At 41.0% G+C, this 53374-nt stretch carries 46 protein-coding genes, 4 pseudogenes and 1 other annotated feature; of the genes and pseudogenes, 39 read left to right on the top strand and 11 right to left on the bottom strand.

Annotated features, from left to right (window positions below):
- Window positions 1–223 precede the first annotated feature (223 nt).
- From AC1TO4_RS16355 to AC1TO4_RS16340, 4 genes and pseudogenes are all read left to right on the top strand, one after another.
- Window positions 224–727, top strand: a complete 504-nt coding sequence (locus AC1TO4_RS16355; protein WP_482106196.1) for a hypothetical protein — start codon at window positions 224–226, stop codon at window positions 725–727.
- Window positions 728–1179: 452 nt separating this feature from the next.
- Window positions 1180–2542: pseudogene (locus AC1TO4_RS16350) on the top strand (IS3 family transposase).
- A gap of 169 nt (window positions 2543–2711) precedes the next feature.
- A complete protein-coding gene (locus tag AC1TO4_RS16345) occupies window positions 2712–2843 on the top strand; it encodes a hypothetical protein (RefSeq protein ID WP_482106195.1) in 132 nt (43 codons plus the stop codon).
- Window positions 2833–3309: pseudogene (locus AC1TO4_RS16340) on the top strand (nucleoside deaminase); the annotation flags it as partial. The gene AC1TO4_RS16345 and the pseudogene AC1TO4_RS16340, both read left to right, overlap by 11 nt.
- 423 nt (window positions 3310–3732) lie before the next feature.
- Here AC1TO4_RS16340 and deoD read toward each other — a convergent pair.
- Both deoD and AC1TO4_RS16330 read right to left on the bottom strand, forming a co-directional pair.
- Complete coding sequence (gene deoD, locus AC1TO4_RS16335) at window positions 3733–4452, bottom strand: purine-nucleoside phosphorylase (protein ID WP_482106194.1); 720 nt, start codon at window positions 4450–4452, stop codon at window positions 3733–3735.
- 703 nt (window positions 4453–5155) lie between these two features.
- Entirely contained in the window at window positions 5156–5566 is a 411-nt protein-coding gene (locus tag AC1TO4_RS16330) for a hypothetical protein (protein ID WP_482106193.1), read from the bottom strand.
- Between the two features lie 198 nt (window positions 5567–5764).
- On the opposite strand from AC1TO4_RS16330, the gene AC1TO4_RS16325 reads away from it, so the two are divergent.
- From AC1TO4_RS16325 to AC1TO4_RS16310, 4 genes and pseudogenes are all read left to right on the top strand, one after another.
- Window positions 5765–6334 (top strand): histidine phosphatase family protein, encoded by a 570-nt coding sequence (locus tag AC1TO4_RS16325; protein WP_482106192.1) that lies wholly within the window; start codon window positions 5765–5767, stop codon window positions 6332–6334.
- A 796-nt stretch (window positions 6335–7130) separates the two neighbouring features.
- Window positions 7131–7223 (top strand): annotated as a pseudogene (locus AC1TO4_RS16320) (sporulation transcription factor Spo0A); the annotation flags it as partial.
- A 146-nt stretch (window positions 7224–7369) separates the two neighbouring features.
- A complete protein-coding gene (locus AC1TO4_RS16315) occupies window positions 7370–8932 on the top strand; it encodes a DUF342 domain-containing protein (protein ID WP_482106191.1) in 1563 nt (520 codons plus the stop codon).
- Window positions 8925–9644 (top strand): glycerophosphodiester phosphodiesterase, encoded by a 720-nt coding sequence (locus AC1TO4_RS16310; RefSeq protein ID WP_482102514.1) that lies wholly within the window; start codon window positions 8925–8927, stop codon window positions 9642–9644. The genes AC1TO4_RS16315 and AC1TO4_RS16310 overlap by 8 nt, the downstream gene beginning before the upstream one ends.
- A 61-nt stretch (window positions 9645–9705) precedes the next feature.
- On the opposite strand, the gene AC1TO4_RS16305 is transcribed toward AC1TO4_RS16310, so the two are convergent.
- Entirely contained in the window at window positions 9706–9942 is a 237-nt protein-coding gene (locus AC1TO4_RS16305; RefSeq protein WP_482102515.1) for a DUF2627 domain-containing protein, read from the bottom strand.
- A gap of 127 nt (window positions 9943–10069) precedes the next feature.
- Between AC1TO4_RS16305 and AC1TO4_RS16300 the strand changes: the two genes are divergently transcribed.
- The 12 genes from AC1TO4_RS16300 (at window position 10070) to AC1TO4_RS16245 (ending at window position 25686) form a co-directional block, all read left to right on the top strand.
- The gene (locus tag AC1TO4_RS16300; RefSeq protein ID WP_482106190.1) at window positions 10070–12115 is read left to right on the top strand and encodes a sigma 54-interacting transcriptional regulator; all 2046 of its coding nucleotides are present in this window, start codon (window positions 10070–10072) and stop codon (window positions 12113–12115) included.
- A gap of 36 nt (window positions 12116–12151) precedes the next feature.
- Window positions 12152–13054, top strand: coding sequence for a phosphate butyryltransferase (gene yqiS / locus AC1TO4_RS16295; RefSeq protein ID WP_482106198.1), 903 nt, complete (start codon window positions 12152–12154; stop codon window positions 13052–13054).
- Window positions 13055–13091: 37 nt separating this feature from the next.
- Window positions 13092–14186, top strand: a complete 1095-nt coding sequence (locus tag AC1TO4_RS16290) for a Leu/Phe/Val dehydrogenase (RefSeq protein WP_482106189.1) — start codon at window positions 13092–13094, stop codon at window positions 14184–14186.
- A 57-nt stretch (window positions 14187–14243) separates the two neighbouring features.
- Window positions 14244–15344: a butyrate kinase gene (buk, locus tag AC1TO4_RS16285; RefSeq protein ID WP_482106188.1), complete on the top strand. Its 1101-nt coding sequence runs from the start codon at window positions 14244–14246 to the stop codon at window positions 15342–15344.
- 28 nt (window positions 15345–15372) lie between these two features.
- On the top strand, window positions 15373–16800 hold the full coding sequence (gene lpdA / locus AC1TO4_RS16280; protein WP_482106187.1) for a dihydrolipoyl dehydrogenase: 1428 nt from the start codon (window positions 15373–15375) through the stop codon (window positions 16798–16800).
- Window positions 16801–16816: 16 nt separating this feature from the next.
- Entirely contained in the window at window positions 16817–17824 is a 1008-nt protein-coding gene (locus tag AC1TO4_RS16275; protein WP_482102520.1) for a thiamine pyrophosphate-dependent dehydrogenase E1 component subunit alpha, read from the top strand.
- Window positions 17824–18807, top strand: coding sequence for an alpha-ketoacid dehydrogenase subunit beta (locus AC1TO4_RS16270; protein WP_482102521.1), 984 nt, complete (start codon window positions 17824–17826; stop codon window positions 18805–18807). The genes AC1TO4_RS16275 and AC1TO4_RS16270 overlap by 1 nt, the downstream gene beginning before the upstream one ends.
- Before the next feature lie 20 nt (window positions 18808–18827).
- Entirely contained in the window at window positions 18828–20144 is a 1317-nt protein-coding gene (locus AC1TO4_RS16265; protein WP_482106186.1) for a dihydrolipoamide acetyltransferase family protein, read from the top strand.
- Between the two features lie 127 nt (window positions 20145–20271).
- Complete coding sequence (locus AC1TO4_RS16260) at window positions 20272–21954, top strand: methylmalonyl-CoA mutase family protein (protein WP_482106185.1); 1683 nt, start codon at window positions 20272–20274, stop codon at window positions 21952–21954.
- Window positions 21941–24100: a methylmalonyl-CoA mutase gene (gene scpA, locus AC1TO4_RS16255; RefSeq protein WP_482106184.1), complete on the top strand. Its 2160-nt coding sequence runs from the start codon at window positions 21941–21943 to the stop codon at window positions 24098–24100. Before AC1TO4_RS16260 ends, scpA begins: the two co-directional genes overlap by 14 nt.
- 41 nt (window positions 24101–24141) lie before the next feature.
- Window positions 24142–25179 (top strand): methylmalonyl Co-A mutase-associated GTPase MeaB, encoded by a 1038-nt coding sequence (gene meaB, locus AC1TO4_RS16250; protein WP_482106197.1) that lies wholly within the window; start codon window positions 24142–24144, stop codon window positions 25177–25179.
- Between the two features lie 66 nt (window positions 25180–25245).
- Entirely contained in the window at window positions 25246–25686 is a 441-nt protein-coding gene (locus tag AC1TO4_RS16245; RefSeq protein ID WP_482102525.1) for a BrxA/BrxB family bacilliredoxin, read from the top strand.
- Window positions 25687–25810: 124 nt separating this feature from the next.
- Here the strand turns inward: AC1TO4_RS16245 and prli42 are convergent, their stop codons facing one another.
- Window positions 25811–25906: a stressosome-associated protein Prli42 gene (gene prli42 / locus AC1TO4_RS16240; protein WP_482102526.1), complete on the bottom strand. Its 96-nt coding sequence runs from the start codon at window positions 25904–25906 to the stop codon at window positions 25811–25813.
- A gap of 110 nt (window positions 25907–26016) precedes the next feature.
- On the opposite strand from prli42, the gene mce reads away from it, so the two are divergent.
- From mce to norA, 7 genes are all read left to right on the top strand, one after another.
- Window positions 26017–26427, top strand: coding sequence for a methylmalonyl-CoA epimerase (gene mce, locus AC1TO4_RS16235; protein ID WP_482102527.1), 411 nt, complete (start codon window positions 26017–26019; stop codon window positions 26425–26427).
- 4 nt (window positions 26428–26431) lie between these two features.
- Window positions 26432–27979 carry an acyl-CoA carboxylase subunit beta gene (locus tag AC1TO4_RS16230; RefSeq protein WP_482106183.1) on the top strand — a complete coding sequence of 516 codons (1548 nt, stop codon included), beginning with the start codon at window positions 26432–26434 and terminating at the stop codon, window positions 27977–27979.
- Window positions 27980–27992: 13 nt separating this feature from the next.
- Window positions 27993–29114 carry a M20/M25/M40 family metallo-hydrolase gene (locus AC1TO4_RS16225; RefSeq protein ID WP_482106182.1) on the top strand — a complete coding sequence of 374 codons (1122 nt, stop codon included), beginning with the start codon at window positions 27993–27995 and terminating at the stop codon, window positions 29112–29114.
- 17 nt (window positions 29115–29131) lie between these two features.
- Complete coding sequence (locus AC1TO4_RS16220; RefSeq protein WP_482106181.1) at window positions 29132–29608, top strand: chemotaxis protein CheW; 477 nt, start codon at window positions 29132–29134, stop codon at window positions 29606–29608.
- Between the two features lie 74 nt (window positions 29609–29682).
- Window positions 29683–30867 carry a DNA polymerase IV gene (locus AC1TO4_RS16215; protein WP_482106180.1) on the top strand — a complete coding sequence of 395 codons (1185 nt, stop codon included), beginning with the start codon at window positions 29683–29685 and terminating at the stop codon, window positions 30865–30867.
- 16 nt (window positions 30868–30883) lie between these two features.
- On the top strand, window positions 30884–31822 hold the full coding sequence (rnz, locus tag AC1TO4_RS16210) for a ribonuclease Z (RefSeq protein WP_482106179.1): 939 nt from the start codon (window positions 30884–30886) through the stop codon (window positions 31820–31822).
- Between the two features lie 234 nt (window positions 31823–32056).
- The gene (gene norA, locus AC1TO4_RS16205; protein ID WP_482106178.1) at window positions 32057–33220 is read left to right on the top strand and encodes a multidrug efflux MFS transporter NorA; all 1164 of its coding nucleotides are present in this window, start codon (window positions 32057–32059) and stop codon (window positions 33218–33220) included.
- Between the two features lie 167 nt (window positions 33221–33387).
- Here the strand turns inward: norA and namA are convergent, their stop codons facing one another.
- The 4 genes from namA to AC1TO4_RS16185 form a co-directional block, all read right to left on the bottom strand.
- Window positions 33388–34407 carry an NADPH dehydrogenase NamA gene (gene namA / locus AC1TO4_RS16200; protein ID WP_482106177.1) on the bottom strand — a complete coding sequence of 340 codons (1020 nt, stop codon included), beginning with the start codon at window positions 34405–34407 and terminating at the stop codon, window positions 33388–33390.
- Window positions 34408–35148: 741 nt separating this feature from the next.
- The gene (gene proC / locus AC1TO4_RS16195; RefSeq protein WP_482106176.1) at window positions 35149–35958 is read right to left on the bottom strand and encodes a pyrroline-5-carboxylate reductase; all 810 of its coding nucleotides are present in this window, start codon (window positions 35956–35958) and stop codon (window positions 35149–35151) included.
- Window positions 35959–36039: 81 nt separating this feature from the next.
- Window positions 36040–36253 (bottom strand) — a binding site (T-box leader).
- A 70-nt stretch (window positions 36254–36323) separates the two neighbouring features.
- Window positions 36324–37445: a hypothetical protein gene (locus AC1TO4_RS16190; protein ID WP_482106175.1), complete on the bottom strand. Its 1122-nt coding sequence runs from the start codon at window positions 37443–37445 to the stop codon at window positions 36324–36326.
- 24 nt (window positions 37446–37469) lie between these two features.
- Window positions 37470–38612 (bottom strand): SPFH domain-containing protein, encoded by a 1143-nt coding sequence (locus AC1TO4_RS16185; RefSeq protein WP_482106174.1) that lies wholly within the window; start codon window positions 38610–38612, stop codon window positions 37470–37472.
- A 169-nt stretch (window positions 38613–38781) separates the two neighbouring features.
- Between AC1TO4_RS16185 and AC1TO4_RS16180 the strand changes: the two genes are divergently transcribed.
- From AC1TO4_RS16180 to AC1TO4_RS16170, 3 genes and pseudogenes are all read left to right on the top strand, one after another.
- Complete coding sequence (locus tag AC1TO4_RS16180) at window positions 38782–39726, top strand: MBL fold metallo-hydrolase (RefSeq protein ID WP_482106173.1); 945 nt, start codon at window positions 38782–38784, stop codon at window positions 39724–39726.
- Complete coding sequence (locus AC1TO4_RS16175) at window positions 39680–40465, top strand: SDR family NAD(P)-dependent oxidoreductase (RefSeq protein ID WP_482106172.1); 786 nt, start codon at window positions 39680–39682, stop codon at window positions 40463–40465. The genes AC1TO4_RS16180 and AC1TO4_RS16175 overlap by 47 nt, the downstream gene beginning before the upstream one ends.
- A gap of 245 nt (window positions 40466–40710) precedes the next feature.
- A pseudogene (locus tag AC1TO4_RS16170) lies at window positions 40711–40935 on the top strand (Y-family DNA polymerase); the annotation flags it as partial.
- Window positions 40936–41084: 149 nt separating this feature from the next.
- Here the strand turns inward: AC1TO4_RS16170 and AC1TO4_RS16165 are convergent.
- The gene (locus tag AC1TO4_RS16165; protein ID WP_482106171.1) at window positions 41085–41543 is read right to left on the bottom strand and encodes a DUF4362 domain-containing protein; all 459 of its coding nucleotides are present in this window, start codon (window positions 41541–41543) and stop codon (window positions 41085–41087) included.
- A 190-nt stretch (window positions 41544–41733) separates the two neighbouring features.
- On the opposite strand from AC1TO4_RS16165, the gene AC1TO4_RS16160 reads away from it, so the two are divergent.
- From AC1TO4_RS16160 to AC1TO4_RS16145, 4 genes are all read left to right on the top strand, one after another.
- Entirely contained in the window at window positions 41734–43488 is a 1755-nt protein-coding gene (locus tag AC1TO4_RS16160; RefSeq protein WP_482102542.1) for an ABC transporter transmembrane domain-containing protein, read from the top strand.
- A complete protein-coding gene (locus AC1TO4_RS16155; RefSeq protein WP_482106170.1) occupies window positions 43488–45275 on the top strand; it encodes an ABC transporter ATP-binding protein in 1788 nt (595 codons plus the stop codon). Before AC1TO4_RS16160 ends, AC1TO4_RS16155 begins: the two co-directional genes overlap by 1 nt.
- Window positions 45276–45449: 174 nt before the next feature.
- Window positions 45450–46160: a cytochrome c biogenesis CcdA family protein gene (locus AC1TO4_RS16150; protein WP_482106169.1), complete on the top strand. Its 711-nt coding sequence runs from the start codon at window positions 45450–45452 to the stop codon at window positions 46158–46160.
- Window positions 46161–46229: 69 nt separating this feature from the next.
- Entirely contained in the window at window positions 46230–46736 is a 507-nt protein-coding gene (locus AC1TO4_RS16145) for a CcdC family protein (RefSeq protein WP_482106168.1), read from the top strand.
- A gap of 52 nt (window positions 46737–46788) precedes the next feature.
- On the opposite strand, the gene AC1TO4_RS16140 is transcribed toward AC1TO4_RS16145, so the two are convergent.
- The gene (locus AC1TO4_RS16140; protein WP_482102601.1) at window positions 46789–47196 is read right to left on the bottom strand and encodes a DUF2621 family protein; all 408 of its coding nucleotides are present in this window, start codon (window positions 47194–47196) and stop codon (window positions 46789–46791) included.
- A gap of 163 nt (window positions 47197–47359) precedes the next feature.
- Here AC1TO4_RS16140 and AC1TO4_RS16135 point away from each other — a divergent pair, with 163 nt between their 5' ends.
- On the top strand, window positions 47360–48148 hold the full coding sequence (locus AC1TO4_RS16135) for an SCO family protein (RefSeq protein WP_482106167.1): 789 nt from the start codon (window positions 47360–47362) through the stop codon (window positions 48146–48148).
- Window positions 48149–48185: 37 nt separating this feature from the next.
- The gene (locus AC1TO4_RS16130) at window positions 48186–48857 is read left to right on the top strand and encodes a lytic transglycosylase domain-containing protein (protein WP_482106166.1); all 672 of its coding nucleotides are present in this window, start codon (window positions 48186–48188) and stop codon (window positions 48855–48857) included.
- Window positions 48858–48910: 53 nt separating this feature from the next.
- Here the strand turns inward: AC1TO4_RS16130 and AC1TO4_RS16125 are convergent, their stop codons facing one another.
- Window positions 48911–49165 (bottom strand): GlsB/YeaQ/YmgE family stress response membrane protein, encoded by a 255-nt coding sequence (locus AC1TO4_RS16125; RefSeq protein WP_482102548.1) that lies wholly within the window; start codon window positions 49163–49165, stop codon window positions 48911–48913.
- A gap of 556 nt (window positions 49166–49721) precedes the next feature.
- On the opposite strand from AC1TO4_RS16125, the gene acnA reads away from it, so the two are divergent.
- The 3 genes from acnA (at window position 49722) to AC1TO4_RS16110 (ending at window position 53302) form a co-directional block, all read left to right on the top strand.
- Window positions 49722–52436, top strand: a complete 2715-nt coding sequence (gene acnA / locus AC1TO4_RS16120) for an aconitate hydratase AcnA (RefSeq protein WP_482106165.1) — start codon at window positions 49722–49724, stop codon at window positions 52434–52436.
- A gap of 120 nt (window positions 52437–52556) precedes the next feature.
- Window positions 52557–52982 (top strand): acyl-CoA thioesterase, encoded by a 426-nt coding sequence (locus AC1TO4_RS16115; protein ID WP_482106164.1) that lies wholly within the window; start codon window positions 52557–52559, stop codon window positions 52980–52982.
- Window positions 52982–53302 carry a hypothetical protein gene (locus AC1TO4_RS16110; RefSeq protein WP_482106163.1) on the top strand — a complete coding sequence of 107 codons (321 nt, stop codon included), beginning with the start codon at window positions 52982–52984 and terminating at the stop codon, window positions 53300–53302. Before AC1TO4_RS16115 ends, AC1TO4_RS16110 begins: the two co-directional genes overlap by 1 nt.
- Window positions 53303–53374 lie beyond the last annotated feature (72 nt).

Genomic DNA, 53374 nt, shown 5'->3' with positions numbered 1-53374 from the left:
AACTTTGCGTCATCAATCTTAATTGAACCGCCGTATACCGAACGGTACGTACGGTGGTGTGAGAGGTCGGGAGTTAATCACTCCCTCCTACTCGATTATCTATTCTAATAATAAACGACCATTGCTAAGTGGTCTTTGTAGAGCGAAAAAGAATTATACAATAGGCGATAGATATGTGTATATTACAAAAATCGACAAAAAAACATGGTAAGAACTAGGCTTCATGAAAAATCCTTCTGAAATTCATTACTGTCTAGTTGCTTCGCTAATAGTTAAGAAAATTTTTGATTCTCATGAATTAGCTGCAGAAACATTTGAAAAATCTAAATATACTGTACATCCAGAGGAAACAAATCATCCACCAAACTTAATTACAAGTGATTTACCAGACTGTGCTGTTAGTAAAGATTATTGTATCGTAGTTTCAAAAGCTAAAAAAGGAAAGCAGCAACTTACGCCAGATAAAGCAACATTAGATGACTGGCAATACCAATATCACCTTTATAATAATCGTAAAAAAAAGAAGAACTTACCGGTAGCAGAATGTGAATATGAAATATTGAGAGAGGGAAAATATGCTCTCATTCAAAACTTGGACAAGAAATACATTATTACCGAAAGTGAATTACAATTTTTTTATGAAAAAAGCGATTCTCCAAAGATGAATACTATGGGGCGAAAAATTAATGAATCAAAGATTCAAGAGTTATTATTTAATTTTTTATAAATATATTGCAAAAATAGGCAGTTTCTAGATACTAAGCTAATAAGGAATAATTGGGCGTAGGTGGTTGCTGTAATGACTTAGTAAGGTAAGAGTATTTTATAACTTGGAGAGCAGCATGGTTAAAATTATGCTGCTTTTTACTCATTTAGGATTCAATACTCAATCGCTATTACACAAGATATATAGAAGTTAAACAATATAAAAAACAAATGCCTAAAAGAGTTCGTATAGATTTAGATAAACTACTAAGAATGTTAATATTCCTCTCTCTAACATGTTAAGAACAGCATAAATACTCGGTAAAGTAATCACAATAAAAAAATAAAATTCGATAAAGTGAGCGTCGAGGTATACCTCGACGCTTACTTTATCGAAAATAAATAAGCAAAAACCCTTGATAGTGATCTGCCCCGTAAATGTTAGACACCAACTAACATTTACGGGGTGTTTTTATGTCTAAATTTACAGTAGAAGTTAAATTACAAGCGGTGGCACGCTATTAACTGGAAACGAAAGCTATAAAATGATTGCAGAAAGTATTGGCGCAGAAAAATCTCAAGTCATTAATTGGGTGAAATTATTTGAAGCACAAGGAGAAAGTGGTTTTAAGAAAGGCTATACAAGCTAATCATCAGGGTTTAAACTAGACGTACTCAATTTTATGATCGAAACAGGTGCGTCTCTTCGAGAAACGGCAAGCACATTTAATATTTCTTCCCCTAGTAGCGTTTATAGGTGGGAGCAGTTGCTTAAGTCAAAAGGAATGGACGCGCTAGAACCAAAGAAAAAGGGGCGTCCATCCATGAAAAAAGAAACGAAGAAAATCGAATCACAAAAATCAATCTCAGCTGAAGGTTCAGTAGAAGCCTTACAAGCGAAAATTGAGCGTCTAGAAATGGAGAACGCTTATTTAAAAAAGTTGAACTCTTTAGTTCAGATGCAGGAAAAATTACAAACAAAATCAAAGCGCAAGTAATTTTTGAACTAAAGGAACAATATGAGGTCGTGGATTTAGTTGAAGTCGCTGACATTCCACGCAGCACTTATTACTACTGGGAAAAACGATTAAATCAAGTTGATAAGTATGAGGCAGTTAAAGAAGCGATCAAAATCATTTATCACGAACATAAGGGGCGTTATGGCTACCGCCGTATCACGAAAGAACTGAAGAAATACGGGTTTACGCATGACCCGAAGACCATCAATCGTTTGATGAATGAAATCGGCTTAAAATGTAGGGTCCGCATTAAGAAGTATCGCTCTTATAAAGGAAACGTCGGGAAAATCGCTCCTAATGTATTACAACGTGATTTTAAGTCAGACAAAATGAATCAGAAGTGGGTAACAGACGTGACCCACTTCCATCTCTTTGGAGAAAAGCGCTATCTGTCACCTGTTCTTGATTTGTGTAATGGCGAGATTATCGCATATAAAGTCATGAATCGACCGGTCTATCAACTTGTAGGTGATATGTTAGACGAAGCTGTTCAGTGCCTTCAACCAGGAGATGAAGTAATTCTTCATTCCGATCAAGGCTGGCATTATCAGATGCAAAAATATCAAAAAACATTACAAAAGCATCAGATAACCCAAAGTATGTCCCGTAAGGGTAACTGCTTAGATAATGCAGTCATCGAAAATTTCTTTGGCTTATTAAAATCAGAACTGCTTTATTTACAAGAGTTTGAGAGCATGGAGCATTTTGAAAAGGAATTAGAAGAATATCTTCAGTATTACAATCACAAACGAATGAAGGCGAAATTAAAAGACCTGAGCCCGGTTGAATACCGAACTCAGATCTTAGAAGCTGCCTAAAATATTTGTCTAACTTTATTGGGTCAGATCAGTTTGAATTGCCCCTTGTTATTAATACAGTCAGGATACTACAAATGATATCTTCTTCAAAATTAAGCAATAACTTTAACCTAGCCTAAATTTAAATCGGTATGTAACTTTGAAACAGATTAACGGGAGTTGAATCCAAATGAATGGATACGAATTAATTAATACAATTGTTTCACAAAAAATAGGATTAAGGACTTCTAAGATATTTATTGAAAGTCAAAATAGCAAATTTGAAGGAAAAGGACGAGGAGGATACAATTATGATAAGTGATTCAGATTTGAAGCACCTGCGACGTTGTGTTGAATTAGCAAAAACTGCACTGGAGAAAGGTGACGAGCCATTTGGTTCGATACTTGTCTCAGCCAACGGAGAGGTGCTTGAAGAAGACCATAATCACGTTGCGGGTGGTGACCATACTCAACACCCGGAATTTTCTTTGGCGCGATGGGCAGCCAATAACATGACACCTGAAGAAAGAAGCAAGGCGACAGTATATACCTCTGGCGAACATTGCCCTATGTGTGCTGCGGCCCACGGTTGGGTTGGTTTAGGTCGGATCGTTTATGCAAGTTCGTCTGAACAGTTGGTACAATGGTTGAATGAAATGGGGGTTACTCCATCGCGCGTTCGAAATCTTCCCATTCATGATGTTATTTGTGATACCACAATAGATGGCCCTGTTCCTGAACTAGCGGAGCAAGTTCGTCAACTCCATCGTCAGTTTTACGCAAGGAGACGTCACTCAACGACAACACCGCATCTACCCACGCAAACGATGGCGGGGAAGAAAATACATCCGCACCAGTTACCGCGTAGTATTCACCATTTAAACGCGCATGTAGCGGCGTCTTTGGATTGATACCATACATCGTTCCGTTGTCTCCGTCAAAATAAGCTTAAGTGGGGGAGCAGAGGACGATTCTTCCTGTTGTTTCGTCCACATTCATATTTCTTTCCTACAACCGTTTAAGATAAAATCCCCGACGTAAATTAGCATATCTGACCAGGTAATGAAGGATTTGTACGGGTTATCAGAGTTAATATACTTCATGACTATTTTAATTCGGATTGATGCTCCTCGGTGATGTTTAGGCTGTGTATCTACTCTGTGACACATTTACATTCATCCAAGAAAAGAGGTATTTATGACTCCCATTACTTATACTAAATCTAAAGCTATTTCCATCATCTTTGTAAATGAAGTTTGTCTTTCCTCTTGTGTTATTTGTTCATGTGTAATCATATGGTCACTTACTGTTAAAATTGTTAATGCTTTAGCTCCAGCACTAGCAGCATTTAAATATAAACTTGTCGTTTCCATTTCTTCCGCTAATATTCCCATCTTAGCCCACTTTTCTGTTGCAGTTTCATCAGCATTATAGAAAACATCACTAGATAGTACATTTCCTACATGAACCTTATAATTCTTTTCATCAGCTATTTTCTTAGCTTTTTCTAATAATTCATAAGATGCTGTAATTGGAAATTGACCTGGAAGATTCCATTGATGTGCATAATTTGAATTTGTTGCTGCTCCCATAGCAAATATAATATCATATAACTTAATATCATTTTGCATAGCCCCACATGAACCTATACGAATTAAATTTTTAACTCCAAAAATATTAATTAATTCCCATGAATATATTGCCATACTTGGTGACCCCATACCGGTACCCATAACAGAAACTTTCTTTCCTTTATATTCGCCTGTGTACCCCAGCATACCTCGAACTTCATTAAAAAGAACTGGTTTTTCTAAAAAGTTTTCAGCTATAAACTTTGCACGAAATGGATCTCCTGGCAAAAGTATAGTTTCAGCTATTTCTACTCCATTTGGCTTAATATGTGGTGTTTCTTTTAATTCATTGTTTTTCATTTGATTCTCTCCTTAATATTCTTATATTATTATTAAACTATATCTTTTGTAATCGAGTTTTTTTCTATTTAACGAGACTTATCATTAATTAAATTTATGGTCTACTAATGTTGTTGACCAATGCATCAATTTGTCCAATTTACGTCTGTTACACATTGGAAAGCGTCTTGAAAAGCTGGGGGAGATAGTAATACTCTTTCGCTGTCTCCACGCTACTGTAGATAATTGCGCTCTCCCTAGCACCTTTCGTTGGAAAAAAGCAAACGCCATCTGTATGAGTTTTGCAGTAACCGCCAAAAGTAACGGTTTGGATTTCTACGAATACCTGAAGAAACTTTTTACGGATCTAAGCGGAATTTAAATGATGTATTCGATAAAAAAGGTGCGCTTATTATTTATAATTCGGGCTTACATCATTTTAGCCCGGGTTCATTAGTTCAACAAGAGGAGATTGTCTATCGTCTTTTACCTTGCTGCAATAGAACATCAAAAAGGCGACGTATCCTTAAATGGAAGGTCACATTTTCCATTTAATCTCAACAATTTGCGGCAACCTTAATTTACCACCGCTTGTCCAACCTCGTGATTTAACTATGACAGAAAAAGATGGCAATATTATTATCAAAGAAAAATTAGAAGCTTTGGACTCCCATTTAGGAAGTCCACTGCATTTCATAACTCATCGGTTAAAGGATGATTTTACTTAATTCTTCTCTTTTTTTTTGGAGCCATGATTGCCGTCATCAACTGTACCTTCCCCCGCCTTGTTTTCCGGCTCTCCACTAGCAACAGCACCCGCAGCAGCACCAAATGGATCAAGAGCAGTAGCCATGGTATCTCCAGGAAAAGCACCTACACCGGTTCCTACTGCTTTGCCAGCGTCATTATCGTCACGTTTGCGTTCGTTGATATCAGCCATCTCTTTCATTCCCTTCTTATAGGAATGTGCTATTGTTTTAGCAGCACTGTCCCGTAACATATTTTGTCCAATAGGGACTAATTTATAGGTGGGATTAATGAGAGCATCTGTATTTTTTTGTAATTCTTTAAAAAATAGTACGCAATAAGAAGAAACTTCAACAGGTTTCGAAGGCAGAAGGTTCAGTAATTCCATTTGTTATCGGGTCGAATAACAGAATTAAGTAACTGGACTTTGGCGTTGTAGGAGTGGAAAACGGAAAACTACGAAAGTATAAACAAATTATTGAGAGTTACCTGTTCTTGTTCAACTAACGGAGCAGGTTAGTTGAACAAGTAATTCTAATATTTAATATAGAAAAACTAACTCATCATATATTAAAGGAGACTAACAATGGAGATTTCATTGATTAGACATGGTAAATCCACGTGTACTAAAACTAATAGAATATCATGTAAAGAATTTGGGGATTGGGTTAAAAAGTATGACTATAGCGGTGTTTTTGAAGAGGACGCTTATCCAACAGTAACGCTAAAGAATTTAGCAACAGCAAATATTGTTATAGCAAGTGATTTTAAAAGGTCTGTCGACTCGGCAAATTTGTTGAATTCAAACTTAAAAGCCATTTCAGACCCTCTATTTCGTGAAATTGAGTTACCTATTCCATTAACGAATTTATGGAGATTAAAATTAAATTCGAGTATTTGGGCAGTGATTTTAAGATGTTTGTGGTTTAGTGGTTATTCAAGAGGGTGCGAGTCTTTGAGTAACGCAAAAGACAGGGCTAAAAAGGCATCCGAATTGTTAGTTAAGTATGCTCAAGAACATAGATCAGTAGTATTGGTTGGACATGGATTTTTCAATATGTTGATTGCAAAAGAACTACAAAAAATGGGGTGGAAAGGTAAGAAAAAAACAAGATCTAAGCACTGGGGTTGTACTACATATTCCTTATTCAACTAATGCCTTTACAGGGCAGCTTTTCTTATATAAATCCCGTTCAGCGATCAAATACCACCCATTGTCGGTTATTTTGATTTTCAAAAATTCAAATTAGATGTTAAAACAAACATGAAGGTGGTGGAGAGAAAGACGAATTAGACAGGCATATTGAAAAAATCACTTCGATATATTTCTATCGTGATGATTTAAAATGCAAATCATTAAATACATATATTATTCTCCCCTATATTCTACGCCCATTTTAGGTGCACAAAAAGACGACCTCATCCAAAGATGAAATCGTCTTCGTTTAATAAATGTTGTTACCACATATGACATTATATGGTCGCAGCGACGTTTAAGCTATGTATATATTTGTCCAATTGATAAGCCAAGTACACTTGGTAACCTATTCAGTGATGCATAGCTGAACAATCAGAAGTCAGCAGAAGCCACAATACCATTTGAACTCGAGGAGAATGGGAAGGGGCGAACAATTTAGAGAGGACAACGCCTTGGCATTCAGTAAACTGTGAAGAACACAGACAACCGATAAGGCATGCTTGATGATTCAATTTGGTGAACAAGGCATCACTAAAAATACCATCAAAATGATAGACATTAAGCAGGATTAACAATAGCCCCTTTACAGTCTCTTATACAGAGCTAGTGAAGGGGCTTTTATACATACATATCCTAATTGACTCCTTCTATTATATAGGGTAAGATTATCAGTAAATATAATGGATGAAATTCAATAAAGAATGTGATCTCCTATACCGACAAACTATATAGCTTAACCCTTCATACTAGCACTTATACTGTGCACCACTTGAAAAGTAAACCCACTAATTCAGAGTTCATCGCAATGATTGCCGTTAAGATTCGACTTGAACATATGGCGAGCTGAGTAAGTAATAAAATTGACCAATAGTTATACCTGCTCATCGGAATCAATGTTCCAGGGCGGGTATTCTTTGTCGTTTAAGACGAACTATTCCAACAAATCGAGTAATAATTCTTTATAATGATAAATAGAGAAAGGATGAAACTTCTATGTTGATTCAAAATGATTACTTTGATCTTTCGGTAGTAGAGGAAAAAGTAATATTGCGTACAAAGAAGAATGGTTTTCCACTTAAATCATTCGATGAAATAACGCGTGACCATCCACAGCTAAAACTTAATTCGTTTACAACGTTACGGAAAGCGCTAGCGAATCCTGAAGGAGAATATATTATTGGCAGTTGGTTGCCTGCAATTGAAGTGGCCCTTTCAACTGATAAGATGACAGCCCAACTATACATAAATTTGTCAGTGAAAGAATACGAAGAAAATAAACTATCTATTCTTAAAGCAGCTGAAAGTGTGATTGATGAGGCTGGAATCATATACGGAAAAAAAGTATTACTAAATGAACCATTTAAACCGGGTGAGCCAATTACGGCGGCCGTTGGAAGGCAGCCACAAAAAGGTGCGGATTCGGTCATTACATACATAGAAATTCCTGAAAGAAGGCCAGTCATTCGTGAAGATGGCATTGCCGATTATTTCGAGATGAATTTTGTTACTCCTGTTGTTATAGACGATTGGCTTGGCGAAAAAATTCCAGCGCAAGAAGGTATCGATGGTTGTGATATTTTAGGAAACCCTCTGCCAGCTCAAAAAGGAGAAGAGAAGCAGCTAGCTTATGATAAGAAATCAGTGACTGAAGTGCAAGAAATGGGTAAATTCGTACTGCGGGCAGCGCACGGCGGGGCTCTCGAAAGCATTGACGGTGTTATTGGTGTAGGGAAACAGCTAATCGTAAATGGGGATGTTGGTCCTGAAACGGGTTCGATTACATTTGACGGTGCAGTTAAAGTTTATGGAACTGTCAATGCAGGTTATTCGATTAACGCGACGGGCAGCATTGCTATAGAAGGAAATGAAGGAATCACAAATGCGAAGGAAATTCAGTCGAGTGATGGGGATATTTACATAAAAGGCGGTGTGTTCGGCGGAGGAATGACCATTGTCGAAGCAAAAGGAAATATCTTAATAAAGCATGCAAATAACTGTAAGTTATATGGGAAAGAAATTCATGTAGGTCTATATCTGCTAGGAACGGAAGTTACTGCTGATTATGTATTTGTCGACAACAACAAAGGGAAAATAATTGGAGGTGTAATCGAAGCGCTTTATAAAATTGAATGTGCTTTTGCAGGAAACAACCATGAACGGAAAACCGTTCTTCGTTCAAAAGGAATCGATAAAGATGAAATCTATATAAAAATTCAAGAAATGGCAAAAGAGTTGAAAGAACGCCAAGAAGTTGTCGCTAAACTTGAACATAACGTCTCGCTAATAGAAGGGGTTCAGAAAGATTTGAAGGGCACGCGAGCAGACGCATACTTGAAACTGACAGAGACGATTAAATCGAACAAAGAAAGCATTTTACACCTTGATAAAGAGATTCAACTCGAATTACGTAAAATTAAGCTCGCAGTTCCCGAACAAATCGAAGTAACAAAGGAAGCCTATTCAGGAACCATAATTGAAATCGGATCTAAGTCTTCCATACTTCACGGTACTACGAAAGGTATTTTCACAATAGAAGATGGTGTGCTGAATGTCTAAGCCATCTATCTTTGCGCATCGAGGTGCTTCAGGTGCCCGCTTTGAAAACACAATGAAAGCATTTGAATTAGCTGTCGTACAAGGTGCTGATGGTATCGAATTGGATGTGCAAGTGACTGAAGACGGCGTTCTATTTGTTATCCATGACCTAGTACTATCAAGACTTGCAGGAATTCGTCGATCAATTTCATCTATGACAGGTGTAGAAGTGAAGCGAATCCGCGTGGGGAGAAAATACACTCGTTTATTTGTAGGACACAAAATCCCCACATTAATTGAAGTAGTGTCATTTTGCCAAAGCCATCATTTAGCACTTAACGTCGAATTGAAAGAAACGGTTTCGGAACGTCCAGAATTTATCAAACAAATTCTCGATATCGTTACTCATGTTGAAGAAGTCCACATCTCGTCATTTGACTACGAGTTATTAGAAATGGTGAAAAAAATTAATTCCCAAATAGAAACGGCTTATCTTTTACGTAAAAATGTTGTGGATTGGAGTAATCTGGAACAATATACATACGCGGATGGATTCCATTTACATAAACGATTATTGAAAGAACCCTATTTAAACAATCTAATTCTATCCGGGAAGAAAATCAGGGTATATGGCATCACTGGAATAGAACCCATCGTTTTAAATCCGCCTCCGTACATTGATGGCTGGATTACAGATTATCCAGATCGTCTTAAAAGTAAAAAAATGGATTGAGACAAATGAATCTGTCTCAATCCATTTAATTTTGTTGACTCTCCAAAAACCACAGCTGTTCTTACTCTTGTTTGAATCGTCCTTGCACTCGTCCTTTTCTTCGGTCGCGGCGCAATAGGAAACCTGCAAAAAACCACAGACCTCCTCCGAATAATAAAAACCCTACAATGAATTGAAGCATTATGGACGGAAACGGATTGAATAAAACACCAAATATAGAATCTCGCATAAGCTTAATGCCGCCGGCTGCAAATAGTCCGGGGATAAGCAACACGATAAATGCTGCTAGACGTGCCATATAAGACAACTCCTTAACAAATACAATTTTACCTGCTCATATTTTATTGTCAAGAACCGTGCTTTCATGTATGATGTAGTTGTAAATGCAAAATATTGCATGGTTTAAAAAAGGAGAATGAATATCCTTGCAAAACGTCCTCATTGTCGGGGCGGGGACAGGCGGATTGATAATACTGGACCTTCTCCAAAATTTAGATTTCATGAATGTAAACGCAATCATTGATACGGATGAACAAGCACCAGGAATTATTCGTGCAAAAAAACTAGGTATCGCATATGGAGTGGATTGGAAAAGTCACCTGAACGACGACTTGCATATCATTTTCGATGTAACCGGTGATAAATCTGTATTCACTGAGCTGTTAAATGCGAGACCCGCCCACACCGTACTAATACCTGGTTCTGTCGCGAATCTTCTTGTGAAGCTTCTTGAGGAAAACGATACATATATTAAGCGGATTCATACGGAGATGCATAAGCAGCGATTGATTTTTGATTCGATTGAAGAGGGCATGATCGGCATCGATGGAGAAGGGCAAGTTGACTTTTTCAATAAAAGAGCTTCAAAGATGATTGGTTTTCCAATTGAAGAAGCTATTGGCTTACCAATAAAGGAAGTCGTCCCGACGTCTGAACTTCCGAGAGTGTTTAATTCGGGAAGAGCAGAATTGAATAAGGAACTGATTCTAGGTAACGGTTTAAAAATTGTTACTTCTCGTTTCCCTCTATTAGATTCCACGGGGAACAAAGTTGGCGCTTTTGCTGTTTTTAAAGACATAACGGAAGTCGTAGCTCTTGCAGAAGAAATTACGGATTTGAATAAAATGAAAACGATGCTTGAAGCGATTATTCATTCTAGCGACGATGCGATTTCGGTTGTCGATGATAAAGGGTATGGAATTCTCGTTAATCCTGCTTATTCGCGAATCACTGGTCTTTCAAGAGATGAGGTCATTGGCAAACCCGCGAATGCGGATATTAACGAAGGTGAAAGTATTCATATGAAAGTACTTAAGTCGAGGAAACCGGTTCGTGGAGTCAATATGCGTATAGGTGAAAATAATCGTGAAGTAATTGTCAATGTTGCACCAATCATTGTTGATCACCAAGTAAAAGGGAGTGTCGGTGTAATTCACGACATAACCGAAATGCGTAATTTGATGAAAGAACTTGACCGTGCACGAACAATCATTAGAAAACTCGAATCAACTTATACCTTTGAAGATATTTATGGCACATCAATTGATATTAGCATATCGATTGAGCAAGCAAAATTGGCTGCTAAATCGGATGTTCCCGTCCTTCTCCGTGGAGAAATTGGTACAGGGAAAGAGTTGTTTGCACATGCCATTCATAGTGCTAGCGAAAGGCGTTTCAAAAAGTTCGTCCGGGTAAATTGTGCAGCCATGGACCCAGTCAGTTTAGAGATGGAGTTATTTGGACAGGAATCAGGCACTTCCGACTTCGGATATGTAGAAAGTACACATGGACTTTTTAAAGAATCTGAACAAGGCACATTATTCCTGGATGAGGTGGCCGATCTATCACTTCCGGCACAAGTACGATTGCTAAACTACTTGAAGAATGGGACGGTATATAAATATGGTGGGACAATCCCAATCCGATTATCCGTTCGTGTTATTGCGGCAACTTCAAAAAACTTGGAAAAAGCAATGCATGAAGGTAAATTCAATGAAGAGCTCTATTATATATTGAACCGGATTTCAATTCAGATTGCACCGCTTCGTTCCCGTAAAAATGATATACCTTATATCATTGGCCATTTGCTAGTAAAGCTAAACCAAGAATTCGGCATGAATCTCGAAAAGATTACGGTTGAAGCACAGGAAAGGCTTTTGGGTTATGATTGGCCGGGGAACGTCCGAGAACTTGAAAATGTTTTAAGTCGGGCTATGATTTATATGGAGTCTGGAGAGTCCATTATTGGATTAGAAGATATAGTTAAGTCATTGTCATCTCGGGGACATAAAGAGCAGGAAGAGACACTCTCAGAATCAAGCACGCTCGCATCTATAATGGATGAATATGAAAAATCTATTCTTGAGACAGCGCTCCGAGAAAATGATGGGAACAAATCGTTAACAGCAAACAGACTTGGTATTTCTCTTCGATCACTTTATTACAAACTTGAAAAGTTCAGCCTTGTTTAACAGGCGTTATGTTAAGTCAAAGGAGGCGTGACCATGATTACGCTCGACTCACTAATAGTCAATGCAAAATTGAAGAATGATTCGATCGTTGCCGTTGCATCAGCTGCAGATTTGGAAGTTCTACAAGCGGTAAGTACTGCTCTTGAAAGAGAACTTGCATCTTTTGTACTTTTCGATGACGAAAAAACACTTAAGTCTATGATTCGAACTTATTTCCCCCAGTTGTCAGATAATACGAATGTAAGTATTATTCATGCTGAGGACAGCAATCACGCGGCAACTCTTGCTGTGAAAGCGGTTTCAATTGGAAGTGCGACTGTTTTGATGAAAGGTAATTTGGCAACGTCTGCCATACTTAAAGCTGTACTGAATAGTGAATACGGGCTTAGAACAGGTAAGATATTGTCGCATGTCGCAGCTTTTGAAGTTCCCGGCTTTGACCGACTTCTATTTATTACGGATGCAGCGATGAATATTGAACCGGACTTAGAAGCAAAAGCGCAAATTATCCGGAATGCCGTCGCTACTGCACATGCATGCGGGGTCCAGGAACCTATCGTTGCTCCACTTGCCGCAATCGAAACAGTTAATCCGGCAATGATACCGACGACGGACGCAGCATCTCTGGTCATTATGAACAGACGTGGACAAATCACGGGTTGTATTGTCGATGGGCCACTTGCGCTTGATAACGCAATTTCTGAGAAGGCTGCAGCGCATAAAGGAATTACGGGCGTTACAGCAGGAAAGGCGGATATTCTCGTCGTTCCAACTATCGAAGCAGGAAATATTCTTTACAAATCGCTAATGTATTTCGCAAATGCAAAAGTAGGCGCAATAATCCAGGGAGCAAAAGCACCGATAGTCCTAACATCAAGGGCAGACAGTGCTGAAAGTAAATTGTATTCACTTGCACTGGCAATCCTTTCCGCAAAATAAAATGAAAATTGAACGATACCCTTAGGAGGAATTTACAATGGAAATTTTTAAATATATGGAAAACCAAGACTATGAGCAACTCGTTATTTGTCAGGATAAAGTTTCAGGACTGAAAGCAATCATCGCTATACACGATACGACACTTGGACCGGCACTTGGTGGAACACGGATGTGGACATATGCAAGTGAAGAAGAAGCGATTGAAGATGCGCTTCGCCTTGCGCGTGGTATGACTTATAAAAATGCAGCTGCGGGCTTGAATCTAGGCGGCGGAAAAACAGTTATCATAGGAAACCCAAAAACAGACAAAAACGATGAAATGTTCCGTGCTTTCGGTCGATACATTGAAGGTTTGAACGGTCGTTATATTACTGCAGAAGATGTGGGAACTACTGAAGCGGATATGGACTTGATCAATCTAGAAACAGATTATGTTACAGGTACTTCTGCTGGAGCAGGATCATCAGGTAATCCTTCACCTGTCACAGCTTTCGGTATTTACCATGGCATGAAAGCGGCAGCAAAAGAAGCATTTGGAAGCGACTCACTAGCTGGTAAAACAGTAGCAGTACAAGGTGTAGGTAACGTTGCATATGCACTTTGTGAGTACTTGCATGAAGAAGGCGCAAAACTGATTATCACGGATATCAACGAAGAAGCCGTTCAACGTGCAGTTGATGCATTTGGTGCAACTGCAGTTGGCATCAATGAAATCTACTCTCAAGAAGCAGACATATTCGCACCGTGTGCACTGGGTGCAATCATTAATGATGAGACGATTCCACAATTGAAAGTAAAAGTTATTGCAGGATCTGCAAACAATCAATTAAAAGAACCGCGTCATGGCGACTTAATTCACGAATTGGGTATTGTTTATGCACCTGACTACGTTATCAATTCCGGCGGTGTTATCAACGTTGCAGATGAGCTTGATGGTTATAACCGTGAACGTGCACTAAAACGTGTCGAAGGAATCTACGACGTAATCGGGAAAATTTTCGCTATCTCAAAACGCGATAATATTCCAACGTATGTTGCTGCTGACCGAATGGCGGAAGAGCGTATTGCGCGTGTTGCCAATACAAGAAGTACTTTCTTGCAAAATGAAAAAAACGTCCTATCAAAACGGTAATCCTAACTGGATTCTTCGTTTTTGAATAGTTTCAGAAATATAATTAAGAGAGCCGATATGGAAGGAGGACAACTTGTGATTGAGAACTTACACCGAATACTGGTTATTAATCCAGGATCTACATCAACTAAAATAGGCGTCTTTGAAGGCGGAAAACAGCTGATGGAGAGTTCGATAAGTCATTCTCCTGAAGAAATTGCACAGTATCCTTCCATCATTGCTCAATATGATTTTCGAAAAGAAGCCATACTTGAATCTTTACGAAAAGAAGGAATTAGCATTTCAAAACTATCTGCCATTTGCGGTCGTGGCGGTCTTTTACGCCCGATCGAAGGTGGCACTTATTCGGTTAATAAAGCAATGCTAGTTGATTTGAAAAAAGGGTTTTCCGGGCAGCATGCATCGAATCTTGGTGGCATCATCGCTAGTGAAATCGCATCCGGGCTAAACATTCCTGCATTTATAGTTGACCCCGTTGTTGTTGATGAACTTGAACCGATTGCGCGAATTTCTGGATTTTCGAAAATAAATCGAAAATCTATATTCCATGCGTTAAACCAAAAGGCGGTTGCAAGGCGCTATGCAAAACAGGTCGGTAAAGAGTACGGTTCTCTCCGCTTAATCGTGGCACATATGGGCGGTGGCATTACAGTCGGTGTGCACGAGTTCGGAAAAGTGGTTGATGTAAACAATGGATTGCATGGAGATGGACCATTCAGCCCAGAACGAGCGGGAACAGTTCCTGCGGGTGATCTCGTCGAATTATGTTATTCGGGGGAGTATTTCCGCCATGAAATGATGAAGAAAATTGTAGGGCAAGGTGGTCTCGTTGGCTATCTCGGGACGAATGATGCTGTTCGTGTGGAAAAACAAATCGAAGACGGCGATGAAAAAGCAAAACTAGTTTACGGAGCGATGGCATATCAAGTCGCTAAGGAAATTGGAAGTGCTGCTACCGTCCTTCGTGGTAAAGTCGATGCAATCATCCTTACGGGCGGACTTGCTTATGGCAAAGGATTTGTTAAGGATATTACTAAGAGAATCGACTGGATTTCAGATATAGTTATTTACGCCGGGGAAGATGAACTACAAGCACTTGCTGAGGGCGCATTACGTGTATTAACCGGTGAAGAGACAGCTAAAATTTACCCGTCTTGACGGGGCGTTGAGAGGGAGGCCATCTACAATGGCTAGAGAATATGATGTAGTTATATTGGGAGGCGGAACAGGTGGCTACGTCGCCGCTATTCGCGCCGCTCAACTAGGGCTCAAAACAGCACTTGTTGAAAAAGGAAAACTCGGCGGTACATGTCTGCACAAAGGTTGCATTCCAAGTAAAGCATTATTAAAAAGTGCAGAAGTTTTCAATACAGCTAAAAACCACACGACTGATTTCGGCGTTAATGTAACAGACGTATCACTCGATTTCGGTCGCGTCCAAGCACGGAAGGATGATATCGTCAAACAGTTACATGGCGGTGTGACGGCATTGATGAAGAAAGGGAAAATTGATGTATTTGACGGACTTGGTAGAATGCTTGGTCCATCAATCTTCTCACCAATGCCGGGTACGATTTCGGTCGAAATGAACAATGGTGACGAAAATGAAATGCTAATTCTAAAAAACTTAATCATTGCAACGGGTTCAAGACCACGTACCTTACAAGGTTTAGAAATCGATGAAACTCAGATTATGTCTTCGGATGGTGCACTTGCTATGGAGGCACTTCCGAAATCAATCATCATTGTCGGTGGCGGAGTTATCGGTATCGAATGGGCTTCTATGCTAAATGATTTCGGTGTTCAAGTCACTGTCCTCGAATATGCAGACAGAATTATTCCGACTGAAGACGATGATATCTCGAAAGAAATGAAAAAGTTATTGACGAAAAAAGGAATTACATTTGCAACAAGTGCCAAAGTGCTGCCTGAAACACTCGTTAAAGCAAAAGAGTCAGTTACGATTTCAGCAGAGATGAAGGGAGAAACAACTTCATTCACAGCTGAAAAAATGCTTGTTTCTGTGGGACGCCAAGCGAATGTCGAAGGAATAGGTCTTGATAATACGGAAATTGAAATTGTAAATGGTTTTATTAAGACTAGACCGACATTCCAGACGAAAGAACATCATATATATGCCATCGGGGACGTTATCGGTGGACTTCAGTTAGCACATGTCGCTTCTCATGAAGGGATAGCGGCTGTCGAACATATCGCAGGTTTGAAAAACGAAGCGATTGATTATACAAAAATATCGCGCTGTATTTACTCTAGTCCTGAAGCATCAAGCGTCGGCATAACGGAAAAACAGGCGAAAGAACAAGGCTTCGATGTTAAAGTTGGGAAGTTCCCATTCATGGCAATCGGAAAAGCGCTTGTTAATGGTAATTCTGATGGCTTCGTTAAAATTATTGCAGATAAAAAGACGGACGATATCCTAGGTGTCCATATGATTGGAGCACACGTTACCGATTTAATATCTGAAGCTGGACTTGCAATGGTCCTTGATGCGACCCCATGGGAAGTGGCAAGTACAATTCATCCGCACCCATCACTTTCTGAAGTAATGGGCGAGGCAGCTTTAGCTGTTGACGGAAAAGCAATCCATATGTAAAAGGGGGATTTTAGAAATGGTAAAATCGCGTCATGAAGAACTTGGTTTATCGAATGATGAAGTAATGCAAATTTTTGAAACGATGCTAATGGCCCGTCGAATTGATGAACGTATGTGGCTCCTCAATCGTGCAGGGAAAATCCCATTCGTTATTTCGTGTCAAGGACAGGAAGCAGCACAAGTAGGGGCAGCTTTCGCACTTAATAATGAAATAGATTGGATTGCACCATACTACCGTGATATGGGAGTTGTCTTACATTTTGGAATGACTCCGAAAGATTTAATGCTGTCTGCATTCGCAAAAGCGGAAGACCCGAATTCTGGTGGCCGTCAAATGCCTGGTCACTTCGGTCAGCGCAAAAATCGTATATTGACAGGGTCATCTCCTGTTACGACACAATTGCCGCATGCAGTCGGCGTGGCACTAGCTGCGAAGATGAAAAAAGAAGATTTCATCACGTTTGTTACACTTGGAGAAGGTTCATCCAATCAAGGAGATTTCCATGAAGGTATGAACTTTGCAGGTGTTCATAAACTTCCAACAGTGATCATGGTTGAAAACAATAAATATGCAATTTCAGTTCCAGTTGAAAAACAGCTTGCTTGTGAAAATGTTTCTGATCGTGCAATCGGTTACGGAATGCCTGGTATTACGGTTGACGGAACCGATCCGCTTGAAGTGTACAAAGTTGTTAAAGAAGCAGCAGATCGTGCACGTCGGGGAGAAGGTCCAAGTCTTGTGGAGACAATCTGTTATCGTTTAACTGCTCACTCTTCAGATGATGATCAACGCCAATACCGTGATGCTGAAGAGCTCGCAAATGAAAAGAAACTAGATCCGATTCCAATGTTTGCAGTTTATTTGAAAGAAGCTGGCATACTTACTGATGTGCTTGAAAAGGAAATGGAAGAACGCATTATGAAAGAAGTGAACGAAGCGACCGATTATGCGGAAAACGCTGCGTACGCTGAACCTGAATCTGCGCTACTCCATGTGTATGCTGAAGTTGGGGGGAACGAATAATGGCTGTTATGTCTTATATCGATGCAATTACACTTGCAATGAAAGAAGAAATGGAACGTGATGACCGCGTTTTCGTTCTCGGTGAAGATGTTGGGCGTAAAGGCGGCGTCTTTAAAGCGACGGCTGGTCTGTACGATCAATTCGGAGAGTACCGTGCGCTTGATACACCGCTTGCGGAATCTGCGATTGCAGGTGTCGGAATCGGTGCAGCAATGTACGGCTTACGCCCAATAGCAGAAATGCAATTTGCTGATTTCATCATGCCTGCAGTTAACCAGATTGTTTCGGAAGCGGCAAAAATTCGTTACCGTTCAAACAACGACTGGTCATGTCCGATCGTTATTCGTGCACCATTTGGAGGAGGAATCCACGGAGCGCTTTATCACTCGCAATCCGTTGAGTCGATGTTCGCAAGTACACCTGGATTGAAAATTGTTATACCTTCAACGCCATATGATGCAAAAGGGCTTTTGAAAGCAGCCATCCGCGATGAAGATCCGGTATTGTTTTTTGAACATAAACGTGCTTATCGTTTGATTAAAGGCGAAGTACCAACAGATGATTATGTATTGCCAATTGGAAAAGCAGATGTAAAACGTGAGGGTGATGATATCACTATCATCACCTACGGATTATGTGTTCACTTTGCTTTACAAGCAGCGGAACGTCTGGCGGAAGATGGGATTTCGACACATATTCTTGATCTTCGTACAGTTTATCCGCTCGACCAAGAAGGAATTATTGAAGCAGCTTCAAAAACAGGTAAAGTCCTTTTAGTTACAGAAGACAACAAAGAGGGAAGCATTATGGGAGAAGTTGCAGCTATCATTGCTGAAAACTGCCTGTTTGAGCTTGATGCGCCGATTAAACGACTTGCTGGACCTGATATTCCGGCAATGCCTTATGCACCGACAATGGAGAAATTCTTCATGGTCAATCCAGACAAAGTAGAAAAGGCGGCGCGTGAGCTTGCTGAATTTTAATTGGGAAGGAGGTAACTCAATTGGCTATTGAAAATATACTAATGCCACAACTCGGTGAAAGTGTGACAGAAGGCACAATCGAGAAATGGTTGGTAAAACCGGGTGATACAGTAAACAAATACGATTCACTCGCAGAAGTAAATACAGACAAAGTAACAGCAGAAGTACCTTCTTCATTCACTGGTGTCATTAAAGAATTAATCGCTCAAGAAGGAGAAACGCTTGCGGTTGGAGCCCTCGTTTGTACAATTGAAACGGAAGGCGGAAAAGCTGCCGAAGTTGCAATAGAGGCTGTTCCAGCTAAAGCGGAACCTGCGAACGAAATGCCAGCAGTGGGTTCCCAAAAACCAACTTCATCTTTGAATCGGGAAAAAGGGGCAGCAGCAGGACGTTATTCTCCAGCAGTACTCCGTCTTTCTCAAGATAATGGTATCGACTTGTCACTTGTGGAAGGTTCAGGAAAAGACGGCCGCATCACGCGTAAAGACTTGCTCGCAATTATCGAAAGTGGCACTATCCCGACAGCACCAGCAGTTTCTGCAGCAGCTGTTGTGGAAGAAATTGCTTCTTCACCCGCTACACAGCCGACAACTGCACCAATAGCAGCTGAGCCAGTCAATGTTCCTGTTGCAGTAGGAGACATCGAAATCCCTGTCACAGGCGTACGCCGTGCAATCGCAAACAATATGTTGCGTTCGAAACACGAAGCACCACACGCTTGGATGATGATTGAGGTCGATGTGACGAGCCTCGTCCAATACCGAGATTCATTGAAAAATGATTTCAAGAAAAAAGAAGGCTTCAACTTGACATATTTCGCATTCTTCGTCAAAGCAGTATCACAAGCATTGAAAGAATTCCCGATGATGAATTCAATGTGGGCAGGCGACAAAATCATTCAGAAAAAGGATATCAATATTTCCATCGCAGTGGCGACAGAAGATTCTCTTTATGTGCCCGTCATTAACAACGCGGATGAGAAATCAATCAAAGGCATTGGGCGTGATATTCAAGAACTTGCGGGAAAAGTACGTTCAGGTAAATTGAAATCATCTGAAATGCAAGGTGGAACATTCACAGTTAACAATACCGGTTCATTCGGTTCTGTTCAGTCAATGGGAATCATCAACCACCCGCAAGCAGCTATCCTACAAGTCGAATCAATCGTTAAACGTCCAGTAGTCATGGATGGCGGCATGATTGGTGTACGTGATATGGTTAACTTATGTCTATCACTCGATCACCGTGTTCTGGATGGTCTTGTTTGCGGCCGATTCCTTGCACGTGTAAAAAAGATTCTTGAAAATGTAACTGCTGAAAATACATCTGTTTATTGATCAAATCTATAAATCCCGGACCGTATAAATCACGGAGCCGGGGTTTATTTTAACTTTCAACAATGGGCATTATCGGTTAAACTAGGTAATAGTAGCAATTTAAAGGGGGGAAGCGCAAGCGTCCAATATGACAATACATACCATGAAAAAAACAACATTTAAAGAAACAGGATTTGAACAATGGAAAAATGTCTCTATTCAATCAATGAAAGGCAAGTCTTTTGAATCACTTATTACAAAAACAATTGAAGGTATCGACCTGCAGCCACTTTATACACTAGAAAACCTTTCGGAACATACACGCTCAAATCGTGTTCCAAAAATAGATACAGGCTGGGTAGTTGCGCAGCAGCAATATGCGAAGGATGGCAAACAGTTCGTTGCTGATCTGAAAGAGTCTATTAAACGAGGTAATGAAGCGATTGTTTATGATGGTACAAGTCCACTACAATGGGATGACTCTTCTCTTATTGAAATTGCAAAACTCATGGTGGAATATCCAGTTTTCATCACAAATACCAATCAGAATGACATGTTTTTGAATGTCTTTTCACTTGTACCGAAAACTGATCGGTCATCAGTTAAAGGAGCGATAGCGGTAAAGAACTGGAGCACTCCAGTAGATTTTACAAATGTTTTGACCAGTGGAGCGGATATGTGGGCGGTACATCACAAAGGTGCTGATACAATAACTGAACTTGCATTAGTACTATCATCTATTGCGGAACAGGCTTCAAAAGTGGATAATTTTAGTTCTTTTGCTGAGGACTTCTTTGTCCGCTTTGCAGTTGACACTCATTTCTTCATGGAAATTGCAAAGTTTCGTGCATTCCGTATTCTTTGGAAAGCGATTTGTTCCGCTTATAACGTCCAGGAAGCACCGTATGTCCCGATTATCGCGACAACATCCTTACGTTCCTATTCAAAACTAGATCCGTATGTAAACGTATTGCGTGCGGGGAATGAAGCGTTTGCTGCTGTACTTGGTGGTGCAGACGTCATCACAGTTCATCCACATAATATAATTACTGGACCAACGAGCAGTTCTGTTCGCTTGGCACGTAATATACAACTGGTTATAAAAGAAGAAACGCATGTCGATAAAGTGATCGATCCATCAGGTGGATCCTATTTTATTGAAACATTGACTACTGAACTTGTTGATAAATCTTGGGCGCTCTTTTTGGAAATGGAGTCTGTAGGCGGTTATGATGCATTTATCACTTGTGGACGACTTGAAATGTTACTTGAAGAGCGTAGAGCTGAAGTTGCAAACGGGAAAAAGTCGTTGATTGGGACGAATGTCTACGCGGAATTAACAGATACAAACTTCACTGATTGGGAGGGCATTCAACTTGAAGGTCGTCTTGCAGAGCCTTTCGAGAAGCTAGCTGCCGAGCAAAAAGAGGATGAAACAAACATTGCATTGTTGACGTTTGGTAACTTGAAAGATTTCAAACCGCGTGCGGATTTTGTTAGCGGGTTTTTAGCAACAGGTGGAATGCGCACTAAGTGGAGTCCTGCATTTGATAATGCACAACAAGCAATTGAATGGCTTAAGCATGAAAAACCAACCTATGCAGTCGTCTGTGCAACATCTAATCTCACTGAAACTGTAATGGACCAATTATTGGCAGGAAGTACACAACATCTTGTGTTAGATGCAGCAGGAAAGTATGATGCTGCTCTTGCCGAGAAGTGGATGAATGCAGGTTTAAATGGTTTTGTTTTCGCAGGTCAAGATAAAGTGGAAAAACTGATAGCCATCAACGACAAATTGAAAGGCGGCGCGATTAATGAACAAGCCTGATTTCAACAAAGTAGATTTGCAGCATACTTCCAGTAATTCGACTGAAATAACAGCTCGGGCAGGAAAGATTTTTAGAACAAACGAAGGAATCGATGTCAAAACGCTCTATACAGATAAAGATACCGAAAACCTTAACCATTTAACTGATTTACCTGGTATCGCGCCAAATACCAGAGGTCCCTACCCGACGATGTTCGTTTCAAGACCATGGACAGTTCGCCAATACGCCGGGTTTTCGACTGCTGAGGAAAGCAACGCATTTTATCGCCGAAATTTGGCAATGGGTCAGAAAGGGTTATCTGTAGCGTTCGATCTTGCGACTCACCGCGGCTACGACTCCGATCACCCGCGTGTTACGGGAGATGTCGGAAAAGCAGGAGTTGCTATTGATTCGGTAGAGGATATGAAGATTTTATTTGACGGCATTCCGTTGGATCAGATGTCCGTATCGATGACGATGAATGGCGCAGTGCTGCCAATTATGGCATTTTACATCGTAGCAGCTGAAGAACAAGGTGTGTCGGCTGACAAACTTGCTGGTACAATCCAAAATGACATTTTGAAAGAATATATGGTAAGGAATACATATATTTTCCCTCCTGATATGTCAATGAAAATCATTGCGGATATTTTTGAATATACATCTAACAATATGCCGAAATTCAACTCAATATCAATTTCGGGCTATCATATGCAGGAAGCTGGAGCAACGGCCGATATCGAGCTTGCCTATACGCTTGCGGATGGGCTTGAATATGTTCGTACAGGTTTGAAAGCGGGCATTGATATTGATTCATTCGCACCGAGGTTGTCGTTTTTTTGGGCAGTTGGCATGAATTATTACATGGAAGTTGCAAAAATGCGGGCTGCACGTAAAATGTGGGCACAAATGATGCAGACGTTTGAACCGGAAAACCCGAAATCTCTTGCTCTACGCACGCACTCTCAGACGTCTGGTTGGAGCTTGACTGAACAGGATCCGTTCAATAATATAACTCGCACATTGATTGAGGCGAATGCTGCTGCGATGGGACATACCCAATCACTTCATACAAATGCGCTAGACGAAGCAATTGCTTTGCCGACGGATTTCTCTGCTCGTATTGCGCGAAATACGCAATTGTTCCTGCAAGAAGAGACGATGATGACAAAAGTAATCGATCCATGGGGTGGCTCGTATTATGTTGAAAAACTGACAGACGAGTTGATGGACAAAGCATGGGAACTAATTGAAGAAATCGAGGAGCTCGGCGGTATGGCGAAAGCGATTGAAACTGGTCTTCCGAAGATGAAAATCGAAGAAGCAGCAGCAAAACGTCAGGCGCAAATCGATTCACGTGCAGAGTCAATTATCGGGGTGAATAAGTACCGTCTGGAGACAGAAGATCCTATCGATATTTTGGACATAGATAATACGCTCGTTCGCCAAAAGCAAATTGACCGTATTAACTTGATGAAGGAAGCTCGCGACGATGAAGAAGTCACTAATTATCTCAATGAGTTGACTGAAATCGCACGTAGCGGTAACGGCAATCTACTTGAATGTGCGGTTAAAGCGGCACGCGCACGTGCAACTATCGGTGAAATTTCAGACGCGATTGAAATAGTATCGGGCAGACATAAGGCGGTGATTCGTTCCGTGAGTGGTGTATACAGTTCAAACTTCTCGAATACTGAGGAAATCGAAGAAGTGAAAATGATGGCTGAGGATTTTCTGGAAAACGAAGGTCGTCGTCCGCGTATCCTTATTGCGAAAATGGGACAAGACGGTCATGATCGAGGTGCGAAAGTAATCGCTTCTTCCTTCGCGGACCTTGGTTTTGATGTTGACATTGGACCTCTTTTCCAAACACCAGAAGAGACAGCATTGCAAGCCGCTGAAAATGATGTGCACGTTATTGGGGTGAGCTCGCTTGCTGCCGGGCATAAAACACTTGTACCCACACTCCGGAAGGAACTTACCAAAATTGGACGGGAGGATATTCTGATTGTTGTCGGTGGCGTTATTCCCGCACAAGATTATGCATTCTTACGTGAAAATGGCGCAGCGGCAATTTTCGGTCCGGGCACAGTCATTCCAGTTGCTGCGCAGAAAGTAATTGAAGAAATCTATCGCAGGCTTGGCTACGAGGAAGTGGCGGATTGAAAGACAAAAACCGGTTACTTGATGACAGCGCTCTAAATGTGATGGACGGAATTACATCCTCACATGACGGCATGGCAGCAACGGCGCGAAAGCGATTTGTAAAAAAAGAGCGCATCATTCCGATTGAAGAGTTATCGGAAAGGATATCCAATGGTTCTCGGCTTCATTTAGCAAAAGGAATTACACTTCTTGAAAGTATAACTTGGGATGATAAAGTGGCGGGTCAGCAACTTCTACTAGACCTGCTACCAAAAACGGGTAACAGCATAAGAATTGGAATCACAGGAGTTCCGGGTGCAGGGAAAAGTACATTTATCGAAGCATTCGGACTGATGCTTGCGAATCAAGGGTATAAAGTTGCGGTACTTGCGATCGATCCAAGTTCCACTGTAACAGGCGGCAGTATTTTGGGTGATAAAACACGTATGGAAGAACTCGCTAGGCATCCAAATGCTTTCATTCGGCCTTCTCCAACAGCTGGGACACTGGGCGGCGTACACAAAAAGTCGCGTGAAACGATGCTCCTTTGTGAAGCGGCGGGCTATGAGGTTATCTTGATTGAAACAGTTGGTGTTGGCCAGAGTGAAACGGTCGTTCGCGGAATGGTCGATTATTTCATGTTGCTCGTGCTTACGGGGGCGGGAGATGAATTGCAAGGGATGAAAAAAGGGATTATGGAGTTGGCAGATGGTGTTGTCGTACATAAAGCGGACGGAGACAATCTGAGGCTGGCGAAAAAGACCGTACGAGAATACCGTCAAATCCTACATTTTCTTCAACCGGCTTCACCAGGATGGACATCAACGGCATTGCCTGTTTCCTCAACTGTAAATACAGGACTTGAAGAAGTATGGAAGACGATAAATTTATTTAAAGATACAATGGATGAAGCTGGATTTTGGGATGGACGTAGGCAGGGACAAACGAAAGACTGGTTCCGTTCCATGATTAAAGACCGTCTTATTGATACTTTTTTTGCTCAGCCCGGTAAAAAAGAGGAAGTCGCTGAACTTGAGAAAGCATTGCTTGGCGGAAGTCTTACAGTAACGGTCGCTGTTGAAAAGTTGTTCGAAAGCTAGACTTTTTGCAGGAACCGTTTCCACCTGCTATGATATAGAAGAAAATAGAAAGGGGTTTGATTATACATGAATATGAATTTTGATCTTTATATGAATGATATCCTTAAAACAGCACGTTCGGAGATGGAAGCGAGCGGATATGAGCAATTGACAACACCTGAGCTGGTTGAAGATGCTTTTAAACGTCCCGGTACGACACTTGTTATGGTGAACTCAGTTTGTGGTTGTGCAGGCGGTATCGCACGTCCAGCGGCTGCACATTCAGTGCATTACGACAAACGTCCGGATCACTTAGTAACTGTGTTTGCAGGACAAGACAAAGAAGCGACTGCTCAAGCACGCATGCTTTTCGGAGATGATCACTTGCCCTCTTCACCGTCATTCGTTTTAATGAAAGATGGAAAAATGGTGGCTGAGGTTGGTCGTTATGAAATCGAAGGACATGATCCAATGTCTGTCGTGGCAAACCTGCAAAGCCAGTTCGAAGAATACTGCGAAGAACTGTAAAAATAGAGAGTAGCACGTCTTAACGTGAAACCGCTATAGTAAAAGTCATTAACAGTATATGTTTTTTAATTTGCAAAACAAAACAGTCCGTACGTGCTAGCTGCACATGCGGACTGTTTTGTTATTACATAATCATGCTTAAACCAAATGCGAGAGTGGAAGCGACCATTGCTCCAACCATCACTAAGACAACGACTTTCTGTACTTTACGATTAGACATCAGACAAAACTCCTTAAGCTTTATACTTCTATTTTAACAGAAATACTGAATTCTACAACATCTGTTCATTTAATGAGGTAAAATGTACAATAGGAGAAGGGGGAATCATTATGCAAAAAGTAGATCATGTTGGAATCGCTGTGAAGAGTATTGAGACATCTATTGACTATTATATACATACGCTCGGACTTTCACTTTTGGCTATCGAAGAAGTCACAAGTCAGAAAGTTCGTGTCGCATTTATAGATGCTGGAAATATCAAACTTGAATTACTCGAACCACTCGGGGAAGACGGGCCAATTGCTAAATTCATCGAAAAACGCGGTGAAGGGGTCCATCATATTGCATTTGGGGTTACAGATATACGAACTAGGATGGCCGAGCTGCGAGAAAAAGGTGTCCAATTACTACAAGAAGCACCCAAACCTGGTGCCGGTGGAGCAGAAGTGGCATTCCTTCATCCTAAATCATCGTTCGGAGTTTTGTATGAACTATGCGATAAAAGCGGTAAAGGGGACTGAAAAGATGGATATTTATGATAAAATAAATGAGTTATATGATAAAAAAAGGGTAATTGAACTAGGTGGCGGAGACGAACGAATTGCTAAACAACATGAAAAAGGGAAATTGACTGCCAGGGAACGAATTGATTTGCTTCTGGATCCGGGTTCATTTGTTGAATTGAATCCTTTTGTTGTACACCGTACACGGGATTTTGGAATGGACAAGCAAGTGGGACCTGGGGACGGCGTTGTCACGGGCTACGGTAAAATTAACGGTAGACCCATTTATTTATTTTCACAGGATTTCACTGTTTTTGGTGGGGCACTAGGTGAAATGCATGCGATGAAAATTGCTAATGTGATGGACCTCGCTGCAAAGAATGGTGCACCATTCATTGGCTTGAATGATTCAGGCGGAGCGCGTATTCAAGAAGGTGTCGTCTCACTTGACGGTTACGGAGAAATTTTCTATCGTAACGCTATATATTCAGGTGTTATACCGCAAATTTCTGTGATTCTTGGACCTTGTGCAGGGGGTGCTGTTTATTCGCCTGCCATTACGGACTTTGTTTTCATGACGGACGAAACAAGTCAGATGTTCATTACGGGACCGAAAGTAATTGAAACGGTTACGGGTGAAAAGATTTCATCTGAAGATTTGGGTGGTTCTAAGGTACATAATACGATTAGCGGTAATGCGCACTTCCGTGGTAAAGATGAGAAGACGGTACTTGAGAGCGTTAGAAAATTACTTGCCTATTTACCACAAAATAATAATGAAAAACCACCAATTGCGGAGTATGATGAAGTAGATGATTATCGTGCAGATTTAGCAGATGTCGTGCCGTATGAAACAATCAGGCCTTATGACGTACGCAGGGTCGTTGAACAAGTCGTTGATGCAGATTCCTTTATGGAAGTTCAAGCGGAATTCGCAAGAAATGCTGTCGTCGGATTGGCTCGCATGAAAGGAGAACCTGTTGGCCTTGTTTGTAATCAGCCTAAAGTGATGGCTGGAGGGCTGGATATTGATTCATCCGATAAAATTGCCCGTTTCATACGCTTTTGTGACTCATTCAATATTCCACTCATTACGTTTGAAGACGTTACGGGCTTCTTCCCGGGCATCAAACAAGAGCATGGTGGTATAATTCGACACGGTGCCAAAATACTATACGCCTATTCAGAAGCAACAGTTCCAAAAATCACAGTTATTCTGCGTAAAGCATTTGGCGGAGCTTATGTTGCATTGAATTCAAAGTCAATTGGAGCAGATCTTGTTTATGCATGGCCAAACGCTGAAATTGCAGTTATGGGCGCACAAGGGGCGGCAAATATCATCTTCGCGAGAGAAATCGCAAACAGCGACGATCCCGAAGCGATGCGTGCAGAGAAAATTGAAGAGTATCGTGAGAAGTTCTCAAATCCGTACGTTGCAGCATCACACGGTATGGTCGATGACGTTATTGATCCGCGTGAAACCCGCATTAAACTATTACAAGCACTCGACATGATGCGCAACAAACAAGAAACTAGACCGTACAAGAAACATGGTAATATACCGCTATAGGGAGATGTTTTGGATGAATAAACAAAGACTATTAGACGAATTTTTGGAATTAGTTCAAATAGATTCGGAAACAAAAGACGAACGTCAAATTGCAGATGTATTAACAAATAAAATGCTGGAACTTGGATTCGACGTTGAAGAGGATGATTCTGACGATCGTACTGGACATGGAGCAGGTAATCTAATTGCGACAATGAATCGGACAGCTGAAGGAATTGAACCGATTTATTTCACTTGTCATATGGACACCGTAGTACCAGGTCAGGGAATTAAACCTGAATTACGCGAGGACGGATATATTTATTCGGATGGTACAACAATTCTTGGCGCGGATGATAAAGCGGGGATTGCTGCACTTTTTGAAATGGCGCGTACATTAAAAGAAAGTGGTCAGCCACATGGCGATATTCAGTTTGTTATTACAGCTGGTGAAGAAAGCGGCCTTGTTGGTGCGAAAGAGTTGGATATGTCAGTAATTAAAGCTAAGTTTGGCTACGCTGTTGACAGCGATCAAAAAGTGGGCGGCATTGTAACTGCTGCACCATACCAGGCAAAATTACGGACAACAATCTATGGGAAAACAGCACATGCTGGCGTTGCTCCTGAAAAAGGCGTCTCGGCTATTAACATTGCTGCCAAATCCATCGCTGCAATGTCACTTGGTCGGATTGATTCGGAAACGACTGCTAATATTGGACGCTTTGAAGGCGGGCAAGCAACGAATATCGTCTGTGATGAAGTTCATATTTTAGCGGAAGCACGGTCCATTAATTCTGACAAACTAAATGAACAAACGGAGCATATGGTGCGGACGTTTGAACAAACTGCTGAGCTGATGGGCGGAAGAGCTGAAACGGAAGTTGTACTCATGTATCCTGGCTTCAGTTTTGCAGAAGATGCACAAGTCGTGCAAACAGCGATAACAGCCATTCGGAATATTGGATTGACGCCGGAACTAATGACAAGCGGTGGTGGAAGTGACGGTAATGTATTCAACGGTGCAGGTATTCCCACAGTCACATTATCCGTCGGTTATGAAGAAATTCATACAAAAAATGAACGCATGCCAGTTGATGAATTGAACAAACTGACAGAGCTATTGCTTGAAATCGTACGTGTAACAGCGACTGCATAATAGAGGGGGCTTACCACATGAGTGACTTGAAAGCTGTCATCGTTCAATGCGGTAATGAAGAATATGCGATTTCCATTGAGGCGGTCGTGTCTATCGAGCGACTTGAGCATGTGAATCCGATTCCTCACCTACCCAACTTTATGCTGGGACTTATGCGGATTCGAGGGGAACTTGTTCCGATTCTGGACTTCGAACAAATTTTATATGGAAAAAGTGCACAAGGACGAGAGGACGCCCGCGTCGTCGTCGTTCAGACCGGCAGTTTATTCATGGGGTTACTCGTTCTGGATGCAAAAGAAATTCTTGATATCCCTGGAAGTGCTTTGACATCTTCGGCTCTCATGGCTTATTCACGAACACCTTACTTCACGTCAGTTGCAAATTTGGAGAACCGGATGATTACTGTTGTCAATCCGGAGATTCTATCCAAAACTCTGGCTGGTATGGATAAAATCAGTGACTATGTAGAAGCGCAATTGGCACTAGAAGAGTAGTATGCAAACCGGACAGTGTCTTCTGTCCGTTTTTTGCATTATAATTACACTAAAAGTAAAGGAGGGGAAGTGTCGTGAAAACGGTTGGTGCATCACGGGCAAAAGTTATTCTTCATCTTGATATGAATAGTTTTTTCGCATCCGTCGAACAAGCGCACGACCCTTCGTTGAAAGGAATACCACTCGCTGTCGCTGGTAATCCGAAAGCAAGGAGAGGCATTCTCGTGACGTGCTCTTACGAAGCGAGAGCGTTCGGTGTTTACACGACAATGACTGTCGGTGAGGCGAAAAGGCTTTGCCCGGATCTCGTAATAATTCCACCTGACTTTGAAAAATATCGAACCGCTTCTTCTGCGGTTTTTGAATTGCTAAGAACGTATACGGACCTTGTCGAACCGGTGTCCATAGATGAGGCGTATATTGACATTACAGCAATCGGTGGTTTGACTGATGCCGTAAATATTGCTATGTCCATGCAACAGCGTATATTACAAGAGCTCGATCTACCCTGTTCAATTGGTATTGCACCGAATAAGTTCTTAGCAAAGACAGCATCGGATATGAAAAAGCCGATGGGTGTTACGATTTTAAGGAAACGACAAATTGAATCGATTTTATGGCCTCTACCCGTTATTGACATGCATGGAATTGGGGAGAGTACAGAGAAAAAAATGAATACGCTAGGTATTTATACGATTGGCGATCTCGCGAAAATCGATGAACTCACTGTCAAGTCTTCCCTAGGTAAGCAAGGAATCCGTCTTCACAATCGTGCAAATGGTATTGATGATCGGCCTGTAGACCCAGAAGCAGCTGAAGAACGAAAAAGTGTAGGCAGTTCAACTACATTGCCTGTGGATGAAACAGACCTGGACGAATGTTTGAAAGTTTTCAAATGGCTGGCGGAAAAAGTTGCAGTCCGCCTCGACAATCGGCAACTTGCTGGGACGGTAGTTATGATTCAAATTCGTACAGCCGATTGGCATAATCAAACACGGAGCCGGACTGTCCTCAATCCTCTTTATAAAGAACAGGACATTTTCAAAGAGGCGACTGATTTGTTTATAAAACATTGGGACGGGGAGCCGGTTCGTCTTCTTGGAATTACTGTTACAAACGTAATTCTAATGAATGAACTGCATGAGCAACTATCGATTTATAACTATGAAAAACATGCGAAAGAAGAGACAATGGATACATTATTATCACAATTGGAACAAAAGTTTGGTCCTGGAACTGTAAAACGGGGCTTTAAATGAAAGGAGGACATATATTATGGAACTGCAATTTCTAGGAACAGGCGCGGGTATGCCTTCAAAAATGCGTAATACATCAGCAGTCATATTGAATTTATCCGCTGAAGGAGAAGGTTATTGGCTCTTTGACTGTGGGGAAGCGACACAGCATCAGATTTTACATACTTCTCTGAAACCAAGAAAAATCAGCAAAATATTCATTACGCATTTACACGGTGATCATATATTTGGGTTGCCCGGTTTAATTGGCTCCCGTTCGTTTCTTGGGGGTAAGGAAAAACTTGATATATACGGGCCACCTGGACTTAACGAATGGCTCAAGACAACGTTGCGCGTTACAAATACCCATTTAAATTACGAGTTGCACATCCATGAAGTTAGTGAAGGTCTGGTATTTGAAGATGCTAACTATCGTATTACTACAAAGAACTTACAACATATTATTCCGTGCTTTGGTTACAGAATTGAGCAAAAACCACTTCCAGGAAAATTACTAATTGAAAAAGCGAAAGAAGCGGGAGTTCCAAATGGTCCGCAGTTGAAGCAGCTAAAAGATGGAGAAGATGTGACATTGGATGATGGACGAATCGTTTCTAGTTCAGAAGTCACTGGCGACCCCCAAAAAGGATTTACGGTTGCCATTCTCGGAGATACCAGCTATTGCGCCGCTGCCGTTGAACTAGCGCAAGATACGGATATTTTAATTCACGAAGCTACTTTCGATAATGGAACTGGAAACCTGGCAAAAGAATATGGTCATTCGACGATTGGTGATGCCGCTATAACAGCAAAAGAAGCGGGAGCAAAAACCCTTATCGCCAATCATATTAGTGCGCGATTTATGGCAAGCGATGTGGCACAGCTGCTTAAACAAGGTACGGCAATATTCCCAAACCTATATATTGCTGAGGACTTTTCTCGGTTCGAGTGGAGAGATGGGGAAGTTTTTAGAGAGTGAAATTAGAATCCTGATGAAACTAATTCGTAATGGATAGAATAATGAAAAATATGAAGGGGTCAGTCGGGCTCTTTCGTCCCTTTAGATTTCCGTTAAATGTTTTAGCAGAGCAATTTCAATAAACTTAAGAAATCATAATAATTATTATATGAATGATGTTATACTCGTGAGAGAGTCAGTATTGTGTATATTTCGACGTAATTCACCAAGTCGAGAGTTAGAGGAGTTTACTATATGAAAAACAAAAAAGGCGTATTAGCTATTCTATTAATGAACTTATTTATTGCCTTTTTAGGTATTGGACTCGTTATTCCAGTATTACCGACGATAATGAATGAGCTGGAAATCAGCGGTTCAGTCGTGGGCTACATGGTTGCGGCATTTGCGATTACGCAGCTTATCTTCTCGCCAATCTCAGGTCGATGGGTTGATAAATACGGTCGAAAAATTATGATTGTGGTGGGCTTATTCATATTTGGCTTTTCGGAGTTTTTATTCGGAATGGGAAAATCAATCGAAGTCCTCTTCATTTCACGCATGCTTGGTGGAATCAGTGCGGCGTTCATCATGCCTGCGGTGACAGCCTTCATTGCAGATATTACCACGAGTACAAACAGATCAAAAGCACTCGGTTATATGTCAGCTGCCATAAGTACAGGCTTTATCATTGGACCCGGGATAGGCGGTTTTTTAGCCGAAATCGGCACGCGGGTCCCTTTCTATTCGGCAGGTGTATTAGGGGTATTTGCAGCTATTCTTTCAATCGCTCTATTGAAAGAGCCTGAACGTGCAGATGAAGAAGTACCGACGCCAGGGCAAAAGACTGGGTTAAGTCGCATTTTCATACCGATGTATCTTATAGCGTTTATAATAATCTTTGTCTTGTCCTTTGGCCTCGCAGCCTTCGAATCGTTATTCAGCCTATTCGTCGACCACAAATTTGGCTTCACGCCAAAAGACATCGCTATCGTCATCACAGGAAGCGGGATTGTCGGGGCTGTTGCGCAGGTCTTATTGTTTGATCGGTTAGTAAAACACATGGGTGAAATCAATGTAATTCGCTATAGTTTAGCAGTTTCAACAATACTTGTGTTATTAATGACGTATGTCAGTTCATATTTCTCCATTCTACTAACAACATTCGTTCTATTTGTCGGCTTTGATTTAATACGCCCAGCCGTTACTTCTTATTTATCAAAAATAGCGGGTAACGAACAAGGCTTTGTCGGTGGTATGAATTCTACTTTCACGAGTCTAGGTAATATTTTCGGTCCGATAATCGGGGGTGTGCTATTTGACATAAACTTGAACTATCCTTACTACTTTGCAACGATTGTCCTATTGATCGGCACCATTATCGCTCTTTTTTGGAAGAAACCGAAACATATCATGTTTTGATTTCTCCACAATGAAGTATGAAACATTTCACATGTATTACTACGCTCACTAAAACGTAGTTTTTCGTAAGTGGAATTTCAGGAAAAAAATGATGGAATGACCATAATGGGCTCTTCCATCTTTTTTTGTGTCTAAAGATCCTTTACGGGTTTTCGGTTATTCACTAGTTAAAATTTCCAGCCGCGCTCATATTGTTTTGGTGCTTTAATTTCCTCGCCCAATTCTTTTGCCGCGGTATAAGCCCAGTACGGATCCCGTAATAATTCACGGGCAAGTAAGATCAAATCAGCTCGTCCATTTTTCAATATTTCTTCTGCTTGGATTCCTGTCGTGATTAGACCAACCGCGCCTGTTGATATTTCGGCACCTTCTTTGATTGTTTCAGAGAACTTCACTTGGTAACCAGGGAATACATCAATCGCTGCTGGTACGAGCGCCCCAGAGCTGACATCAATCAGATCCACTCCTTGCAATTTCATCCACTTCGCCATTTCCACGTATATTTCGGGTGTCATGCCACCATCACTATAATCATGTGCAGAAATACGAACAATAAGTGGACCATCCCAAACGGCACGTACTTCATCAATAATTTCTTTCAAGAAGCGATAACGGTTTTCTAGCGATCCACCATATTCATCTGTGCGCTTATTGGAAAGGGGTGACAGGAACTCATTAATGAGATAGCCATGTGCACCATGAAGTTCGATAACATCAAATCCAGCTTTTTTCGCGCGTAAAGCGCCATCTTTGAATGCTTGTATGGTCGTTTTAATATCGTCTTCGGTCATTTCGACAGGTGTTTTATATTTTTCATTGTAGGCAATTGCAGATGGAGCATAAATATCGCCGTCAACTGTCGCTTTACGTCCAGCATGTGCAAGTTGGATTCCTACTTTTGTACCGTATTGCTGCATGAGACGGACTGTTTCTCCCAAACCTTCAATATGATTGTCGCTCCAAATACCTAGATCTTGCGCAGAAATACGTCCCTCAGGTTGAACTGCTGTTGCTTCAACAATGATAAGACCAACTTGACCGACAGCGCGTGTGGTGTAATGCGTCTTATGCCAATCCTCAATCATTCCATCTTCGTTATGGCTCGAATACATGCACATCGGCGACATAACGATACGGTTTTTAAATTCAACGTCACGTAATTTAAATGGTTCAAATAACTTTGCCATGTTTACATACCTCCTAAATGATTAACACGACTAGTATAACAAAGACGAGATGTTAAGACAGTTCAGCCGTCTTGAACAGATTTAAATCTCTAATTCAATTAGAAAAATAATTGATAAGGTGATTATGAAGATAAAGAGAAAAATCACATTGGTCTTTCTACTCTATGGTGAGGTTTAATAGACTAACGTTAAAACCTCTATGTGTATGTATGTAAAGTTAGAAATTGAAAGGATTTAAGTTTTGAGAAAAATAGGAGTTTGGTGCTTTTCTATTATTAATTCGTTTCAGCTTTGGTAGTAATTTGAACTTTCTTTCATACTGCTCGTCTAACTAATAATAGTAAAGTAGTTACCCGTAAACGTTCTTTAATCGTATAGAAACTGCAGGCAACGCATCGATTTTTTATTCAATAGAAAATGAAGTTTTTGGTGTGACGGAAAATGGAGATGATTTTCATTATAAACGTAGTAAATAAGAATTGCCGAACTAGTTGCGGCTATTGTATGAAGTATAGTTACATTCATTTTATATATGGGGGAGAGCCTGATGGGGGAAATTAGTAAACTCCAAGCTGACGATACCATTATTCCTTACTATAACGATGGTAAATTGAGTTATGGTGCGTATTTCAATGAATACATGTTTTGTTTACTTGAACGATAACTCGAATGATAGTCACTTTAAATAATGACCTATTATTCGAGTTTGACGTTCTACTGTTTATTACAAATTGAGTAACTTCAAGACATTGCTCCAAGCTCACGCGAACGCCTCTCCGCCTGACTAATGCAGTCCGCAACCGTTTCTTTAAATAGACCTTTTTCCAAAGCTTCTAATCCTGCTTGCGTTGTGCCGCCTGGACTTGTCACGTTTTCGCGCAGTTCCGCGGGTTCCGCACTTGTTTCTTTCAACATCGCCGCAGCTCCTTCAATAGTCTGGATAATAAGTGCACGTGCTACTTCTTTTGTAAGACCCTTGCTGATTGCCGCTTCTTCAAGTGCTTCCGCTAAATAATAGACATACGCCGGGCCGCTTCCGGAAAGAGCAGTGACTACATGTAGGTCATCTTCTTCGACTTCTCTCACCATCCCAATTGAATTGAGAAGACCGAGTATATATATTTTTAACGCATCGCTAACCGCACTATTCCACGCGATACCACTGGCTGATTTTCCGATTGTAGCAGATGTATTGGGCATAGAGCGCGCGATTGGTCTAAAACCGAGACCTGTCTCGATTGTTTGTATTGAAACACCTGCAATGACCGATAAAACCGCTGTCTTTTCAGCCAAATGGGGAAGTGTGTCTGCCATCACTTGGTAGATGTCTTTTGGTTTTGTCGCAAGTACAATGAGATCTGCATTTTTCAGCGCTTCTTTGTCCTTGCTAACAATCGAGATTCCATATTTATTGTGCAGTGAAATTAGTCTTTCATCGTCCGACCTGTTCATGACGTAAACATTTTGAGGTATTACAGCACCTTGCTCCACAATACCGGAAATAACGGCTTCCGCCATCGATCCGGCTCCTATAAATACAATCGTTTTCATCTGAATTACCTCTTTCATTCCGTTAATAACAGCATAAGTTCCTTTGACAGACGCAAAAAAAATGCGCTCTCGCCCCTACTAAATAAGGACGAAAACACATGTTTCCGCGGTACCACCTAAATTTACCGATTATAAACCGGTACATCTCGTTCTTTCTTAACGCGAAAGGCACGCCTGTGTTTCCACAGCAGCTCGGAAGGAGGTTCAAAGCGGGAGAGGGAGGGTGGCTTTCAGTCAGTGACCACATTTTCTGTTCTCCATTACCGCAATTACTTATCTTCTTCAACGCCTATATGTACTTGAATTAGTCCGATTATTGCATGCCGACAGGAGAAAGTCAACTATCATTTTATGCAATAAAATATTTAGCTTATCGTGTAGAGCAAGTAGATTATGAATATAATTGCTAAGATCACTATGACGGAAATCGATACTTTTACGGCGCTTATCGGCGATTGCCCACTAACTTTACCGGTTTGTCCGTTAACGAGGAAGCGGTAGATTTTATTGTTGAACTGGAACGAAGAAATCCAAATAGGTAATAGAATATGTTTGTAAGTAATGTTGTCGTAGTTAGTGGAAACACTTACAATATTGACAACATCACCATATACTTGTCCATGTATTCCATTCTTAATACCGGCGTCAATACTATTTTTTGCATCATTCCAGCCATCCTTCAATGGAATCGAGTACCTTTCTGCTAAAAAACCGGATAAATATTCTGTTTTATAGTCGAGGAGTCCATTTAACTGAAAGGGTTCAATCTTATCAATAAGGCCACTTGCTACATTACGTGATGCTTTCACCAAAACATCGTCAAAGAATTCGCTGTAGCGCCCGTGTTCCGTACGCCATTGGGTTTTCCTTACCTGTTCAGATACTTGTTTGGACTTGCCATCTTCAAATACGGTCCGTATTTCCGTTACGTAATAATACGTGCCAATCTGGACGATAAAAGAAGAATCCGTCTGGGCATCAAAAGTCCAGTACGGGATGTATGCTCCCGCAATGGTATCCATTTTATACGATTGCACTAGCTTAGATGGAGCAAAACATCTCTGTTTCAGCCATATCTTGAATTTTTCAACAGCATCATCTCTCGCGATTTTAAAGGGGAGTACCAATGCTGGTTTCATGCCCGCATGGTGTTCACTTATTGCAATATGAGAAGACCCGCAAAATGAGCAGAAATCGGCCACTTTATCTTTATCTAAAAGTGTTTCGGCACCACAGTTTTCACATTTAAAAACACGCTTTTCATCGTCCCAGCTGTGAATTTCTTTTTCTAATGCCTCTAAGAAGTCGTGTTCAAAACTATTTTCCCAAGACTGGTCGATTTCCTTTTCGCTTCCGCAAAACGGACATTTCAGATTTCCACTTTTCGGTTCAAATAACGTGTTACCTCCACAGGAAGAACATTTATTTACCGTCGTCAGTTTAGTTTTGATCGATTCCAAATCTTTATTATTTGTTAAGTCCGTCATAGGAACACCTCTTTTGCATTCGAGTTAAAGGTTTTCTCCACAGTCACTACAAAACTTGGCATTTGGACCATTTACTTTGCCACATTTTACACATGTTTTTTCGGTCAGTTGCTTTGTACCACATTCATCGCAAAACTTTGCATCTTCATTTATGAGTGCATTGCAACTCGTACATGGTACTTGTTGCGCAAGCACGGATTTACCGCATTCGCCGCAAAACTTCGCATTCTTATTAATAAGTGTCTGACAATGCTGACAAGTCTTCTTTTCTGTTTGCGTAGTATTAGAGGAACTTCTTTGCTGTTGATTGGCCGGGAAGGCATTCGCCATAACACTTCCAAGTGCGGCACCTGCTCCAATTCCTGCACCCGCACCAGCTAAACCGCCGCCTTCATTCCGCGCGGCTTCCCTGATGGCTTCTGCGGCTTGGTATTGCTGATACTGATTCATGTCTCCTATGACACCCATGGACGTTTTTCGATCCAACACTTTTTCAACTTCTTCAGGAAGTGATAGGTTTTCAATATATAATGAAGTAATTTCAAATCCAAATGAACTGAATCGTTGTTCCATTTTCTCTCTGCCTTTGTCACTAAGCTCGTCGTAGTTCATCGCCAGGTCAAGGGCAGCAATATTTGATTCTGCAAAGAGGTCTGAAAGTCCTGATAGCACCATCTTTTTTAACTGTCCTTCAATGCTGCTCGTATCATAGGATGCGTTCGTACCAAAAAGTTCTTTTAAGAAAACAACGGGGTCGGACACCTTATACGAGTAAATACCATATCCCCGTAATCGAATGACTCCAAATTCGGAATCACGCATCATGATTGGATTCGACGTGCCCCATTTTTGATTGATAAATTGTTTTGTATTAACAAAATATACTTCCGCTTTAAAAGGGGAGTTAAATCCATGTTTCCATGACTTCAATTTCGTCATTATGGGCATGTTTTGTGTGTATAATAGATGACGTCCTGGTCCAAATACATCAGCAATTTCGCCTTCATTGACGAAAATTGCGACTTGTGATTCCCGAACGGTTAATTCTGCACCCATTTTTATTTCGTTATTGTGAACAGGGAAACGATAAACCATTGTATTTGCGTTCTGATCCGTCCATTCAATGACTTCAATAAATTGACTCTTGAAGAATCCGAATAAACCCATACATACGTCCTCCTAATCATTCATACTTTAGTAAATTAACACGAGAATACATAAAGTTATTATAGCATTTTTACCATCTTGGTAGAGGATAGATTCAAAAGATGACGTCCACTCATAAAAAAGGTACACTGTACTGAATACTCATTCATCTAATAAAGGGGATTTTTATATGTTACACAAGATTGTTATTCCAACACCGTTCGCAGTAGGCGATGTAAATGCTTTTCTTATAAAAGGAGATACGCTGTCACTCGTCGATGCGGGGCCGAAAACCCCTGATGCATATGAAGCATTGAAACAGGGCATCAAGGAAGCCGGTTACTCATTCAATGATATTGAACAGGTCATTTTGACACATCATCATCCAGATCACGCTGGTTGGATTGACGCATTTGATAACGCAAAAGTTTTAGGTCATACCTACAATGATTTATGGCTCAAACGGGATGAAGCTTTCTTCCGCTATCATGATGCATTTTATCTAGAGCGACTTATCGAAGAAGGCGTACCTGAACAGTACCTTGGCTGGGTTAAGAAGATGAAAAGGTCTGTCTCGCTTATGGGAGAACGTCCACTCGACATGACGCTTGCTGAAGGAGATGCGCTGCCTGGGCATGCCGGCTGGACGGTTATGGAAACACCAGGTCATGCGCAAAGCCATATCGTATTGTGGGATGAAGAGAATAGAACAATGATTGGCGGAGATTTGGTGCTTGAAAAAGTTTCTTCAAATCCGCTTATCGAGCCGCCGCTTAATCCTGAGCATGGCCGTCCACGCTCTTTGTTGCAGTATAACGAGTCGTTGAAACGCATTCTTACTTTACCCGTTGATATCATATATACCGGTCATGGTGATGAAGTGCGCAATGCTCACGAGCTTATAGAAGGCCGTTTCGTAAGACAGCACGAACGGGCGATGAAGGTGCTTGCAATGATGGATAAAGGCCAACGTACAATTTTCGAATTGACGCGCGAGTTATTCCCATCCGTCTATGAAAAAGAGCTTGGTCTTACGCTATCAGAAACAATTGGCCAAACCGATTACCTTTTTGAAAAGGGGCTTGTTCATGAAAAACGAGATGAAAACGGAATTCTCCAATATGAGCAAGCGTAAAATGGTTTTGATTACAGGTGCTACGAGCGGTGTCGGTTATGCATTATCGAAGCGGCTTTTGGCAGAGGGATATGAAGTATGGGCAACGGGAAGATCACTTGCCATTTTAGAGAAGTTGCGACTTGAAGGCGCACAAGTGATACCGGCAGATTTAACAAAAAAAGAAGACATCGAACATTTAATGACGCAGATTGGATCTCCGGATGCTGTCATTTTTTCAGCGGGTATGGGTACGTTCAGTTTTGCACATGAGACTTCCGATGAAGCGATTCAAAACATGATGACCGTCAATGTCATCGCACCGATGCAACTGACAAAGCTTTTATTGCCCGGCATGAGAGAGCGCCGGAGCGGCCATCTTATTTATCTTGGTTCACAGGCGGGGAAAGTTGCTACCCCGAAAGCATCCGTTTACGCTGCGTCAAAACACGCGATTATTGGCTATACGAATGCACTTCGTATGGAGGTAGCTTCATACGGTATCCAGGTCACCACTATTAATCCGGGTCCGATTGACACACCTTTTCTTGAACTTGCGGATGAAACAGGTGCTTACCGTACATCGCTCGGCAGACATTTGTTGACGGTGGAAGCTGTTGCCGATGCGGTGATTAAAACATTGGGGAAATCTGTCCGTGATGTGAATTTACCTCGGTATATGGGCATCACTAGCAAAATTTACGCTGTTGCACCGTCAGTTGTCGAAAGACTGGGCCGAAAGTACTTTATGAAAAAATGAGAAAATGCACCGTTCTGGAATCTGGACGTGGAATATCATTTAGTAGTTTATCCACAGGTCGAAAATTTTATGAATACCTAAGTGAAAAGCGATGTATGTTATTAAAAGCTGGCTAACTGCCGGCTTTTTTGCTGTGGGAAAAATGAAAGGAACAAAGTGCGTGCATAAATATTCCATTGTATATGAGTTACAGTTAGGGCTATAATATAAATAAGAACATACGTTCTTTGTAGGGGGAGTTTGATATGTATGAACATTTACCAAATCGGAAAATTGTCTGCCTCGACATGCGTAGCTTTTACGCCAGTTGTGCTGCCGCAATCGAAGGGCTTGATGTTATGGAAGTGCCGATTGCCATCATCGGCAATAAAGAGCGGAAAGGTGGTATCGTGCTTGCAGCATCTCCACCATTTAAAAAACAATTTGGCGTGCGGACTGGTATGCAGCTATTTGAAATACCCGATGACCCCCACATGGATCATTTACTGACACGACGGGTATCTTGAAAAGGTTGGATACTCGGCTACAAGTTATTTATATAGAGGATAACTCCAAGCTGCAAAAAATATCTCTGAATACGATTGTCGGCATCGAGACAATCGACCTTAATTAGCCATACCTAGTGTTCATGTTCGTCCACATGCTCTTTCGCTACACTTAAAATTGTAAAACTTTCGTCAGACGAATCGCATCCAGTAAGCGTGTAGACAAATAATTGCTGACCATCCTTTTCAATTAGATTTGTACATGTCATGTTTGTTTTAGTAGGATTGTTTCCTCTATTTTTATTTTTTGAACGGTTAATCTCTAAGGCAATCGAGGAGCCGTTGTAGGACAGATTGTATAAAGTCGGGTCTCCTTGAAGTGAGTAATTTGCAATACGGACTACATCGGATTTCTTAGACTCTATACTTTCCAAAAAAGCTTCGAATACGGGGTAGTTATAGACAGGTCCATGCATATTGACAACATCACCATTACGCACCGCTTTTTCGCTATTGTACGAACAGGCTGAACAAACTGCCGTGCCTAGTAGTATAAGTAGTAATACTAGTAATTTGTTATTTACTGTCCTCATATTTAAGTTCCTCCTCAAAGTCAAATGACGATACTTCGTAATTATATGAGCAAATGGCATGGCTTATCCGTATCTTACCAACGAAACTATTTCCGAATTCGAATTATTTATACCTCGGACCTTTTTTATTGTCCAGACATTTGCTAAACTAATCAAAGGTTCAATTTTATAGTAAAATAGGGGGAGTAGTGTGAAGGTTTTAGTTCAGCTCGGCTGGTTTTTCAAACAGCGGAAGAAGCAATATCTTTTAGGGGTTTCGGCGCTTGTTTTCGTCTCAATATTGCAACTGTTGCCACCGAAGATTATTGGGATTATCGTCGATGACATTACAGAGAGTTCGTTAACAACCGCCGGGCTCACAAGATGGCTTGTTATCCTAGCAATTTCCGGCATTCTCATGTACATAGCGCGCTATTATTGGCGTGTCATGATTTTTGGTTCTGCTGTATTGTTGTCGCGGACGATGCGTGAAAAATTGTTCAATCATTTTACAAGAATGTCACCATCCTTCTACCAAAAAAGACGTGTAGGAGACCTAATGGCTCATGCAACAAATGATGTAAATGCCGTGCAGCAAACGGCGGGTATGGGGATTTTGACACTGGTCGATTCCATTGCGACGGGCGGATTCGTCATTTTAACAATGGCAATCACCATCCATTGGAAACTGACACTAATTGCACTCATTCCGTTGCCATTCATGATCTTCCTGACTAGCTATTATGGTAGATTGCTACGTAAGCGATTCAGATTTTCCCAAGAAGCATTTTCAAATTTGAATGACAAGACACAGGAAAGTATATCGGGTATCAAAGTCATTAAGACATTCGGACAAAAAAACGAAGATATTGAGGATTTCACCAAATTGTCTACTGATGTTGTCAGTAAAAATATGCGTGTCGCTAAAGTGGATGCATTATTCGATCCGACAATTACGGGTATATTCGCGATTTCATACATTCTGTCTTTCTATTTTGGAACGAAATTTATCATTGCAGGGGACATGTCAATCGGTGACATGGTAGCGTTCAGTGCCTACCTCGGCCTTCTGGTCTGGCCAATGCTTGCGTTTGGCTTCCTCTTTAATATCGTAGAGAGAGGTAATGCATCTTACAGCCGAATTACAGAACTATTATCTGTATCGCCTGAAATTAAAGATTTGCCTGGTGCAATTGATAGAAGACCCGAAGGCGATTTGCATTTCGATATAGATGAGTTTAAATTCCCAGGTGATGAGCGGGCGGCTCTGCGTAATGTTCACTTCACATTAAAACGGGGTGAAACAATGGGAATTGTCGGTAAAACGGGATCAGGTAAAACGGCAATCCTGAAATTACTGTTACGAGAGTTTGAAGGGTATAAAGGAAGCATCATATATGGAGACAAACCTATTAATCAATATAAACAGCAACGTTTAAGAGAGTCAATCGGTTATGTACCGCAAGACCACTTCCTTTTCTCAACGACACTTGCTGAAAATATTGCTTTCATAAATCCAAGAATAGCACCCGATAGAATTCATCATGCTGCGCAACTCGCGCATATCCATGAAGATATTTTAGGGTTTACAGAAGGGTATGAAACGATAGTAGGAGAACGTGGGGTCTCTCTGTCTGGAGGTCAAAAACAACGGGTTTCCATTGCACGTGCATTAATTATGGAACCGGAATTGCTACTTTTGGATGATTCTTTATCAGCTGTCGATGCCCAAACGGAAGAAGCAATTTTATACTCGCTCAAACAAACACGTACGAACGAAACTACAATTATTACTTCACATCGACTAAGTGCCATCCAACATGCACATAAAATTATCGTCATGGATGAAGGAGCAATTGTCGAAGCTGGAACACACGAAGAATTAATCGATCTGGCTGGAAGATATAAAGAAATGTATGACTTGCAACAACTTGAAGTACTTGTCGAACAGGGGGGTGAGGAATAATGTCAGAAGAAAAACAACCGAAACTAACGGCAAAAGATCAATGGTTTGTTTTAAAGAGATTGTTGAGATATATCATTCCTCATAAAAAGAGCATTATATTTGCGCTGATCCTACTCGTTTTGACAGTCACTGGCAGTATAGTCGGACCTTTGATAATCCAAAGATTTATCGATAATCATTTAGCGACGATGAACTTCCCAAGAACAGAAATAATGAACATTGCGCTAGTTTATATAGGTATCCAAGTGTTTATGGTCGTCGTGTCCTATTTCCAACTGATTCGATTCCAAGATATTGCGTTAAAAATTATTCAGCAGATGCGAATCGATGTGTTTTCAAAAGTGCAAAGCCTTGGAATGCGTTATTTTGATAAAACGCCTGCTGGAAGTATTGTTTCGCGTGTAACAAATGACACGGAAGCCATCAAAGAAATGTTCGTCAGTGTCATTGTTACGTTTTTACAAGCCATTTTTGTGCTTCTCGGCGTTTACATTGCACTATTTTCACTTGATGCAAAGCTTGCACTAATATCCCTGTTATTGTTGCCACTCTTCTTAACGGTCATCGTCATTTATAGGAGATATAGTGCGGATTTCTATCAAGACATCCGTGAACGGTTGAGTCAGCTGAATGCTAAAATAGCCGAATCATTATCCGGCATGGGGATGATTCAAGCATTTAGGCAGGAAGAACGTCTAGAAATTGAGTTTGACGACATCAACGAAAAACATTACCGTGCAGGAATGCGTAACATTAAATTTGACGGCATCCTGCTCGGTCCGGCAATCGATCTGCTGTATGCAGGAGCAATCGTCTTTGTACTCGGTTATTTCGGATTTATATCACTGGCAAGCCCTGTTGAAGTAGGTGTTTTATATGCATTTACGACATTGATTCGTCGTTTATTCCAGCCCGTCCAACAAGTGATGCAAAGATTATCCATTTTTCAGCAAGCAATGGTTGCGGCGTCCCGTGTATTTAAATTAATGGATGATCCGGATATAGAACCGGAACAGAACGATGGTAAACAAGCCGTAATTCAAGATGGTAAAATCGAATTCCGTGATGTATCTTTTTCATATGATGGACAAACTGATGTATTAAAAAATATCTCATTCACTGCGAATGCGGGAGAGACCGTTGCACTCGTTGGCCATACTGGAAGCGGAAAAAGCTCCATTATCAACTTACTGATGCGTTTTTATGAATATGAACGTGGTGATATTTATATCGATGATGTTTCATTGAAAGAATTTCCAAAAGAAGAACTACGGAAGAAGACAGGTCTTGTCTTGCAAGATCCGTTCCTTTTCTATGGAGATATCAAAAGTAATATCCGTTTGCATAATAAAAATATGACATCAGAGGATGTTAGAGCCGCTGCAGAATTTGTCCAAGCCAATGAGTTCATTGAAAAACTTCCTGAAAAGTACTCGCAAAAAGTGACGGAACGCGGTTCTACGTATTCAAGTGGGCAGCGCCAGCTCGTCGCATTTGCGCGGACAATAGCAACGAATCCCAAAATCCTTGTTCTCGATGAGGCGACTGCCAACATTGATACAGAAACAGAAGTGGCAATACAGACAAGTCTTGAAAAGATGAGGAAAGGACGTACAACAATTGCTATTGCCCACAGACTCAGTACTATTCAAGATGCTGAACTGATTCTCGTCCTTCATAAGGGGGAAATTATAGAGCGCGGAACACACCAAGAATTACTAGGACAAAAAGGTCTATACCATAAAATGTATCTTCTTCAAAATAATATTTTGGAAGATGTTATCTGAAAAAATCAAGCTTGCATACGCCTTTTACTGGCGTTGCAAGCTTTTTTTCGCATAGAATATAGAATGTAGACAAACGACCCTTTAAAAGTCATAAACTGTTCACAGACAGAATAGGCGAAGTTTAATGTTATTTTTGATAAGATTAAGAAAGAAAAATGAAGGGGAGAGAATAATGTGGGAACAGACATAAATTTATTTCTCGCTTTCGGCGCTGGTTTTTTAAGTTTCATATCACCGTGTACATTACCGTTATATCCAGCATTCATATCATATATTACGGGCATGTCACTAGATGATTTAAAATCGGATTCGAAACGTATGAACAGAAACGGCATGCTACATACACTATTCTTTTTAATCGGATTTTCGATAATTTTTGTTGTACTTGGTTTTGCTACATCGCTTGTCGGGACATTTTTCCAAGAAAACCAACAAATACTAAGACAAGTTGGAGCAATCTTTATGGTCTTGTTTGGATTGATGATTGCTGGTATATTTACACCCAAATTCCTTATGGGAGAAAAGAGATTGCAATTTAAAAACCGTCCTTCGGGTTACTTAGGAAGCACAGTGATAGGGCTTGCATTTGCTGCTGGCTGGACACCATGTTCGGGACCAATAATTGGAGTAATCATGGGACTTGCTGCGACAAATCCGGGGTCGGGCGTCATTTATATGTTAATGTATGTGTTAGGTTTTGCAATACCTTTCTTTGTCTTATCGTTCTTTGTCACACGTCTTGGATGGATTCGAAAACGCAGTGGCCTAATAATGAAAATTGGAGGCATCATCATGATTGCTTTCGGAATTTTGTTGTTCTTCGATGGATTGACATATTTAACAAGCATATTAAGCCCAATATTTGGCGACTTCCAAGGTTTTTAAGTTGAACAAGCAAATCAGTTCATTCAATGAATGGATGGAATAACTGAAGCGTCGGTTGGAGGAAATACAATGAACGAATTAATTGAAACCGTTTTTACAAAGGTACCCTCGGTTTATCTCATAACCGGTTCAACCATACTTGCACTATTCATGGGGACAATGGCGCTGATTGTCAGAACGAAAGCGGCGAAAAGACCTGTAACGCCGATGAAAATCATCTTGCCACCCCTTTTTATGTCAACGGGTGCACTGATGTTCATATTCGAGGAATTCAGAGTGTCGTTACCTCAAATATTCGAGGCCATCTTTGTTGGGCTACTATTCTCGATTATCCTAATAAAGACAACGCATTTTGAACGTAGAGATGACGATATTTATATGAAGCGATCCAAAACCTTCCTATTTATTCTGCTAGGGTTGCTCATTATCCGACTTGTTGGGAAACTGCTTCTTAGCAGTACCATTGACGTAGGTGAACTGGGCGGAATGTTCTGGATTCTAGCATTTGGAATGATTGTTCCATGGCGGATAGGTATGCTGACTAAATATAAACAAATAAAAGGTGTCCGCAGTTAAATGCGGACACCTTTTTGCCGTCTAGGCTCTAACGCCTAGCGTTTTTATTCGATTAAAATAGATGTTCGTACTGAGTTAGATCGAACTTCATTTCAGCCAATTTCTTGCGCAGGAACTTATGGTCACGTTTCGGTGTCGCTTGTATATATCCACGGATAATTAGATCGGTATCAATTGCTTTTGCATTTTCCTCAAGTGCAATTTCACCGATTTTTCCTGCGATTTTTTGTTTCGCTACCGGCCGGAATAATTCCGGTACTGGGACGACTAGCTCATTCAGCAAAAGTTTAGCTTTATCATTCCACAGGTGAAGAGAGCTCTCCACGTAATGTTCTTCCCAGTCGAGTGTGGACTTGCCATCAGCTTTCGGAAACACTTTTAAAAACTTTCGGAACATGAAGAAACCGCCGATACCGAAAAGTCCAATGAGAACAACGCACCAGAAAATGATGAACCACATAAATAAGTCTTGTTGCAACAATCTTCACCTCTTCCGTTCTATTTACCATTATAAGAGCATCCGTGAAAAAACACACGGACAATGTATTCCTTTCTTCTATTTCGGATGAAAGGAGGTGATTGACCTGGTAAAAATCGAATATAAAATGCAAGAGGACTAGTATATGTCGATGAATGAATTACTAAAGATGACAAGCATTATCCCTTGCTCCGATTCGAATCGAAACTTCTGGTCGTCAACGATGAAGTTAACTTCACAAAACCGTCATGGGTTCGACGAGGGTTCAAACATCACATGCTTGTTTGAACCCTCTACTTCCGATATGATAAACGTATCAATAAATAATGGAGGATATAAAATGAGTAAAAAGTTATTGTTGATTTATATGTTACTAGTCATGGTGATTTTGAGTGCGTGTTCCGGTGGTGGTTTCAAGGAAGATCACAATTATAAAGTTGCACCTTTTAAATTTACGAACCAACAAAATGAACAGGTTTCATTGGATGATTTGAAAGGGAATGTTTGGATAGCACAATTCGTTTTCACCGAATGTACGAGTGCCTGCCCACCGATGATGATGAACATGGCGGAGCTTGATAACCAACTTGGGGATGAAGGCGTTGATGACTATAAGATTGTATCATTCAGTATTGATCCTGCAGTTGATACTCCAGAAGCTATGCAAGAATACGTTGATGCGTATGATGTCCGAGATCAGAGTAGATGGGAAATGCTGACGGGCTATAAACAAGAGGAAATCACTGACTTCGCAGCAAAATCATTCAAAACGCTTGTTGCAGATATTCCGGATTCGAACCAGGTAATGCACGCAGTTACTTTTTCCCTCGTCAATCAACAAGGGGAAGTTGTGAAATCATATAACGGAATGACAGAAGTGCCATTCGATCAAATCGTCAAAGACATAAAAGCACTAAATAAAGCAGGTGCATAATTCGATAATGCAAGGCTGTAACTAAAGGTGTGAAGAGATGAAGAAGCGAAAAAACAAAAGAATATCTTTGAAGGCGAAAGCAATGTTTATTATCTTACTTGTCCCTATAGCTGTTACAGTCTTCACGTTAACAGCTATCATTTGGACAGGTCTGAAAAATCCGGATATCATAAAGAAGTCCGCTAGCGCATTGCTGGATATGCAAGACCGTCGCACGGCTAACGAAATACCGGGAGAGTACATACCAGTTTACAAAGAAGCAGCAGAAGTTTACGGTATTCCCTGGACGTTACTTGCAGCGCACCATAGGATTGAAACGAAGTTTTCTACGATGGATCCATTACTGTCACCCGTCGGTGCTGAAGGACATATGCAGTTTATGCCTTGTACGTTCGTCGGTTGGACTTACCCGGGATGTGGAGACCTTGGAAAGGGAGAAATTCCTGAAAAAGATAAAATTAATCCAGTTGTGATAAAAAAATATGGTGGATATGGCGTTGACGCAAATAATGATGGCATTGCCGACCCATATGATTTGGAAGATGCAATTTATAGTGCCGCTAACTACTTATCAAAGAGTGGAGCAGCGGATGGGGAATTTGAAAAAGCAATTTTCAACTATAACCGTAGTGACAAATACGTCGAAGATGTTCTTTGGTTCTTTGATGAATTTGAAGCCCAGCGAATTGAAATGGAAAAAAGTGAATAAAAAGATGGACCGCCACGAATGGGGTCCATCTTTTTAGTGTCTATTTCTTAGATTTAAGAAGCTTTACGCATTGATTTCATGATTAGGCTCACAATGAATACAAGGATAAGTGCTCCGATGATGGCTGGAACAATATAGAAGTCAGAAACCCTTGGACCCCATTCCCCTAGAAGCATTCCACCAATCCATGCGCCGACGATTCCGGCAATAATATTACCAATGATTCCGCCTGGGATATCTTTCCCTAAAATCATACCTGCTAACCAACCGATGATACCACCAATAATTAAAAACCAAATGAAACTCATAACTGTCCATCTCCTTTTTAGTGATTTATGATTACCTCTACAGTATTTGTAATAACCTTTATTACAATACCCTAAACATCAAGAAGAAATAAATTACCAATCTTTTTGAGAATTTTTGAGGATTAATGTAGAACAATAGCATAAAGCGTGTTTTTAAAATGACGTAGTGTTACCTGGGGGACCTATATATTAGCACACCGGCAGCCAGCTATTTTTTTTGCAAAGAGAGTTCCAAAAGGATTGAAATAGGGTATGTATGTTAGGAAGAGTTAGCATCGACACGAACAGTCAATTTCATGCATACATGGGCGTCTGCACTTTGGTGAAATGAAGGATTTAACAAACCATACAATATTTTTATGGGGAGGAATCTAGAATCTATTTTCATGTATGAAGCGTTTTTGCAAGAACAGAAGGGTCATAACATTAACTTATGATAGACTATAAAGTTAATGTATTTTACTTATGTGTGTAGGTATTATATGATGAAGTAGAGAAAAGACGCTTATTTACAGCCTTTTCAGCAGTTTTTTAAGATAAAAGGAGGAATTCAACAATGGCAAAAAGCAATTTGCATAACAGCCGAACATCATTCGACCTGAATGGAAAGACGTATAACTATTATCGTCTTGCTGCACTCGAAGAAGCCGGCATCGCTAAAGTTTCCAATCTACCTTACTCGATTAAAGTATTACTTGAATCCGTCCTGCGTCAACACGACGGATATGTCATCAAAGACAATCATGTTGAAAACTTGGCGAAATGGGGGAAAGATGCAGACGCTGATGCAGAAGTACCTTTCAAACCGTCACGTGTTATTCTTCAAGACTTTACAGGTGTACCTGTTGTCGTTGACCTTGCATCACTTCGTTCAGCAATGGCAGCTATGGGCGGTGACCCTAACAAAATCAACCCTGAAATTCCAGTTGACCTTGTTATTGACCACTCCGTGCAAGTTGACCGTTACGGAACGGCAGAAGCACTTAACTTAAACATGGAGCTTGAATTTGAACGCAACGCAGAACGTTACCAATTTTTAAGCTGGGCACAAAAAGCTTACGATAACTACCGTGCAGTCCCACCAGCAACAGGTATTGTCCACCAAGTTAACCTTGAGTACTTGGCAAACGTTGTTCATGCAGTTGAAAACGAAGATGGTACATTCGAAACATACCCAGACACACTTGTTGGAACAGACTCTCACACGACGATGATCAACGGCATAGGTGTTCTAGGATGGGGTGTCGGTGGTATTGAAGCTGAAGCAGGCATGCTTGGACAGCCTTCATACTTCCCGATTCCAGAAGTTATTGGTGTAAAACTTGTTGGTCAACTTCCAAACGGAACAACAGCAACCGACCTTGCACTTAAAGTGACACAAACACTTCGTGAACACGGTGTAGTTGGTAAATTCGTCGAGTTCTTCGGACCTGGCGTTGCACACTTACCACTTGCAGACCGTGCAACAATTGCAAACATGGCACCTGAATACGGTGCAACGTGTGGATTCTTCCCAGTAGACGAAGAAGCACTAGATTATATGCGCTTAACAGGCCGTGAAGAGAGCGACATTGCAGTAGTTAAACAATACCTAGTAGAGAATGATATGTTCTTCACTGTAGAGAATGAAGAACCTACTTACACTGATGTTGTAGAAATCGACCTTTCTGGTATTGCTGCTAACCTTGCTGGACCGAAACGTCCACAAGATTTGATTCCTCTTACAGAAATGCAAAGCTCATTCAACGAAGCAGTTGTTGCACCTGAAGGGAACCAAGGTTTTGGTCTATCACCAAAAGAGTTGAAGAAAACAGCTACTATCGAATTCGCAGACGGACGTTCTGTCGAAATCAAAACCGGCGACCTTGCAATCGCAGCAATCACTTCATGTACAAACACTTCTAACCCATATGTTATGTTAGGTGCTGGACTTGTTGCGAAAAAAGCAGTTGAAAAAGGGCTTACACCTCCTGCTTATGTGAAAACATCACTTGCACCAGGTTCAAAAGTCGTTACAGGCTACCTGGAAGATTCAGGTCTAAATGTATTCTTGGATCAAATTGGATTTAATACTGTTGGGTACGGTTGTACAACATGTATTGGTAACTCTGGGCCACTTCTGCCTGAAATTGAAAAAGCGGTCATGGGCAACGATATGCTAATGTCTTCCGTGCTTTCTGGTAACCGTAACTTTGAAGGACGTATTCACCCACTTGTGAAAGCAAACTACTTGGCTTCACCGCCACTTGTTGTTGCTTATGCACTTGCTGGAACAGTCGATATCGACTTCGAAAAAGAGCCAATTGGTAAAGACAAAGACGGCTTTGATGTCTTTTTCAAAGATATTTGGCCAACTACGGAAGAAATTCAAGCAGTTGTTAAAGCAACAGTTACGCCTGAATTGTTCCGTAAAGAATATGCGCGTGTATTCACTGAGAACGAAGCGTGGAATGCAATTGAAACAACTGATGATTCACTATATGATTTTGATGAAAACTCAACTTACATCCAAAATCCACCGTTCTTTGAAGGTCTGGCAACAGAGCCAGCTGACATTCAAGCACTTTCAGGGCTTCGTGTCATTGGTAAATTTGGCGATTCAATTACGACGGATCACATTTCTCCTGCGGGCGCAATCGGTAAAGATACGCCAGCTGGTAAATACTTGATTGAAAATGGCGTAAGCCCTCGTTTCTTCAACTCTTACGGTTCACGCCGTGGTAACCATGAAGTGATGATGCGTGGTACATTCGCTAACATCCGTATTCGTAACCAGATTGCAAAAGGAACAGAAGGCGGATTTACGACTTACTGGCCTACAAAAGAAATTATGCCAATTTATGATGCTGCTATGAAGTATCAAGAAGAAGGCACAGGACTTGCTATCATCACAGGTAAAGACTACGGAATGGGTTCTTCACGTGACTGGGCTGCAAAAGGTACTTCACTTCTAGGTATCCGCACAGTTATCGCTGAAAGCTACGAACGTATTCACCGTTCAAACCTTGTTATGATGGGTGTTCTACCACTTCAATTCATGAAAGGCGAAAGTGCTGAAACACTTGGTCTTACTGGCGAAGAGGAAATCAGTGTTAACATCGCTGAAGGCGTTAAACCACGCGATATTCTGAAAGTGACAGCAACAGCGAAAAATGGTTCTGTCAAAGAATTCGACGTACTAGCACGTTTCGACTCGGATGTTGAAGTTGATTACTACCGTCACGGCGGAATCCTACAAATGGTTCTTCGTGATAAAATGAAGGCGAACTAATTTCAATAAATAGGAAGGTGTCCGATTTATTCGGGCACCTTTTTTTGTTGTAAAATTGTTGCAATCTCGGGACAGCTTTTTCAGACTTGCTTTTGTATAATAGGTAGTGAGGTGATGGTAATGTTTATCAGTGAAAAAGAAATTGAAATCAGATATGCCGAGACGGATCAGATGGGAATCGTCTATCATGCGAACTATTTAGTATGGATGGAAATTGGACGCACGAAACTGATCGAGGACTTGGGCTATACATACGCACAACTCGAGGCGGATGGCTTCTTATCGCCAGTGACAGACTTATCCATTCAATATAAGGCTGCGATGAAATACGGTCAAAAAGCGACTGTACGGACGTGGGTAGAGTTACACGGAAGATTGCGTACAACCTACGGCTATGAAATCCTTCATGAAGACGGAACAATTTCAGCAACAGCAAAATCCGAACATGTCGTCGTGAAAAAAGAATCATTCCGTCCAGTTTCCTTAAAGAAAATCGCTCCAGAGTGGGATGCTTTATATACAGAAATTAAGCGGTGCAAAGACTAATGGCATTTGGAATTAGACGAGCCGAACTACAGGCTTGGAAAAAAGCAGTCAGAGAAGGAGAAATGGCGTTTTTAACCCATTACTGGCTCGATGAACGCTTTCCGGGATGCAAAACAGTAACAAAGGCAGGCTGTGCAGATATGGACAAACTTGTTGAATGGGGAAAACAATATGGTTTGAAGCCGGAATGGATTGATATGCGCAAAGACTACCCTCATTTTGACCTGTTCGGTAAGCATGAACGGGACATTTTACTAAAAGAAGGACTGTTCGAACAGTTAGAACGGTTTGATCTAAATCGAGTAGGAGGGAGTGATTAACTCCCGACCTCTCACACCACCGTACGTACCGTTCGGTATACGGCGGTTCAATTAAGATTGATGACGCAAAGT

This window comes from Sporosarcina sp. Y838 (genome assembly GCF_056786515.1).
Note: the sequence above shows the minus strand (reverse complement) of the source record. Positions and strands in the feature narration are given on the sequence as shown.

Coding starts and splice junctions, on each gene's coding strand:
- AC1TO4_RS16110 (WP_482106163.1), top strand. CDS start 52,982: ATGGCATTTGGAATTAGACGAGCCGAACTACAGGCTTGGAAAAAAGCA.
- norA (WP_482106178.1), top strand. CDS start 32,057: ATGAAAAACAAAAAAGGCGTATTAGCTATTCTATTAATGAACTTATTT.
- acnA (WP_482106165.1), top strand. CDS start 49,722: ATGGCAAAAAGCAATTTGCATAACAGCCGAACATCATTCGACCTGAAT.
- AC1TO4_RS16180 (WP_482106173.1), top strand. CDS start 38,782: ATGTTACACAAGATTGTTATTCCAACACCGTTCGCAGTAGGCGATGTA.
- deoD (WP_482106194.1), bottom strand. CDS start 4,452: ATGAAAAACAATGAATTAAAAGAAACACCACATATTAAGCCAAATGGA.
- rnz (WP_482106179.1), top strand. CDS start 30,884: ATGGAACTGCAATTTCTAGGAACAGGCGCGGGTATGCCTTCAAAAATG.
- AC1TO4_RS16140 (WP_482102601.1), bottom strand. CDS start 47,196: ATGTGGTTCATCATTTTCTGGTGCGTTGTTCTCATTGGACTTTTCGGT.
- AC1TO4_RS16125 (WP_482102548.1), bottom strand. CDS start 49,165: ATGAGTTTCATTTGGTTTTTAATTATTGGTGGTATCATCGGTTGGTTA.
- buk (WP_482106188.1), top strand. CDS start 14,244: ATGGAAGGAGGACAACTTGTGATTGAGAACTTACACCGAATACTGGTT.
- proC (WP_482106176.1), bottom strand. CDS start 35,958: ATGAAAACGATTGTATTTATAGGAGCCGGATCGATGGCGGAAGCCGTT.
- AC1TO4_RS16290 (WP_482106189.1), top strand. CDS start 13,092: ATGGAAATTTTTAAATATATGGAAAACCAAGACTATGAGCAACTCGTT.
- AC1TO4_RS16345 (WP_482106195.1), top strand. CDS start 2,712: ATGAATGGATACGAATTAATTAATACAATTGTTTCACAAAAAATAGGA.
- AC1TO4_RS16260 (WP_482106185.1), top strand. CDS start 20,272: ATGACAATACATACCATGAAAAAAACAACATTTAAAGAAACAGGATTT.
- AC1TO4_RS16225 (WP_482106182.1), top strand. CDS start 27,993: ATGAATAAACAAAGACTATTAGACGAATTTTTGGAATTAGTTCAAATA.
- AC1TO4_RS16275 (WP_482102520.1), top strand. CDS start 16,817: ATGGTAAAATCGCGTCATGAAGAACTTGGTTTATCGAATGATGAAGTA.
- lpdA (WP_482106187.1), top strand. CDS start 15,373: ATGGCTAGAGAATATGATGTAGTTATATTGGGAGGCGGAACAGGTGGC.
- AC1TO4_RS16185 (WP_482106174.1), bottom strand. CDS start 38,612: ATGGGTTTATTCGGATTCTTCAAGAGTCAATTTATTGAAGTCATTGAA.
- AC1TO4_RS16115 (WP_482106164.1), top strand. CDS start 52,557: ATGTTTATCAGTGAAAAAGAAATTGAAATCAGATATGCCGAGACGGAT.
- AC1TO4_RS16220 (WP_482106181.1), top strand. CDS start 29,132: ATGAGTGACTTGAAAGCTGTCATCGTTCAATGCGGTAATGAAGAATAT.
- mce (WP_482102527.1), top strand. CDS start 26,017: ATGCAAAAAGTAGATCATGTTGGAATCGCTGTGAAGAGTATTGAGACA.
- AC1TO4_RS16135 (WP_482106167.1), top strand. CDS start 47,360: ATGTCGATGAATGAATTACTAAAGATGACAAGCATTATCCCTTGCTCC.
- meaB (WP_482106197.1), top strand. CDS start 24,142: ATGGACGGAATTACATCCTCACATGACGGCATGGCAGCAACGGCGCGA.
- AC1TO4_RS16310 (WP_482102514.1), top strand. CDS start 8,925: ATGTCTAAGCCATCTATCTTTGCGCATCGAGGTGCTTCAGGTGCCCGC.
- AC1TO4_RS16325 (WP_482106192.1), top strand. CDS start 5,765: ATGGAGATTTCATTGATTAGACATGGTAAATCCACGTGTACTAAAACT.
- AC1TO4_RS16190 (WP_482106175.1), bottom strand. CDS start 37,445: ATGACGGACTTAACAAATAATAAAGATTTGGAATCGATCAAAACTAAA.
- scpA (WP_482106184.1), top strand. CDS start 21,941: ATGAACAAGCCTGATTTCAACAAAGTAGATTTGCAGCATACTTCCAGT.
- AC1TO4_RS16355 (WP_482106196.1), top strand. CDS start 224: ATGAAAAATCCTTCTGAAATTCATTACTGTCTAGTTGCTTCGCTAATA.
- AC1TO4_RS16130 (WP_482106166.1), top strand. CDS start 48,186: ATGAAGAAGCGAAAAAACAAAAGAATATCTTTGAAGGCGAAAGCAATG.
- AC1TO4_RS16155 (WP_482106170.1), top strand. CDS start 43,488: ATGTCAGAAGAAAAACAACCGAAACTAACGGCAAAAGATCAATGGTTT.
- AC1TO4_RS16165 (WP_482106171.1), bottom strand. CDS start 41,543: ATGAGGACAGTAAATAACAAATTACTAGTATTACTACTTATACTACTA.
- AC1TO4_RS16245 (WP_482102525.1), top strand. CDS start 25,246: ATGAATATGAATTTTGATCTTTATATGAATGATATCCTTAAAACAGCA.
- AC1TO4_RS16270 (WP_482102521.1), top strand. CDS start 17,824: ATGGCTGTTATGTCTTATATCGATGCAATTACACTTGCAATGAAAGAA.
- AC1TO4_RS16305 (WP_482102515.1), bottom strand. CDS start 9,942: ATGGCACGTCTAGCAGCATTTATCGTGTTGCTTATCCCCGGACTATTT.
- AC1TO4_RS16175 (WP_482106172.1), top strand. CDS start 39,680: ATGAAAAACGAGATGAAAACGGAATTCTCCAATATGAGCAAGCGTAAA.
- namA (WP_482106177.1), bottom strand. CDS start 34,407: ATGGCAAAGTTATTTGAACCATTTAAATTACGTGACGTTGAATTTAAA.
- AC1TO4_RS16230 (WP_482106183.1), top strand. CDS start 26,432: ATGGATATTTATGATAAAATAAATGAGTTATATGATAAAAAAAGGGTA.
- AC1TO4_RS16145 (WP_482106168.1), top strand. CDS start 46,230: ATGAACGAATTAATTGAAACCGTTTTTACAAAGGTACCCTCGGTTTAT.
- AC1TO4_RS16315 (WP_482106191.1), top strand. CDS start 7,370: ATGTTGATTCAAAATGATTACTTTGATCTTTCGGTAGTAGAGGAAAAA.
- prli42 (WP_482102526.1), bottom strand. CDS start 25,906: ATGTCTAATCGTAAAGTACAGAAAGTCGTTGTCTTAGTGATGGTTGGA.
- AC1TO4_RS16330 (WP_482106193.1), bottom strand. CDS start 5,566: ATGGAATTACTGAACCTTCTGCCTTCGAAACCTGTTGAAGTTTCTTCT.